A 57,671-nucleotide genomic window follows, 5' to 3' on the forward strand; every position below is an offset into this window, starting at 1 on the left:
ACACAATTCACCTGCGCACACTGTCAAAGATCTTCTCGCTTGTCGCCGATTTCTCGGTGACGCCCCAAGACGTTTCGTCCTAGGTGAGCCGCCCATTCTACATCGCTTTTGGTGACCGTCAACACCCTCGTTGAAGCTTTTTTCGAGGTCCCGGCGGTCCGTCTTGCGACGTCTGGGCGACTGCGGGCCGCGAATAATACGATCTGTGATTTTTTTAGCAAGCGTTTCTTGAGGCCGGTTTTGCAGATGTGCTGCAAACGGCTGCACTGGCAAGCAATTTTCTTTTCCACGCGCCCGGTTTCGACCCCGTCATGCGGGGTCGAACAACACTTCGGATCACGCCGATACGAGCTTCACACGCGCAAAGTTGCGCTTGCCCACCTGCAGCACACCCTCGAAACCGGCACTGAAGACACGCTGTGCGTCTTCCACGACTTCAGCGTCGATGCGCACGGCCCGTTCCTTCAGTTTGCGACTGGCTTCGGAATTGCTCGCAGTCAGCCCGGCCGCCGTCAACAAAGCACCAAGCCGCAGGCCTTCGGGAGGCACAACGATGTCAGCTTGCGGCAAGAGCGAGGTATCGCCCTCGCCACGCACGACCGCATGCCAGCCGGCGATCGCGAGTTCGGCAGCCGCCGCGCCGTGAAAGCGCGTGGTCAGTTCGCGCGCGAGGCGCAGCTTGGCATCGCGCGGATTGAGCGCGCCGCTGGCGATGTCCTTCTTCATCAGCGCCAGCTCATCCATCGATACCTCGAAGCTGAGCAGTTCGAACCAGCGCCACATCAACTCGTCGCCGATCTTCATGGTCTTGGTGACGATGTCGATCGCCGGCTCGTTGATGCCGATGTAGTTGCCAAGCGACTTGGACATCTTGTTGACGCCATCCAGACCCTCGAGCAACGGCATGGTCAGCACGATCTGCGGCGGCTGGCCGTGATGTTCCTGCAAGCCTCGGCCCATCAGCAGGTTGAATTTCTGGTCGGTGCCGCCGAGCTCGACGTCACACTTGAGCGCGACCGAGTCATAGCCCTGCACCAGCGGATACAGGAATTCGTGGATCGCGATCGGCTGCTGCGCGGCATAGCGCTTGGCGAAGTCGTCGCGCTCGAGCATGCGCGCCACGGTGTGCTGGGCGGCCAGCTTGATCATGTCGGCGGCCGTCATGTGGCCGAACCATTCGGAATTGAAGCGCAGCTCGGTCTTCTCCCGATCCAGCACCTTGTAGACCTGCTCGGCATAGGTCTCGGCATTGGCCAGCACATCTTCGCGAGTGAGTGGCTTGCGCGTGATGTTCTTGCCGGTGGGGTCGCCGATCATGCCGGTGAAGTCGCCAATCAGGAAAATCACCTGGTGACCCAGATCCTGGAACTGGCGCATCTTGTTCAACAGCACGGTATGGCCGAGATGCAGATCCGGCGCCGTCGGGTCAAAACCGGCCTTGATCCGCAACGGACGGCCGCTTTTCAGGCGCTCAGCCAGATCCTCCTGCTTGATGATTTCGTCGGCGCCACGCGCAATCGTGGCCAGCGCCTGCTCAAGCTCGCTCATGTATCTCTCTCTGAATAAGGTGACAGTGGCGGAACCGCAACGAGGGAACCCGCCCGTGCGATCAACGTTAATTGTGCGTTAACCAGAAATGTTGCGCAAACCCTTGATGGAAAAGGCGTTGACGCCATTTACACATGGCCGTTATGGTACGCGCAGTTTGTTACTTTGTACCGCGGGACGCATACGGCATGACAGAAGAAAAAAGGGGGACGCTGCATGCACGCAAGCAGGCAATCAGCCGCAAGGCGCAGCGTCGACACTCCCACTTCTACGAGCGCTTTGCGCACTGGTCGTTCAACCGCTCGGCCGAAGTCGAACCGATTCACTGGCATCGTGAGCGCTGGGTCCTTGCCGGGACCGCCCTGCTGATCACCTTGTTGTCCGGTTTCATCATGCCCGCGTGGGCCAGCGCAATGCGCCCGGCACCGGCGCCCGAAGCGCATGCTCTACTGTCGCTGGCGCTTCCCAAGGTCGAGCCGGTCAGCACGGTGGCACCCACCGTGGACGACTGGCAAGTGGTGCGGGTACAACCGGGCCAGACGCTGTCGGACATCTTTACCGGCCGCGGTCTCGGCATGACCGATCTGCAGAAGGTGATCGACGCAGCCGGAAGTGCGAAGGCCGCCCTGCACAACATCCGCCCTGGTGAGGAATTCGATTTTCTGCTCAGCAGCGATGGCAGCCTCAAGGGGCTGCGTTTCGATCAGGACCAGGCCAGTCGGGCCACCGTACGGCTCGATGGCACGCAACCCACGGTTTCCATCCAGCAGCGCGACATGGATTTGCGCGAACAGGTGGCGCATGGCGTGATCCGCAGCAGCCTGTATGCCGCCGGTGACCAGGCTGGCATGGACGCCGCGATGGTCGGCAAGCTGGCCGACCTGTTCAAGTACGACATCGACTTCGTGCAGGATCTGCGCGTCGGCGACAGCTTCACCGTGATCTATGACGATCTCTACCGCGACGGTGTGCGCTACGGCGAAGGCAATATCGTCGCCGCCGAATTCATCAACCAGGGTGAGCGCTACACCGCCTACCGTTTCAAGAAGGCCGATGGCGACTACGGCTGGTTCAGCGAGGACGGACGGCCGATCCAGAAATCCTTCCTGCGCATCCCGGTCGACTTTACCCGCATTTCCTCGACCTTCAGCGCAGCACGCATGCACCCGATCCTCGGCCTCATGCGCGCGCACAAGGGCGTCGACTACGCCGCACCCACCGGCACGCCGATCCATGCCGCCGGCGACGGCGTGATCAAGTTCAAGGGATGGATGAACGGCTACGGCAACTTCGTGATCATCCAGCACAACAGCACGATCAGCACCGCTTACGGCCACATGTCACGTTTCGCCACCGAAAAAGTCGGCCAGCATGTGAGCCAGGGCCAGGTGATCGGTTTCGTGGGCATGACCGGCTTGGCCACCGGCCCGCACCTGCACTACGAATTCCGAGTCAATGGGGTACAGCGCAATCCACAGACGGTGACCTTGCCGAAGCCCGAGCTGCTGCCAGCTGCCCAGTTGGCCAGGTTCAAGGCACAGGTGGTGCAACCCCAGCTGGCCCGGCTGACCGAGCTGGATGCCCAGATCAAGCTGGCACACGCCAACGCGCCCACCAACAACGACAACTGAGCATTCGACGAGCGTGGATGACGCCTCGGCGCTTTATCTCGGCCTGATCTCCGGCACCAGCGCGGACAGCATCGATGCTGCCCTGGTCAGCTTCAGCCGTGGCGTGCCGCAGTTGCAGGCCGCACACACGCACCCATGGCCACCCGCCTTGCGCGAGCGCATGCTGACGCTGGCGCAAGGCGAGGCCGCGCTGGACCTGGACGCGTTTGGACGGCTGGACGTCGAAATCGGCCACCACTTCGCCGATGCGGTGCTGCAGCTGCTCGTACAGAGCGGCACGCCCGCACACGCGATACGTGCAGTCGGCTCGCATGGCCAGACCATCCGCCATCGCCCGACCGGCGAATATCCGTTCACGCTGCAACTGGGCGACCCCAGCATCATCGCCGAACGCTGTGGCATCGACGTCGTGGCGGATTTCCGGCGCGCCGATATGGCTGCCGGAGGGCAGGGTGCACCGCTGTTGCCGGCGCTGCATGCCATGCTGCTGGCCCGGCCAGGGCATGCGCGTGTGGTGCTCAACCTCGGCGGCATTGCCAATATCACCGTACTCGGTGCAGATGGCGGCGTGCATGGTTTCGACACCGGCCCGGCAAACGGCCTGCTGGATGCCTGGTGCCTGCGTCATCGCGGCGAGGCGTTCGATCGCGACGGTACGTTCGCGGCGAGCGGCCGGGTCGATCCCGCCCTGCTCGATGCCTTGTTGGCCGACAATTATTTCGCGCTGCCACCCCCCAAAAGCACCGGGCGTGAACACTTCCATCTGGCGTGGCTGGCCATGCATCCCCAGCTGGCCTCGTTGAGCCCGGCCGACGTGCAGGCGACCTTGCTGGAACTGACCGCACGCAGCGTCGCCATTGCCATTGAACAGCAGGCACCCAGCGCCGAAGAGATCATGGTTTGTGGTGGTGGCGTGCACAACGGCGCGCTGATGCAGCGACTGGGCGAACTGCTGGCCCCGCGTAATCTTTGCAGCACGGCGCGCTACAACATCGATCCGGATTTTCTCGAGGCCACCGCATTTGCATGGCTGGCGCGTCAGCGCCTGCTTGGATTGCCCGGCAATCTACCTGCGGTTACTGGTGCGCGCGGCCCCCGATTACTGGGCGCGATCTACTCCGCCCCGGCCATTGAGCCCTCGACGCGGACACTTTCGGGCGCCAGCTGAGTCGGGCGCGTCTGCGTCAGTGCGCGCAGCGCTTCCTGGAATACGCCCTTTTCCTCGACCTCCCAGTGACCGCCCAGTTCAGTCAATGCCTCCGGTTCACGCAGAGACTCGCTGAACTGCTGCGCTGCCGACATACCCAGCCCATTGCGCAAGGCATACAACAAGACATCGTTGACCGCCCACTGCCGATCCCTGGCCAGCGCGTGGATGCGTTCGGCCAGCAAGGTATCGACGTGCTGCAAGATCATGTCCGGCATAGACATCGTTCCTTAAGTCACGCGGGGACTGGAGGAATCCCTCATGGTGGTTAGGATTCTGACCGATCCGGCGATCACTTCCGTGGCCTGGTTGGCAATCTCAATGCGGCTGGACCAGTTCGACGCGATGAATCGCTTGGCGCAACACGATCACCAGCAACAGCCCCGGAATCGCCGACAGGACGGTGATTACGAAAAACGTCGACCAACCCACTTGCGGCACCAACCATGCCGCCACCGGCCCCAGGAATACCCGCCCCACCGCCGACAGCGACGAAAGCAGCGCGTACTGGGTCGCCGAGAAACGCATATTGCATAGCGCCGTCACCAACACCACGAACGCGGTGCTGCCCAACCCGCTGAAGAAGTTCTCCAACCCCACCACGGTGGCCAACGCATAGATATCCGGACCACTGTGCACCAGCCAGATATACCCCAGGTTCACCAGCGCCTGCGCCACTCCCAGCAGCAGCAACGCGGGAAACAGCCGTATCCGTGTCACCACCCAGCCACCGGCCAATGCGCCGAGCAGCCCGGCGATCAAGCCGAAGGTCTTGTTGATCGCCCCCAGCTGAGTCAGCGTGAATTGCGGCACACGCAGCAGGAAGGTGGTCGACAACGACAAGGCAAAGGCATCGCTCAGCTTGTACAGCACCATCAATGCCAGCCAAGCCAGAGCAAGCACACCGTAGCGCTCAAAGAAATCCACGAACGGCCGCACCACCGCCTCGGCGAAGCTCCGCGCAGGTTGCTCGTCCGGCGCATCCGGCGACAGCACGGTGACCAGCATCGACCCCAGCATCAACGCACCCATCAACCGGTATACCCACGCCCAGCCCAACCGGTCGGCGAGGATCAGTGCCAACGCACCGGAGACCAGCATGCCGAGCCGATAGCCGCCCTGCGAAAACGCGGTGCCCCAGCCGCGCTCGGCCGGCGGCAGCAGGTCGGTGCGATGCGCGTCGTAGGCAATGTCCTGGGTGGCCGAGGCAAACGCCAGCAGTACGCCAAAGAACGCGATCGTTGTGGCCGCGCCTTCCGGCGTATAGAAGCTCATGCTGATCAGTGCGGCGCCACAGAGCAGCTGCATCAGCAGGATCCAGCCCCGACGGCGACCGAGGAACGGCAACGGCAGGCGATCCAGCAACGGCGCCCACAAGAACTTGAACACGTAGGCCTGGCTGATCAGGGTGACCCAGCCGATCGCCTTGAGGCTCATTCCTGCCGTGGTGAACCACGCCTGCAACGTGCTCAGCGACAACGCCAGCGGCAGGCCCGAAGCAAAGCCGAGCAAGCCGATGCTGAGCACGCGCCATGGGCGAGCCGGCATCATCGCCGTGGTCGGCAACGCCGGCTCAGTCGGCATAGTCCACCGTGTACGGCGCATGGTCGGAGAAGCGCTGCTCTCGATAGATTGAGCAAGCGCTCAGACGCTCGCGCAGCGACGGTGTGCAGACCTGGTAATCGATGCGCCATCCGACATTGTTCGCCCGCGCCTGGCCGCGATTCGACCACCAGGTATATTCAACCGCGTCAGGTTTGATCGCGCGGAAGCTGTCGACCCAGCCGCGCTGCTGGAACAGCAGGTCCAGCCACGCGCGCTCCTCGGGCAGGCAGCCGGAATTCTTCTGGTTCGAGCTCCAGTTCTTGATGTCGTTCCTGGTGTGCACGATGTTCCAGTCGCCGCAGATCACATAGTCGCGACCGCTCTTCAGCCACTTGTCGAAGATTGGCGTGATCCACTCCATCGCCTTGAACTTGAACTGCTGGCGCTCGTCTCCCGAGGAACCGGACGGGAAGTACAGCGACACTACCGAGAGGTTGCCGAAGCGCGCCTCGATGTAGCGGCCCTCGTTGTCGAACTCGTCCCAGCCCAGCTCGGTCAGCACCTGGTCCGGCTCACGCTTCGCATAGATAGCCACGCCGCTGTAGCCCTTCTTGCTGGTCGCATCGCGATAGAAACAATGATGGCCGTCGGGACGGAACATCGGGTCACTGAGTTGATCTTCCTGTGCCTTGGTTTCCTGCAGGCAGACCACATCGGCGTCCTGCTTGCGCAACCAGTCGAACACGCCCTTGGTCGCGGCCGAGCGGATGCCGTTGGCGTTGAGGCTGATGATGCGCATGGCGTCTCCCGGATGCTGATGGGTCATCATAACAACGTAGTGCAGGGCCACCGAGATCGCGCATGAATCATCGCTCACCGGTATTGCACTTGCCACGGCCTCGCTACGCTGGCGACGGCGTCAGTGGCAGCAGCGAGCTGTACCATGATGGCTGCCCCGGCACGTCATATCGATGGCGTGCACGGCCCTGAACTCCAGCTCGCGAGACGACCCGGTGCACGACTATCAGCGCGACTTCATCGAACTCACCCTGCAACGCGAAGTACTTCGCTTCGGCGAATTCACCCTGAAATCCGGTCGGCAAAGCCCGTATTTCTTCAATATGGGGCGGATCGATTCCGGTGCCGCGCTGGCCCAGCTCGGGCGGGCCTATGCCGCTGCCGTGGTGAACGCGGGAATCCAGGTCGACATGCTGTTTGGTCCGGCCTACAAGGGCATCGCGCTGGCCGCAGCCACCGCGATTGCACTGGCCGACCAGCATCAGCGCGACCTGCCGTGGGCCTACAATCGCAAGGAAGCAAAGGATCATGGCGAAGGCGGTGTACTGGTCGGCGCGCCACTCACGGGTCGCGTGCTGATCGTCGACGACGTGATGACGGCCGGCACGGCAGTACGCGAATCGCTGGCCCTGATCCGTGCACACGGCGCGGAACCCGCCGGCGTGCTGATCGCCCTGGACCGGCAGGAGCGCGGGCAGGGCGAACGCTCCGCCGCGCAGGAAGTCGCCGCCGATTACGGCATTCCGGTGATCGCGATCACCGGCCTCGACGATGTGCTCGCGTACGCCGGCGAGCACCCCCAGCTGGCCGCCGAGCACGCGCGACTGCTGGCCTACCGCGAGCGCTATGGTGTTCAGCGCTGAGTTCACGCGTTGACGGATACACTTCGGGCGAACCCGATCACAGTGGCAGCCGTTGCCAACGACCCGAAGCCACGCAGCGTGATGGCGATGGCTATACTGGCGGCAAGGGGGAAAGTTGATGCGAAAGTCATTGCCTGTCATTGCCGTTGCCACATTGCTCGCGAGTTTGTCGGTAAACGCCCAGAAGACCAGCCACAGCGTCCACTACAAATGGCACGATGGGCAGGGGTTGCTGCAATTCAGCGACAGCCTCAGTGCCGACGCCATGAAGTACGGTTACGACGTGGTCAACGACCAGGGCGTGGTCATCCAGCACGTGCCACGCCAGATGACGGCGACGGAACGTGCCGCCGCCAACAAATTGGCCGAGCAACAGGCGGCCAAGCAGCGCGCGGCGCAGGAAATCGCCAATGCCGAGGCGCAGATGCTGGCCGCCTACCCGGACGAGGAGTCGTACCGGATCTTTCAACAGCAGGAGCTGGACACCATCGACCAGCAGATCCACACCATCCAGATCAACCTGCGCAGCCAGGAAAAGGCCCTGACCGACCTGCTCGCCCGCGCCGCCGATCTCGAGCGCGCGAAGCAGCCGGTGCCGAAATTCCTGACCGACAGCATCGCCAAGCAGCGTGATGTGGTTACCGGGCAGCGCAACACGCTGGAACACCAGCAGGCCCTGCGCGCGCAAACCGTGCAGCAGCAGGCGGCCAAGCTGGCACGTTACCGCGAACTGAAGGCGGCACAGGAAAAAGCCGAACAGTAACCAATCCGGTCGACAAGGCAGCAGGGCCGGTGCAAGCCGGCCCTGCGTGATTTTGGCGAGGCTGGATGAACCGTCAGAACGGCAGCTTCAGCTGGTTGTCAACCTTCAGCAGCTGGTCGCGGAAGACCTGCTGGATACGCTTCAGCGCGACCGGATTGTCCGCTTCGAAACGCAGCACCAGCACCGGCGTGGTGTTGGAGGCGCGCACCAGACCCCAGCCATCGGACCAGTCCGCGCGCACGCCATCGATGGTGATCAGGGTGGCCTCATCGAAGCTGGCCTGCTGACGCAGCTTGTCCATGAAGCGGTAATGCTCGCCCTCGGCCAACTCGATCTTCAACTCGGGCGTGGAAACACTCTTGGGCAGGGTGGCAAAGATCTCCTCCGGCGTACGCCCGTGCAGATCGCCACCGAGGATCTCCAGCAGTCGCGCGGCTGCGTAGATGCCGTCGTCGAACCCGTACCAGCGCTCCTTGAAGAAGAAATGGCCGCTCATCTCCCCGGCCAGTTCCGCACCAGTCTCGCGCATCTTCGCCTTGATCAGCGAATGTCCCGTGCGCCACATCAGCGGACTGCCGCCGGCGTCGAGTATCTGGCCTTTCAGATGATTGGTGCACTTCACGTCATAGATGATCGTGGCGCCGGGCTGGCGCGACAGCACGTCGCGTGCGAACAGCATCAGCAGGCGATCCGGATAGATGATCTCGCCGGACTGGGTGACCACGCCGAGACGGTCGCCATCGCCATCGAACGCCATGCCCAGATCGGCACCGGTCTGCTTCACCGCAAGGATCAGGTCCTCCAGGTTGTGCGGGTCGGAAGGATCCGGATGATGGTTCGGGAAGTTGCCGTCGACGTCGCAGTACAGCGGAATCACCTCGCAACCGACACCCTCTAGGACCTGCGGCGCGATCGCGCCGGGGATGCCGTTGCCGCAATCGACGACGATCTTCAGGTGACGCTCGGCCAGCACGTCCGAGACGATCTTCTCGATATAGTCGGGCGCCACGTCGACCTGACGCAGACTGCCCTGACCACCGCTTTGCAGCGCACCGCTGGCGATGCGCTGGTACAGATCCTGGATCGCACCCTCGGACAGCGTCTCACCGCCAACCACGATCTTGAAGCCGTTGTAGTCCGGCGGGTTGTGGCTGCCGGTAACCGCCACGCAACAACCGGTGTTGAAGCGGTAAGCCGCGTAGTACACGACCGGCGTCGGTGCTGCACCCACATCGATCACGTCGATGCCGGCGGCGCGCAGGCCGTCGGCCAGCGCGCCCGCCAGTTCCGGCCCGGAGAGGCGACCATCGCGACCCACCACGATTTCACGCAAGCCCTTCTCGCCCATCAGGCTGCCGATCGACTGACCGAGCGCGTAGGCGACCTCCTTGTTCAGGGTCTTGCCAACTATGCCGCGCACGTCATACGCCCGGAAAATGCCCGGATCCACGCTGACCACCGGGACGACCGGTGAAGCCGGGACCGGCTGCGAGACTTTCGGGGCAGCTGCCGGAAGAGGCGCCGGATTGGCGGGTACATCTTTGATACTTGCAGACAATTCCAACTCTCCATCTTCACGGGATGCCAGCGGCATCCGCCACTGCGTACGCAGCCAGAACAGGAAGCCGCCACCGCCCAGTCCCAGCAAAGTCAGCAGTCCGCTGAGCAACCAGGAATGCGGCAGCACGATGAAGGCACCCGGCAATCCGACAGCCACGCTGAACACGCTACCAGCCACTGGTTTGCCAGCCACTTCCGACTCGGCGACTCCGGATCCGTTCGACAACAGGCTGATGTCACCATGGTCATTGCCCTGACGCAGCTCCAGCCGACCGCCGGCCGGCGAGATCGACTCGAAACGTTGCTTCAGGGGTTCGAACGGCAACTCGACCCAGGCCCAGGCCCGCGCCTGTTGCGGCGGCCCCAGTGGAATCACCAGGCTCAGCCGGCGATCGCCATTGCCATAGGACACCGTCTGCGCCAGCGGCACGCCGTCGGCGCTTTGCGCAGCCATCAACTGGGCTGCCTTGGCATAGCCGAAACTGCGGTAATTCGCTTTCAACACCTCGTCCAGATCACCGCTGTACAACTCGAGCTTCTTCACCTGCGGCAGTTGCTGGCGCAGGGCTGCCGCGGATTGCACCGGATCGCTCATCAGGGTGGCCGGGTCCGTCGTCACCAACACCTTCTCGATCCTGCCGCGCTGCATGGCGATCTCGTCGGCCAGGGCATGCACAGCCTGATCCTGGGCGGCATGCACCTGTGCGATCGCACTGCCTTCGCCGGCGATCAGCCAGGTCTGCCACGCGCAGAAAAGCCCGAGCATCAGCAGCACGGTGCCGCCGACCAGCGGCAGCAGGTTGCGCCAGTCGATCTGCAGTTGTCGCAACCGTTCCCTTGCGATGTCTATCGCCATGTCCGCCCCGCAGGTTGTGCCCGCAAAATCAGTCCGGCGCGCCCCTCGCGCCGGTCCAGCCCGTCATTGGATACCGGTCGAGCCAAATCCGCCGCTGCCGCGTTCGCTCGGTGCGAAGTCCGTCACGATGTTCAACCGTGGCTGCCCCACCGGCACCAGGAGTAACTGCGCAATGCGATCGCCCACCGCAATGGTGTACGGCTGCGTACCGCGATTCCAGCATGAAATCATCAGCGGCCCCTGGTAATCGGCATCGATCACTCCGACCAGATTGCCCATCACCAGACCATGTTTGTGACCCAGCCCCGAGCGCGGCACGATCAACGCGCACCAGCCGGGATCGCCGATATGGATCGCGACGCCGCTCGGTACCAGCGCACTCTCGCCTGGCGCCAGCGTCAGTGGCGCCTCCAGCGCGGCGCGCAGATCCATCCCGGCACTGCCAGGGGTGGCGGCCTGCGGCAACGGGATGCTGTCACCCAGACGGGCATCGAGAATCTTCAGCTCGATGTCGAGCATCATCCGCGTACCGCCCGATAACGCTCAGCAATATGGGCAATCAACTGGCGTGCCAGCTCCGGCTTGGCCGAACGCGGCAGCTCGACCGTGCCACCGGCCCAGTAAAGGTTCAAGGCGTTATCCGGCGCCTCGAAACCAAGGCCTTCTCCCACCTGGTTGGCAGCAATCATGTCCAGTCCCTTGCGTTGCAGTTTGTCTTGCGCGTAGCTCGCCACCTCACGTGTCTCGGCAGCGAAACCGACCAGAAACGGATGCACGGTTCGTGCCGACAGGCTGGCCAGAATGTCCGGATTCTCGTCGAGCTGCAGCGTCAGGGCCGCACCCGACTGCTTTTTCAGCTTGTGCGCGGCGACTTCCAGCGGTCGGTAGTCGCCCACTGCCGCCGCACCGATGTAAATGTCCGTTTGGGCCGAAGCTTCCAGCACCGCGGCATGCATCTGTGCCGCGCTGCGCACATCGATGCGTCGCGCGACCCCGGCCGGCGTTGCCAGACTCACCGGGCCGGCCACCAGAGTCACCACGGCACCGGCCTGCGCTGCTGCCGCGGCGACGGCGAAACCCATCCGGCCCGAGCTGCGGTTGCCGATGAAACGCACCGGATCGATGTCCTCGTAGGTCGGGCCGGCACTGACCAGCACATGCAGGCCAGCCAGCACCTGATTGCCGAATGACGCCAGCAGCGCGTCGCGCAAGTCGTGCGGTTCCAGCATGCGACCACTGCCGACATCACCGCAGGCCTGCTCACCGGCGGCCGGCCCCAGCAGGTGCGTGCCGCGCTGACGCAGCAGGTCGACATTCGCCTGTACGGCAGGATGTGCCCACATCTGCTGGTTCATCGCTGGCGCCAGATACAACGGCGCGGCGCTGGCCAGACACAAGGTACTCAACAGATCGTCGGCATGGCCGTGCGCGAGACGGGCGATCATGTCGGCGCTTGCCGGTGCAACCAAGATGCGTTCGGCCCAGCGCGCCAGTTCGATATGCCCCATCGCCGCCTCGGCGCCTTCATCCCACAACGAGACGCGCACCGGCTGGCCGGACAGCGCCTGAAACGTGGTCGGACCGACAAAGTGGGTGGCGCCCTCGGTCATCACTACGCGCACCTCGGCATCCAGCTCGCGCAGGCGGCGAACCAGTTCGCAGGACTTGTAGGCGGCGATGCCGCCGGATACTCCCAGCAGGATGCGGCGTTGGGCAAGACTCATGTAAGGCGGGCCTGACAATCGGGCAGACCCTTAGCTTACCGGATTCATTCACCTCAACCGCTGCCCGGTACCGGCGTCATCCGGCAAGTTGAAAGCATGAGCATCCGCGACTGGCCCGAGGGCGAACGTCCCCGCGAAAAATTGCTGGCCCGCGGCAGTGCCGCGCTGTCCGACGCCGAACTACTGGCCGTGCTGCTGGGCAGCGGTAGCCGGGGCAAGGATGCGATCGCGCTGGGTCGCGAATTGCTCACCCGTGCCGGCAGCCTGAACGCGTTGCTTGGCCAGCCCGGGCAGCCGATGCGCGTCGACGGGCTCGGGCCAGCCAAGCGCACGCGGATCGCCGCTGCGCTGGAACTGGCCCGGCGCAGCCTGGCCGAACAGCTGCAGCAGAAGCCGAGTCTGGGCAATCCGCGCGACAGTGGCGATTACCTGCGGGCACAGCTGCGTCATCTGCCTTACGAAGTGTTCGGCTGCCTGTACCTGGACAATCGCCATCGCGTACTGGCGTTCGAGGAACTGTTCCGCGGCACTGTCGACGGCGCCAGCGTGCATCCGCGCGAGGTGGTGCGGGCCTGCCTCAGTTATAACGCCTGCGCGGTGATCTTCGCGCACAACCATCCATCGGGGGTTGCCGAGCCCAGCGCGGCCGACCGTGCGATCACCCGGGAACTGCGCGAGGCCCTGCAGCTGGTCGGGGTCCGCGTGCTCGACCACTTGGTGATCGGCAGCGGTGAACCGGTGTCGATGGCAGCCCGCGGCCTGCTCTGATTCCTGTACGTACCCATAAAAAACGGCGTGGAATGAACCACGCCGTCGGGGCCGCTTTGGGAGGGGAGATCGCGGCGTCTCCGGCACCTGACAAGGAGGGGAGTCGTGTCAGGCACCCAGCCAGTGTCGCAATGCCGCATGACAGGGTGATGACTCGAGAGTCGTTGTGCAGGGATGCCGCCAAGTCAGCGAAACTTATGCACAAATCGCGCAGATGCCCACTTGCCGGGCAAATCGTGCACTTCACTCCACGTTAATCAAATAATTCATTGAAATAGATCATGTTTTAATTATTTTCGCGTGATTTTAGCCAGCGAATGACTGCGAGCCTGTGCCTTGCCGCCGCTTTCCCCACAGACTTATCCACAGGGCGCAACGCCGCGGTGCATCACGATTCAGGAAGCGCTGCGGCGACGAGTGAACGGGCCGGGCCGGTTCGCTGCAGGCAGCCAACGGCAGCATGGCGGTCTGTTAGGATTGGCGGTTCCATCACGAATCCGACTCCACCGTGAAAGAACAGTTGCGCGAACTGGTGCTGCAGGCCATCCGGACCCTGCAAGGCAATGCCTCTCTGCCCACCGACCTGATCCTGCCCGGGTTCGTGATCGAGCGTGCGCGCAGCCGCGAACATGGCGACTTTGCCAGCAACGTCGCCATGTTGCTGGCCAAGGCAGCCCGCGCCAAACCACGCGAACTGGCCGACCAACTGGTCGCCGCACTGCCCGCGAATGCACTGGTGGAAAAGGTCGAGATCGCCGGCCCCGGCTTCATCAACTTCCATCTGGCTGCCGCTGCGTATCACGCCGAGGTGCGGCGCATCCTGGCTCAGGGTGCCGTGTATGGCCGCAATGAGAACGGTGCAGGCAAGACTGTCGGTGTGGAATTCGTCTCTGCCAACCCGACCGGCCCGCTGCATGTTGGTCATGGTCGTGCTGCCGCCATCGGCGACTGCCTGAGCCGGTTGCTCGACGCCACTGGCTGGAACGTGAAGCGCGAGTTCTATTACAACGATGCCGGCGTGCAGATCGCCAACCTGGCGATCTCGGTGCAGGCGCGCGCGCGCGGCATCACGCCAGCTGACAGCAGCTGGCCAGAGAACGGCTATCGCGGCGACTACATTGCCGACGTGGCGCGCGCCTATCTCGACCGTGAATCGGTGGTCGCCGACGGCGAGACCGTGACTGGCGCAGGAGATGTCGACGATCTCGACGCGATCCGACGCTTCGCCGTAGCCAGTCTTCGCCGCGAGCAGGATCTCGACCTGCAGGCATTCGGCGCCAGCTTCGATGTGTATTTCCTCGAATCCTCGCTGTACAGCGACGGCAAGGTCGAGGAGACCGTGCGCGAGCTGGTCGCCCATGGCCACACCTATGAGGAAGGTGGCGCACTGTGGCTGCGCACGACCGACTATGGTGACGACAAGGACCGCGTGATGCGCAAGTCCGACGGCACTTATACGTATTTCCTGCCTGACGTGGCCTACCACCGCAGCAAGTGGCAGCGCGGTTACGGACGCGCGATCACCGAGCTGGGCTCTGATCATCACGGCTCGCTGGCCCGCGTGAAGGCCGGTCTGCAGGCGCTGGACTGCGGCATCCCGAACGGCTATCCGGAATACGTGCTGCACCAGATGGTGACGGTGATGCGCGGCGGCGAGGAGGTGAAGATCTCCAAGCGCGCCGGCAGCTACGTCACCCTGCGCGACCTGATCGACGAGGTCGGCCGCGACGCCACGCGCTACTTCCTGATCTCGCGCAAGTCCGACTCGCAGCTGGTGTTCGACATCGATCTGGCCCGCTCGCAGAGCAACGACAACCCGGTCTACTACATCCAGTACGCACACGCCCGCGTGTGCAGCGTGCTGCGTCAGGCCGGCGAGAAAGGTTTCACGTTCGACCTGCAGGAAGGCCTGGCCCAGCTGGCCAGGCTGGACAACGAGCACGAGCAGATCCTACTGACCGAGCTGTCGAAATATCCCGAGCTGGTCGACGCCGCCGCCGCGAATCTCGAACCGCATCTGGTCGCGGCGTGGCTGCGCGAGCTGGCCAACGCCTTCCACACCTACTACAACTCGCACCAGTTCCTGGTCGAGGACGCCGCCTTGCGCAACGCGCGGCTGGCGCTGGTGGTAGCGACACGGCAGGTGTTGAAGAATGGTCTGGATTTGTTGGGCCTGGGTGCCCCGGAGAAAATGTAAATGGCAACACGCAAGGGCAAGGGCCGGCAGGCCGTGCGCAACAACACCGGCGGGTTTCCAGGCTGGGGTTACGCCGTCATCGGTATCGTGATCGGCGCCATCCTGATGGCGGTGATGATGCGCGGCAGCCTGCTGACCAGCATGAGCAAGCCCAGCGGCCCGCAGGCGAATCCGCAGGCCACTGCCCAGAACGGCAGTGATGCCGGCCTGGTACCGGCTGCCAGCGAGAGTGCGCCGAAGAAGCCGCAATACGACTTCTACTCGGTGCTGTCGGAGAAGGAAGTGCGCATTCCGGACGCGGAGATCAGTGCGCAGGCACGCGCCGAGCAGCAGCAGAAGCAGCTTGCCGCGCAGCAACAGGCCCAGCAGCAAGCCACCGCCCAGCCGCAGGCCGGCACGTCGCAGGCACCGGCTCAGACGAATGCGCCGGCCGCCGTCAGCGAGAACATCACCGCCGCCCCGGCCAGTGCCGTGCCGACGCCAGCCGCCGGCAGCGGTTACCTGCTGCAGGTCGGCGCGTTCCCGAACGCCGCCGATGCGGAGACACTGAAGGCGAAGATGGCCCTGCAAGGCTTCGTCGCCAATGTGCAGTCGGTCAGCATCAACGGTCAGACCTACCATCGCGTGCGGCTGGGACCATTCCGTTCAGCCACCGAACTGGAATCGACCAAACAGCGACTGGCCAGCGCCGGCATCAATGCGATCGCCTTGAAAGAAGGCAAATAAGGCCGCGCCAAACCAGCAACCTGCGGGACAGGCCGACAACGCGAAAGGTGGCACTGCGCAGTCACGCCACCGGCTACAATTTCCGCATGACACTCAAGACCGCATGGATCACTGGCGCCACCTCCGGGTTTGGCGCCGCCGCCGTGGAGCGTTTCGTGACCGGCGGCTGGCGCGTGATCGCCAGCGGCCGCCGTGCCGAGCGATTGCAGCAGCTGGTGGACCGGCACGGTGCCGAACGCGTACATGCGGCGGCGTTCGACGTGCGTGACGAAGCGGCCATGCGCGCAGCGCATGCAGCGCTGCCGCCCGACTTCGCCTGTATCGACCTGCTGGTCAACAATGCCGGACTGGCGCTGGGCACCGCACCGGCGCAACAGGCCGACCTGGCGCAGTGGACGCAGATGATCGACACCAACGTCACCGCACTGGTGTCGCTGACCCACCTGCTGCTGCCGCAATTGATCGAACGCCGGGGCGCGATCGTCAACATCAGCTCGATCGCCGCCAGCTACGCCTATCGCGGCGGCAACGTGTACGGCGCCACCAAGGCGTTCGTCACCCAGTTCTCGCGGAACCTGCGCAGCGACCTGCACGGCACCGGCGTGCGGGTGAGTTCGGTCGAACCCGGCATGGCCGAGACCGAGTTCACCCTGGTGCGAACCGGCGGCGACCAGGCCGCGTCGGACCAGCTCTATGCCGGAGCCCAACCGATCACCAGCAACGACATCGCCGACACCATCTGGTGGATCGCCAACCTGCCGCCGCACCTCAACATCAACCGCATCGAGGTGATGCCGGTGAGCCAGTCAGCCGCCGGGTTGCAGGTCGCGCGGGACTGAACCACCCGCCGCCCACCCGCGTCGGCGGATCTAGCCGCGATGCACGTCGTGGGTCACGAACGGATGCTCGGGGTCCGGTGCCCCCAGCCACTGCGGATGCGCAAGGGTGTGGCGCATGTCGTCCAGTCCGCTCTGCCAGTGGCTATGCATGCTGGCTGCGCTGAACTCGTAATCCTTGTAGTGGCCTTCGTAGGGCTTGTCGCGATAGATCAGGTGGACCACGTTGGTCAGCGCGGCCGCGGCACGCGCTTCGGCACGACACCACGCCGGATCGTCGCGACGATCCTCGGGCACCAGCGCCATCACGTCGTGCAGCAGGCGCCGATGCTCCTGCGTGCGCTGCATGAATTCGGTGATCAGGCGCGTGCGGCTGGAATACTGGATCTCCTTGCTGCGCTCGGCCACCTGCGCGAGATCCCGCGGCAATGTGCCATGCGCGCTCCACAGGTCGACTTGGAACACCAGCGTGTCGCGGCTGGGCCGTTCGCTCAGCACCTTGTACAGCGGCGTGTTGGAAACCATGCCGCCGTCCCAGTAGAACTCGCCGTCGATCTCCACTGCCGGGAACCCTGGCGGCAACGCGCCGGAGGCCATGAAGTGCTCGGGCCGTAGCGTGTTGCGGGTATTGTCGAAGTAGGTGAAGTCGCCGGTGCGCACGTTCACCGCACCTACCGACACACGCATCGTGCGCGCGTCGTTGATGCGATCGAAGTCGACCAGCCGTTCCAGCGTGGCGCGCAGCGGCGCAGTGTCATACCAGCTCGCGCTGGCCGGACTGATATGCCATGGCAACAGCGGCCCCAGTCGCGGCCGGAAAAAACCGGCCTGTCCCTCGGTCATCGCCCGCCATGCCGCGAGACCGCTGATGCCGTTCTGCCACAGCAGCGGCCAAGCGTTCATGTCGAAGGCAAGCGCTCCCGGCAACAATGGTTGCTGGCAGATCGTTTCCCAGAACTCGCGCAGCCGCTCGGCGCGCCGCTCCGGCGCATTGCCGGCGATGATCGCCGCGTTCAATGCGCCGATCGAGATGCCGGCCAGCCAGGTGGGCTGCAAGTTGGCCTCGGCCAGCGCCTGGTACACCCCGGCCTGATACGCACCGAGTGCGCCGCCACCCTGCAGCACCAGGGCGACCGTGTGGTAATCGCGTGCCACGGTTTCAGTCAACGTGGCCCGCGGGTTCGGACGCTTGGCATCAGCCACGACGTTTACTGCATGTACCAGCCGTGGCTGACCACGATCGACTGACCGGTCAGTGCGGCGGACGGGAAGGTGGCCAGATACAAAGCCGTCTGTGCGATGTCCTCGACCGTGGTGAACACGCCGTCGACGGTGTCCTTCAGCATCACGTTCTTGATCACGTCCGCCTCGCTGATGCCCAGCTCCTTCGCCTGCTCGGGGATCTGCTTCTCGACCAGCGGCGTGCGCACGAAGCCGGGGCAGATCACGTGCGAACGCACATTGTGTGCTGCGCCTTCCTTGGCCAGCGTGCGGGCCAAGCCAAGCAGGCCATGCTTGGCGGCGACGTACGCGGACTTCAACTTGGACGCTTCGTGCGAATGCACCGAGCCCATGTAGATCACGATGCCGCCGCGGTCGCCCTGATACATGTGCTTGAGCGCGGCCTTGGTGGTGAGGAAGCCGCCATCGAGATGGATCGCCAGCATCTTCTTCCAGTCGGCGAACGCGAACTGGTCGATCGGATTGATGATCTGCACGCCGGCGTTGGAGATCAGGATGTCCAGATGGCCAAACGTCGCCACCACCTTGTCGGTGCCGGCATTGACCGCGTCCTCGTTGCTGACGTCCATCGCCACGCCGATCGCCTTGCCGCCGGCCGCGTTGATCTCGGCCGCAGCCGCATCGGCCGCCTGCTGGTTGATGTCGGCGATCGCCACGCTGGCACCGTTCTTCGCATACAGCTCGGCGATCGCCTTGCCAAGGCCGCTGGCCGCGCCGGTGATCAATGCCACTTTGCCGTCAAGACTTGCCATACCGCCTCCTACACAGGGAAAGTGCCGCTGGAAAACGTCGATGATAAGCCGCGCGGATATCCGTCAGGTTTCAACATGTGCAACTGCCGCAACCGCGCTCACTGGGGCAGCGGATGCAGCGCAAACCAGCCCAGGCACAGTGTGCCGGCCACGATGCAGTAGATGCCGAACGACGCCAGCCGCCCGCGACCTTCGAAATAGCGCATCAGGAAACGCACGCTCAGATAAGCGGCGATCCCGGTCAGCAAACCGCCGAGCGCTGCCGTGACCAGCTGGCCGTGGTCGTGCAGCAGCTTGGGCAGTTCCAACACGCCGGCGGCCAGGATGATCGGCGTGCCGAGCAGGAACGAGAATTCCGCGGCGTCCTTGCGGTCCAGTCCGACCCGGTTGCCCGCGATCATGGTCAGGCCGCTGCGCGAGAACCCGGGGATCAGCGCGCCGACCTGGGCCAGTCCGACCAGCGCGGCCTGCACCAGGGTGAGCCGCTGCGCCGGCCGGTGCATCTCATCCTCACGCTGGCGACCGCCCAGCCACAGCACGATGCCGTTGACCAGCAGGGCCAGCGCCACGATGCGCAGGTCATGGAACAGTCGCTCCAGCGGCTTTTCCAGCCACAGGCCGACCAGGCCCGCCGGGATCGTGCCGACCAGCAACCCCCAGGCCAGATGCCCGTTATCGCTGGGGCGGCCGCGCAGGCTGCCGAGGAAGCCTTGCGCAATGGCGATCCAGCGAACCCGGAAATACACCAGCAGGGCGATCGCGGTGCCCAGATGCAGCGCCACCAGGAAGGGCAGCAGCGCGGGCGCATGCCGGTCCAGATGCACGCCGAACAGGGCAGGCACCAGCAATGTATGGCCGAGGCTGCTGACCGGGAACAGCTCGGTCACGCCCTGCAGCACGCTCAGGAAGATCAGCAGGGTCACGCTCACGAGATCACACTCACAGGATCGCACTCACCGGGTTGGTTTTCCTCGAAGCAAACAGGTCATGGGCAACACCACCGCATCGTGGCTGTTCAGGGAGTTTCCGCCAGGTAGGTGTAGGCAGTCAGGCCAACGTTCAGCACGTCATACAACTGCGTGGCTGCCGCCCCGGTCACACCCGCGCCGGCGATGCGCTCGCGATAACTCTGGCGCAGCGCTTCGAGGTCGTAGCCGACGTAGTCGAGCATCAGGTCGGTCGTGTCGCCGCGGCGTACATGCGCAAACGTGTAGCCGTCGCCATCGACGCGCACGTTCACCGCATCGGTGTCGCCGAACAGGTTGTGGATGTCGCCCAGCGTCTCCTGATACGCGCCGACCATGAAGATGCCGAGCCGGTAGCTCTCGCCGTCCTTCAGCGCATGCAGGGGCAGACTGACGTCGATGCCTTCGGCATCGACGTAGTGGTCGATGCGGCCGTCCGAATCGCAGGTAAGGTCGACGATCACGCCGCGCCGGGTCGGTTCCTCGTCCAGTCGCGCGATCGGCGTGATCGGGAAGATCTGCTTGATCGCCCAGATGTCGGGCACCGACTCGAACACCGAGAAGTTGACGAAATACTTGTCGACCAGCTTCTCGTCCAGCTCGTCCAGCGCAGGGCGGTGCGAGCGCTCGGCCGGCAACAAGCGTGCGCGTACCGCACCGGCGATTGCGTAATACATCTCGTCCAGTCGCGCGCGGTCGGCCAGTGCCAACTGGCCCAGCGCGTAAAGCGTCTGGCCTTCGTTGAGATGGTGCTGGGCCTCGTGGAACAGTTCCAGCGCAGGGCGCTGGTCCAGCTCCTCCCACGTTTCGCGCAGCCGGCGCAGCACGGCCGGCTCGTCCGCACGCGCTGGCGGAATCGTGCCGGCGGGTACTTCCTCCACCTCGGTCACGTTGACCACCATCACCGCATGGTGCGCGGTCATCGCACGGCCGGCCTCGGTGAGGATATGCGGCGCGCTCAGGCCTTCGGCTTCGACCGCCTCGGCCAGCGACTGCACTATGGTCGCGGCGTACTGCTCGATCGAGTAGTTGATCGAGTTGTGACTGCGCGAACGGGTGCCTTCGTAGTCCACGCCGAGGCCACCGCCGACATCGACGATCTCCAGCGGCACGCCCATCCGCTTCAGTTCGACGAAATAGCGGGTGGCCTCGCGCATGCCGTTGGCGATGTCGCGCACGTTGGAGATCTGCGAACCCATGTGGAAATGCTGCAGCTTCAGCGTGTGCTTGAGGCCGGCCGCATCGAGCCGCTCGATCAGGGTCAGCACCTGGTGCGGCGACAGGCCGAACTTGCCCTTGTCGCCGCCGGTGTTCTGCCACTTGCCGGCGCCGATCGAGGCCAGCCGCACGCGCACACCGAGTAGCGGCTCGACGCCTAGCGCCTTCGCTTCGCTGAACACATGGTCCAGTTCGGACAGCTTCTCGATCACGATGTGCACGCGCAAACCCAGCTTCAGCCCGATCAGCGCGAGACGGATGTATTCGCGGTCCTTGTAGCCATTGCAGATCACGATGGAGCCGGGTCGCGCCATCGCCAGCACCGCCATCAGTTCGGGCTTGGAGCCCGCCTCCAGGCCGAAGCCGTGCTCGCCGGCGGCGACCAGCTCGCCGGCCACGCCGCGTTGCTGGTTCACCTTGATCGGATAGATCGCGGTATAGCCGCCCGCGTAATTCCATTCGCCGATCGCCTTGGCGAAGGCGCCCTGCAGCCGCGCGAGGCGGTCGGCCAGGATGTCCGGGAAGCGCACCAGCAGCGGCAACCGCAGGCCTTCGCCGCGGGCGCGCTCGACGATCGCCGGCAGCGACAGCGCCGGCCCGGCGGCACCATGCGGGCGCATCACGATTTCGCCGGTGGCGTTGACGTCGACATAGCCGTCGCCCCAGTGCGGCACGGCGTAGGTGTGGCGGGCAAGATCGGTATTCCAGTGCTTCGACATGGATGGGGTTTCCTTGTACAGCGTGTTTGTCACGCGCTGATCATGTCGTCGCAGCGGCGAGCCTTGACGGTCTTGCTCAACTCAGGAGCACGAGCCCGAACGACCGGAAGCCTCGCACGCCGCGGGGTCGATCGGACTTGTCGGCGGTCCCGGCGCGCTGCACCGGCCCTGCCAGAGCACCATTGTAATAGGCGCCTGTGACGATATGCGCATGGCGCAGCAACCCGATCTCGGGACGTTCACCGCCGTTGCCGTTACAATTGGCAGTCTTTGTCCTTCCACCCGGTTCGTCAGGAACATCCACCATGTCGCAGCAGCCCAGCTGGTTCACCGAGGCCCACCAGGCTTCCGGCTCCTCCATCGGTTTCCGCACCGAGCAACTGCTGCATGCGGAGAAGACCCCGTTCCAGACCATCGAGATCTACCAGACCACCGACTGGGGCAACCTGATGGTGATCGATGGCTGCGTGATGCTGACCACGCGCGACAACTTCCTCTATCACGAGATGATGACCCACCCGGCGCTGTTCACCCATGCGCGCGCCAAGCGCGTGGTGATCATCGGCGGCGGCGATTGCGGCACACTGCGCGAGGTGCTGAAGCACGAGGAAGTCGAGTCGGCGGTGCAGGTGGAGATCGACGAGCGGGTCACACGGCTGGCCGAGGAGTATTTCCCGGAACTGTGCGACGCCAACCACGACCCGCGCGCTGAACTGATGTTCATTGACGGCATCAAGTACATGGCCGAAGCGGAACCCGAGTCGCTGGACCTGATCATCGTCGATTCGACCGACCCGGTCGGCCCGGCCGAAGGCCTGTTCAACGCCGCGTTCTACGCCAGCTGCCACAAGGCGCTGCGCCACGGCGGCCTGCTGGTGCAGCAGAGCGAATCGCCGCTGGCACATCTGGACCTGATCAAATCGATGCGCTCGGCGATGCGCACGTCCGGCTTCAGCGCGGTGAAGACGCTGCCGTTCCCGCAGCCGTGCTACCCGACCGGCTGGTGGAGCTGCACGATGGCACGCAAGGGCGGCGACCTGTCCGGTTTCCGCGAGCGCGGCGCTTCAGCCAAGAACTTCCCGACCCGCTACTACAACGCCGACATCCACAAGGGCGCGCTGGCGCAGCCGGAATTCATGCGCGAGGCGCTCGGCGAGTAAGCCGCACGCCTCCAAGCCGGGAGCAGGGCGACCTCAGAACAGCGTGCTGCGCACCTTCGGCAGAAGCACCAGCAACAGCGTGGCAAGCGGACCGAACAGCAATGAGAGCAGGAACCACAGCAACCCGCTGCGGTTCTTGCCCTGCGCCAGCGCCGCATTGACCAGCGCCAGCGTGCCCCAGCCGGCGAACCAGGGTGCTCCATTGGCAAATGTCGACAAATGATCCACTACGCGTCTCCCGAGTCATGAGGGGCGCAGCCTTGCGCCTAAACGCCCATCCTAGCAAGCCTTGCAGCACCTGCCCGGCTCTCCCGTCACGGGAATCAGCCGTGCTTAATCTGCCGCAGGTATGCTGACCACTTTGACTCGTGGACCCAAGCCGATGATGCGTGGATGGCCTTACCTTGCCCTGGCATGTGCATTTTGCCTCGCGACCGCTCCGGCTTTCGCCGACAACGCCGCACCCACCAAGACCAGCAGTAGTGCGGCAAGCAAGGCTGCCAAGGCCCGTGACAAGGCCCAGCTGGCGTTCCAGCGCGACCTGGTCAGCGTGCTGGCGCCGAGCGCCGATGCACAGCCGCTGCTCGGCGCCGCGTTGCTGGCGCGGCCGTTGTCCAATCAGCCGGAGAACAACAGTTTCCATGCCCTGATCGGGCGTGCCGCCATGGCCACGGATGCCGATGCCGCGGTCAGCTGGGTTCGCCTGGCCGATTGCGATGCCAAGGCCGATGCCTGCCCCAACCCGGCGGCGCTGGAACAATTGCAGACGCAGGCTCCGGACAATGCCGCGGTATGGCTGCTCAAGCTGGCCGAAGACACCCGCAACATGAAGGCGGACGCGGCCCGCGAGGATCTGGCCAAGGCCGCCGCCGCCAAGCTGTACGACGACTACACCGGAGCCAGCCTGAAGGCGCTGGCCAGTTCGGTCGGCGTGCTGCCGCCGCCGGCCGACACCTTCGATCCGGCGCATGCGGGCGGGGCAGTCGGCATGCAGAACATGCTGGTCTACGGCATTGCCAGCAGCCAGCCGCAACCGGGGCTGCAGATCACCGCCAAGCTGTGCGAGAACGCGGGCGAGGATGCGTCGATCAAGACCGACTGCCTGAAACTGGGCAAGACACTCGAATGGGGCTCCAGCCCGCTCTCCCGTTCGCTCGGCCTGCACCTGCGCGAGGTGCTCTCGGATGATCCGGCCCAGCAGGAAGACGCGAAACACGCGCGGCTCAGCCTGATCTGGCAGGTTCAGAGTTTCGCCGCGCTGCTGTCCCGTGCGCCTGACGACAAGGCGCTGGCGCAGCATCTGCTGGCACTGGCACGCAACGGCGGCACCGAGATGAGCCTGCTGCTGGCCGCCCTGCGTGACAACAGCATACCGACCGATCCGCCTGTCGACTGGAAACCGCACTGACGCACCACGGTCGAAAAGGACTTCCCTGCCGTCGTCAACGCATCCGACCGCGCACTGCCGCAGCGCCGCTTTGCGCAACATCCACAGCCGTGTAGGCTTGGATCACCTTCCGCGACAAGGGTGAGTCGATGCTTACGACGCTGGTGGCAAGCAGCAAGGGCGGATGCGGCAAGAGCACGCTGGTGACCCAGCTGGCGTCGCACTGGGCACAGGCGGGACAGCACACCGCCATCATCGACGCCGACCGGCAGGGCTCCAGCTATCGCTGGGCCACGCTGAGACCGGACAACGTCCCCGGCGTGCTGGCTTTTGAAGGCGGACGCAAATACCTGCAGAAACTGCCACCGGACACCCAGCAGTTGCTGATCGATACCGCTGCCGGCTCCGGCGAACGCGAGCTGGAGCCGTATCTGGAACAGGCCAACGTGCTGCTGGTGCCGGTACTGCCGTCATCGTTCGATCTGCATGCCACGCTCGGCTTCATCGAGGAGCTGCAGTCGATCAACCGCATCCGTCGCGGCAAGCTGCCGGTGGGACTGGTCGCCAACCGACTCAAGCCGTGGACCCACGCCAGCCAGGACGCGGTGGCCCAGCTCGCCGAACAATCCCCGTTCCCGGTCGTCGCGCAACTGCGCGACAGCCAGGCCTATGTGCTGCTGAGCGCGCTGGGCAAGGGCATTTTCGATTACCAGTCCGAGCAGGTGCGCAACCATCAGCAGGACTGGAAGGCCCTGCTGCGCTGGATCAAGCGCCAGCACTGACAGCCCGCCTCCCGCCTCTCTTGATGCAGCCATGGCGCGCCTTGCGCGGCCACACCCACCGGAGTCTTCCATGCACGAACTGATCCTGTTGCGGCACGCCGAGGCGGTGCCGATAGAAACCACCGGTGACGACCAGCAACGCGCGCTGAGCGAACGCGGCAAGCAGGAGGCGCAGGCCGCTGGCCGCTGGCTGGCCGCGCACGGCGTGCGTCCCGCGCGCGTGCTGTGTTCCCCGGCGCGCCGCGCCGAGGAGACCGCCCGGCTGGCGCTGGCCGTGATGGCCAACGCACCGCAGCCACAGGCTGCCCCGGAAATCTACGACGCCTCGCCCGGCGAACTGCTGGCCCTGCTCGACCAGCACGGCGACAGCGGCACGATGATGCTGGTCGGCCACAATCCCGGTATCGAGCGGCTGGTCGCGCTGCTGGTCGAGGGTCGCTCCGACGAATTCCGCGGCATGCCGCCCGGCGCACTGGCGGTACTGCATCTGGATGGCGCACTGGAACCGGGCAATGCCCGGCTGGATGCGTTCTGGTCGCCGTGAGGCGACGCTTCGCCATCGGCCTGCTGACCACGCTGGTGCTCGTCGCGCCTGCGGCACGATCCACCAACTACCGCATTGCCGACAACCGCTCGTACGCGGATTTCAGCGTGCGCCTGTTGTGGCTGCACACGATCAGCGGGCGCTTCATGCAGATCGCGGGTGAGGTGCGGGTGGATTCGCGCGATCTGGCAACGGTCGACGCGCATATCGACGTGAACAGTATCGTGATGGATTCCGCCCGCTCCCGTCGCTGGGTGCTGGCACCGGAATTCTTCGACGCCGCGCAGTATCCGACCCTCCATTTCGTGTCCGACCCGATCAGTCTGCCCATGCTGACGACGGGCGGTGTACTCGATGGACGACTCACCTTGCGCGGGGTGACCGCGCCGATCCGTTTCGAATTGATGCCCACCACGTGCAACACCTCTGCCATGGCGGCCTGCGTGATCGAGGCCCAAGGCACGCTGTCGCGCGCCGCCTTCGGCATGAGTGCCCATCGCGCCACCCTGTCCGACCAGGTGAAGCTTGGCCTGTGGATCACGCTCGGCCCTGCAACGCATTGAGTGCGTCCCCGTATCATGGGCGCATGCTTTCGTTTCCAATCGCCCGGATCGTGTTGTTCAGCCTGTTTGCCGCAGCACTGCTGCCCGGCTGCACACTGTCGCGGGCGCAGATCCGGCGCGCCGATGCGGTGATCGCGGCCACCACCGACCGGGACCTGAGCTGCACGCGCGCCGATCATTGCGCACAGCCTTCGCCGCTGCTGGATGCCGCGGCACGGGCGCTCGCCGCATCCACGCCGGCGCAGCCGGTGCATGTGGTGACCCTGCTCGACGACAGCGAACCGGCACTGGCGGCACGCATCAACCTGATCCGCGCCGCGCGGCATTCGATCGACGTGCAGACCTACATCTGGGATCAGGACGACACCGGTCAGCTGGTGCTGGACGAACTGGTGCAGGCGGCGCGGCGCGGCGTGCAGGTGCGCATCCTGGCCGACCAGCTGTTCTCGTTCAATGACCCGACCCTGCTCGACCGGCTGGCGCGGGTCAGCCCCAACCTGCAGGTGCGGCTGTACAACCCGACCTTCCACAAGGCACGCACGGAACCGGTGGAGTTTGCCGCCGGCCTGCTGTGCTGCTTCATGCAATTCAACCAGCGCATGCACAACAAGCTGATGCTGATTGACGACAGCATCGGCATCACCGGCGGGCGCAATTACCAGGACCGCTACTTCAACTGGGACGACAGTTTCGACTACGTCGACCGCGACGTGATGGTCGGCGGACCGGCGGCACGGCAGATGGCCGCCAGCTTCGAGCTGTTCTGGCAGCACAAGCGTGCGGTGCCGCTGACCCACCTGCGCGACGTCAACCGGCGCGTGCTGGCCGACAACGCCCCGGGCAGCTGGCCGCCACCACATTACCGCCGGCCGCAACGCGTCGCCCAGCTGCTGCAGGTGGCGGAGGACGCTGCGTGGCTGCAGGCATGGCTGGTCGAGCCGACCCTGCAGGTCGGCAACGTCGAGTACTTCAGCGACCTGCCCGCGAAGACCGACAAGCCGGACAAGAAACGCGTGCAGGCGTTCACACGCCACATCATGGAAATGATTGGCAGCGCCCGACGCGAAGTGTTGCTGCAGACCCCGTATCTGGTAATGAGCCATCGCGCGCAGCGCATCTTCAAGCGGTTGCATCGCGGTGCCGAACCACCACGGATCATCGTCTCCACCAACTCGCTGGCCTCGACCGATGCATTTGCCGTGTATGCGATGTCGTACAAGCACCGCAAGCGCTACCTGAAAACCTTCGGCTTCGAGATCCACGAACTGAAGCCGCACCCGCCGGGCCCGGCGGTGGACTACGACCTGGCCAATCTCGGTACCGACGCGTCGACGCTGCCACCGGAAACCGCCAGCCCGGCCAGTGCCAAACGCACGCGGCTGCACCTGCTCGGCAGCCGCGGCAGCGGCAACCGGCCGGCCCCGCTGCTCAGCGAAGGACGCCGCTTCGGCCTGCATGCGAAATCGATCGTGATCGACGACGATTTCGCGATGGTCGGCTCGCACAACTTCGATCCGCGCTCGGACCACTACAACACCGAAGCGGGCGTGATCGTCTACGATCACACTTTCGCCGACCAGTTGCGCCAGAGCATCCTGCGCGACACCCAGCCGGAAAACGCCTGGGTGATTGCACCGCGACAATCGGCGGTGCCGGTGCTCACCGACATCAACCAGGCCATCGGCAGCGTCTCCGAAAGCCTGCCGCTGTTCGACCTGTGGCCGCTCCGCTATGCCACTAGTTACGAACTCAACCCAGGCTGCCAACCGATGCGGGCCAACGATCCGGGCTTCTACGCCTGCTACCAGCCGGTCGGTGATTTCCCCGACGTGGCGCTGTCGCCCAAGCTGATCATCACGCGATTCATCACGGCGTTCGGCGCGGGCGTGAGGGGAATACTGTGACGCCTGCGCAGAATGGATCAGGGCATCCCTAGGCTCGCGAGGAAAAGCGCATCGGCAGATCGCCGCTGATCCCGGCGGGATGACCGGCCGGCACGGCGAAACGCCAGCCGCGCACGCTGCGCAGTGCATGCGCGTCGAGCACCGGGTCACCGCTGGATTCGACGAGACTGGCCGCATCGACGCGGCCGTTGCCGTCGATATCGACGTGCACGACCACGCGGCCATCGAGATGTCCACGCAACACATCCCATCGCTGGGTGGAATCATCGGGCATCGCCAGCGGCACCAGTTCCGGTGCGGCAGGCGATGCGGCTTGCGCTTCGGCGATGCCGCGGAAACCGTCCGCTTCCGCGCGATACACCTGCACCATGCCGACCACGCGATGCCGCAGTCGTGATGCCGACGGGGCAGGGTGCGCGGCCGAGGCAACGCGATGCGTGACGGCATGGTGCAGTGGCGGTCCGCGCCAGTCACCGGTCAACGTGCTGAGCCAACCGGTACCCACGATTCCAATCGTCAGTGCAAGCACGCTCAGGCCGGTAGTGGTACGCAGGCGCAACATGCCGGGATGATGCGCTACGGCCGTTCGAGGATCGCGGTGACGCCCATGCCACCGGCGGTGCAGATCGAGATCAGGCCGCGACCGGAGCCTTTCTGTTCCAGCATCCGGGCCAAGGTGGCGACGATTCGTGCGCCGGTGGCGGCAAACGGATGCCCCACCGCGAGACTGGAGCCGTGCACGTTGAGCTTGGCCGGGTCGATCGAACCGAGTGGCGCATCGAGGCCGAGCCGGTTCTTGCAATAGTCAGCCGATTCCCAGGCACGCAGCGTGCAGAGCACCTGCGCCGCAAACGCCTCGTGGATCTCGTAGTAATCAAAATCCTGCAGGGTCAGGCCCTGGCGCGCCAGCATGCGCGGCACGGCGACCGTGGGTGCCATCAGCAGGCCTTCGCCGTGCACGAAATCCACCGCCGCGACTTCCGCATCGCGCAGATACGCCTGGATCTTCAGGCCGCGCTGCTCCGCCCACTCGTCGCTGGCCAGCAGCACGGCGGCGGCGCCATCAGACAGGCCGGTGGAATTGCCGGCGGTCAGCGTGCCGTGACCCGAGGTCTTGTCGAACGCGGGTTTCAGCGAGGCCAGCTTCTCCATGGTGGAGTCGGGACGCAGGAAGCCGTCGCGCTTGAGGCCGCGGAAGGACACCAGCAGCTCGTCGAAGAAACCGTCGGCATACGCGGCAGCCAGCTTGTGATGACTGTCCAGCGCGAGCTGATCCTGCGCCTCGCGGGTGATCTGCCACTCCTTAGCCATCTGCTCGCAGTGGTCGCCCATCGACTTGCCGGTGCGCGGCTCGGCCACGCCAGGGAACGAAGGCTTCAGTTCGCGGAAGGAGAACCCGCGCAGCGCCGTCTTCAGCTTGTCCAGCGGCGTCTTGGCACGGTTCATCGCCAGCAGGCGCTTGCGCAGACGCGCGCCGTAAACGATCGGCACGTCGGAGGTGGTATCCGAGCCGCCGGCGATGCCGGCCTCGATCTGCCCGGCGGCGATCTTGTTGGCGATGATGATCGTGTTGTCGAGCGAGGTACCACAGGCACGTGCGGTGGTGATGCCCGGCGTGGTCGGCGCCAGCCCGGAACTCAGCAGCGCCTCGCGCGCCAGGTTCCAGTCTGACGAGTGCTTGATCACCGCACCCATCGCCACTTCGCCCAGCTCCACGCCGTGCAGGCCGAATCGCTCGACCAGCGCACCCAGCACCTTTACCGACATGCCGAAATTTCCGACATCGGCATACGCGGTGTTGTTGCGGCAGAACGGGATGCGTACGCCACCGATCACCCCGACGCGCCTCTGCGTGTTTTCCATGCTCGAAACAGTCCACAACTCAAGTCCCTCAAGGCTAACCCGCCATGCAGCGCGGCGAAAGCCCAAAACACGCGCACGTGAATCAAACCGTTCAGCACGGTCGCGACGGCCCGGTTGGCCAGCGCTGGTAGAATTGATTCTCTTTGCCTGCGGAACTGCTGCCTGTGGAAGTGCAAACGCTGATCGCCCTGCCTGTGCTGCTGGCGCTGGAACCGGTCGCCGGCGAAACACCTTCGCGCATGACCTTGAGCCGCGACGAGGCCGCCGAGCTGGCTGAACTGATTGCCATCGACCTGCATGCACTGGTGCCCGGGATCGATGCCGCGCGGCTGGCGCTGACCGGCGCGCTGTTCGACCCGGTCGAATTGCTGCGGCCGGGTTTTCCGGTGTGGGCGACGCTGGACGAACTGGCACGGCGCGTACCGCGTGGCCAGCTGGACAACGTGGTCGCGTTTGGCAGCCACGACGGCCACATGCCGGCGCAACCACTGGAACCCTCGGCGGTCTTCGCCGATGGCCCGATGCGGCTGCTGCCGATGAGCCTGCTGGTCCCGGCCGAGCTGGCCGACGAGCTGTCGCAACAACTGGAGATCCAGCTGGTCGGCCGCGGCGAGGCCGGTGTGCGTACGGCCGACTGGCTGATGCGCACGCTCGGCATCCGGCTGGAGCACGTGCGCTACCTCAGCCGCAACGATCTGCTGGCGCTGACCTGCGTGCAGTACGAGCACGTCAATCTGGCGTCGCTGTGGACCCTGCTGGAGGCCGCATTGCTGACGCCCTGGCGGAACGAATCCACGCTCAGCGCCCGCGGTCTGGCCATGCACTACGCCGACGGCAAGGTGGAAGTGCAATCGCCGACGCAATGGCTGTCCGTGCAAACGGCTGATGCTTCGCAGCGCGCCCACGATTTTGCCGGCATCGTGTTCGAACTGCGCCAGCACGCCGCGCTGCTCGATGCACACCGGCTGCCGTTGCGACTGCAGGCAACGACCGGACAGCAAGTCGAAGCCGGCAGCGGGTATCTGCTGGAAACCCTGCAGGCAGTCGATCCCGCCCATGCCGCCCCGTCGCTGTTCGCACACGAGGCGCCCGGCCTTGGCGTGGTCGCGATCAGCGTGGCCCAGCCCAACGGGACCAGACACGGTGCGGTGGGTGGCGCCCGCGTGCTGGCGCATGCCTATCCGCTGCAGCCGCAGACGCTGGGGCCGCTGATCGCGCTGCTGAGCGAGCGCTACGGCAGCGCCGCCGAGCTGCATGCCCTGGGCCGGATCATGCTGGACGAACGCGGCCAGCTCGGCGCCCCGGCAACGGTCATCCACTGAAATCACCCGGTCGCGGCATTTGTGCCGCGGTGGAATCTGGGCGCATGATGGTGCGGCGCCACAGGGGGCGCACGCCAGCTGACGGAATGACCATGCGGCCGCCCAAGTCTGCCGAGGTGTTGCCATCGCTGCTCGACGGGTCGGACTGGCCTGCGCGGATCCTGCGCGGGGCACCTGCGTTGCTGGCCTATCTCGACAGCGAACAGCGCTTTGTCTACGCCAACGAGGCGCATCTGGGCTGGCTCGGCATCGATCCGCAGACCCTGCTCGGCCGGCGCCTGATCGACGTGGTCGGCAAGCGCAACCATCAACTGGCCAACGCGGCGCTGGAGCGGGCCTATGCCGGCCATACGGCCAGCTATGAGGGCGAGTTGTACAACGGCAGCGAACGCCGCTACGCACACGGCAACTTCCAGCCGGATTTCGATGCCGCGGGGAGGGTCTGCGGCATCTTCACCGCGCTGGTCGACATCACCGAGCGGCGCACGCTGGAACTGCGGCTGCATGAGAGCGAACAGCGCTTCTTCGGCGCCTTCCAGCACGCCGCGATCGGCATGGCACTGGTTGCACCGGACTCGCGCTGGATGCGGGTCAACGCCGCACTGTGCACGATGCTCGGCTACCGCGAAGACGAGTTCCTGTCACGCACGACGCGCGATATCACCCACCCCGACGATGTCGCGACCAGCGATGTGCTGCACGTGCAGATGCTGGATGGCGAGCTGGAATCGTGCCATCTGGAGAAGCGCTATTTCCACAAGAACGGCACCCTGGTCCATGCGCAGCTCAGCGTGTCGCTGGTGCGCGACGATGACGGCAGCCCGCGCTATTTCGTCGTGCAGATCCAGGACATCACCCAGCGCAAGGCGTTCGAGGACGCGCTGCATCGCGAACGCGAACTTGCCGAGGTGACCCTGCGCTCGATCGGCGACGCGGTGATCACCACCGACCCGCAACTGCGCATCACCTCGCTCAACCCGATCGCCGAGGCGATGACCGGCTGGACCCATGGCGAGGCGAGGGGTCGGCCGGTCGAGGAGATCTTCCAGCTGTTCGATGCGCCGCAGGGCCAGCTCGTCGCCAACCCGCTGCGTGCCGCGATCGGGAACAACTCCATCGTCGATCTCGCCGGCCGCACCCTGCTGCGGCACCGGCATGGCTTCGACACGCCGGTGGAGGACTCCTCCGCGCCGATCCACGACCATGCCGGCAACGTGATCGGCGGCGTGCTGGTGTTCCATGACGTCAGCGAGAACCGCTCGCTGGCGCTCAAGATGATCCACCTGACCCAGCACGACACACTCACCGGCCTGCCCAACCGCAGCCAGCTGCACGAGCACATCGGCCAGGCACTGGTCACCGCGAACAAGCGCCAGCAACGTGCCGCACTGCTGCATATCGACATCGACAACTTCAAGCAGATCAACGAGCAACATGGTCACGCCGCGGGCGACCGGGTGCTGCGCGCGCTCACTGCACAGATCCAGCGCTGCCTGCCCGGCGACGAATTGCTCAGCCGCTACGGCGGCGACGAGTTCGTGCTGGTGCTGCCGCATCTGGACAGCGTCGGCGAGGCAGCCAGCCTCGCCCAGACCCTGATCAACCAGGCCGAACAGACCCGCGTCGACGACCTCGTGGATCTGTCCCTGCGCATCAGCATCGGCATCAGCGTGTACCCGGACGATGCCGACGAACCGGAAAACCTGCTGCAACACGCGGAAACCGCCCTGGTCGCCGCCAAGGCGCAAGGCCAGCACGGCTACCGTTTCTTCACCGCATCGATGAGTGAACGGGCGCAGGCGCGGCGACGGATCCAGACGGCCCTGCGCCAGGCGCTGTCGCGCCACGAGCTGAGCCTGTATTACCAGCCCAAGGTGGATGCCGGCAGCGGCCGGGTGATCGGGGCCGAGGCCCTGCTGCGCTGGCATGTGAACGGGCAGGAGCTGCACACGCCGGACCAGTTCATACCGGTCGCCGAGGACAGCGGACTGATCCTGCCGATCGGTGCCTGGGTGCTGCGCCAGGCCTGCCGGCAGGCGCGGCTGTGGCAGCAGCGTGGATGCGTCCTGCCGGTTTCGGTGAACGTGTCGCCGATGCAGTTCCAGCATGCGGACTTCTACACCTGGCTCGACGACGTGCTGGCCGAGAGCGGGCTCGACGGGCGCCTGCTCGAGCTGGAGCTGACCGAGCGCATGGTGATGTCCGGCGGCGAGGCAACCGCCGGCCTGCTGCGACGGATCCAGCAGCGTGGCGTGCGGCTGTCGCTGGACGATTTCGGTACCGGCTATTGCAGCCTGTCCTATCTGAAACATTTCCCGATCGACGCATTGAAGATCGATCGCGTGTTCGTGCGCGACATCACCACCGACCGCGATACCGCCACGATCACCCGCGCGATCATCGCGATGGCACGCAGCCTCGGCAAGGATGTAATCGCCGAAGGCGTGGAGACACCGGAGCAGGGCGTGTTCCTGCGCGAAGCCGGTTGTTCGCAGCTGCAGGGTTTCCTGTATGGAATGCCGATGCCGGCCGCGGAATTCCAGCAGCTGCTGGCGCGGACTACGCCGACGCCTTGAGCAGGCTTTCGTACATCCAGTAGTGGCAGCGCTGCATGCCGAGCCCTTCATAGGTCGCCTGCGCGTGCCGGTTCCCGGTTTCCACATACAACCGCAGACCCACGGCAGCGGCCTCCACGGCACGCTGCGCGACGTCCGCATACAACGCACGGAACACGCCGCCACGACGTGCCCCCGGTGACACGTAAACGCTCTGGATCCACCAGAAATCACCGCAGCGCCAGTCACTCCACTCGTACGTCACCAGCAGGCTGCCGACCGCCGTGCCCTCGCGTTCGGCGACCAGATAGAAGCCACGCCGCGGCTGTTCGAACACACCGCGGACACCACGCTCCAGCACGGCGGAATCAAGTCGCTTCTGCTCGGTTTCCCACGCCATCGCCGCATTCCAGGCAAGCAACTCGGGCAGGTCGGTGAGGCTGGCGGCACGGATCAGCAGGGACACGGAACGACTCCGGCAAGTGAAGACGAGAGCTCATCGTAGCGTGCGCGATCTTCACACGCCGACGCGTAGGGTGGGGCGGAACCGATGGCGGTCGCTCGCCGTGACCGTCCCCATCGAGGGCCATCGCACAGCCGGGACACCGGCAGATGACCCGGCCACCCAGGAAAACCTGATCTTGAACAACGGCGGCATCCTCGACCTTCTCAAGTTGCGACAGCTGCGTGCGCTACGTCGGCGCCGCGTGGCCGCACGTACAAAACCGGAGCAGGAACCGGCACTGCGCTCGGAGCTGTTCAGCGCCGAGCAGATGGAACAGCATGGCCGGCTGCTGGCCGGCCAGCATCGGCTGAGCGAGCGCGCCAATGCGGATCTGCTGCTGAGCCGCCTGGCCGACAACGAGGCCGTGCTGACCCATACCTGCGAACGGCTCACCAGCGCCACCCGGCGCAAGCGCCGGATCACCCCGGCCGGCGAGTGGTTGCTGGACAACTTCTACCTGGTCGAGGAACAGATCCGGATCGCCCGTCGCCATCTGCCGAAGGGCTACAGCCGAGAGCTGCCACGACTGGGCAGCGGCCCTTCGACCGGGCTTCCGCGCGTGTACGACCTTGCGCTGGAAATCATTTCGCACGGCGATGGCCGGGTCGACACCGCCAACCTCAGCCGCTTCCTCGCCGCCTATCAGGAAGTGACGCCACTCAGGCTGGGCGAGCTGTGGGCGATCCCGATCATGCTGCGGCTGGCGCTGATCGAAAACCTGCGCCGGGTCGCGGCGCGAGTGATGGCGGACTGGCGCTATCGCGGCAAGGCGGTGCGCTGGGCCGACGCGATGACCGCCACCGCCGAGCGCGACCCGAACAGCGTGGTGCTGGTGGTCGCCGACATGGCACGCTCGAATCCGCCGATGAACGGTCCGTTCGTCGCCGAGATGGCACGCCGCCTGCAGGGACAGAGCCCGGCACTGGCACTGCCGTTGAGCTGGATCGAGCAGCGCCTCGCCGAGTCCGGCCAGAGCATCGAGCACCTGCTGCAGCTGGAAGCGCAGCAGCAGGCGGCCAACCAGGTCTCGATCAGCAACAGCATCGGCAGCCTGCGCCTGTTGTCGGCAATCGACTGGCGCGACTTCGTCGAGCACAACAGCGTCGTCGACCAGCAACTGCGCGAAGACCCCGCCGGCGTCTACGCCGCGATGGATTTCGCCACCCGCGACCGCTACCGCCATGTGGTGGAATCGATCGCGCGCAAACACCGGCTGACCGAGCCGCAGGTGGCCGAGGCTACACTCGAGCTGTGTCAGGTTGCCGCGACGAACGCAGTCCTGCCGGCGCTCTCGCAGCACGTGGGTTACTACCTGATCGATCGCGGGCGCCGTGCACTGGAGCAGCATCTCGGCATTCGCCCGACCGTGGCCGAAACGCTGCGTCGCGGTTTCGACAAGGCGCCGCTGCCGATCTACCTGGGCCTGCTGGCGCTGCTCACGTTCGCGTTTGCGCAACCGCTGGTGGTTGCCGCTGCGCATAACCGATTGCCGCTGTGGGCGCTGTTCGCGATCGCGGTGCCGGCCGTGATCCTCGCCAGCCAGCTGGGGCTGAGCCTGCTCAACTGGCTGGCCACGCTGACGATTGCGCCGCAGCAGCTGCCACGCATGGATTATTCGGACGGCATCCCGGCCAGCGCGTGCACCCTGGTGGCAATTCCCAGCCTGCTCACCGACGCGCAGGATGTCGAGGATCTGGTCGAGTCGCTGGAGGTCCGCTTTCTCGGCAACCAGGACGCGCAACTGCATTTCGCCCTGCTCACCGATTTTGCCGATGCAGATCGCGAGACGCTGCCGGAGGATGCCGCCCTGCTGCGGCTGGCACGGCGACGCATCGAGGCACTCAACGAGCGCCATGCCGGCAGCGCCGGCGATCGCTTTTTCCTGTTCCACCGGCCACGCCGATGGAACGCGGCCGAACAATGCTGGATGGGCCACGAGCGCAAGCGCGGCAAACTGGCCGACCTCAACGCGCTACTTCGTGGCAACGCACACGACCGCTTCATGCTGATCGTGGGCGACGTCGCGGCACTGCCAACGGTGCAGTACGTCATCACGCTGGATACCGACACCGAGCTGCCGCGCGACTGCGCCCATGAATTCGTCGGCACCATCGATCATCCGCTCAACCGCGCGGTTTACGACACCGAACAGCAACGCGTGGTCAGCGGCTACGCGATCCTGCAGCCGCGCGTGGGCATCAGCCTGCCCAGCACTGCGCGTTCGCGCTACGCGCAGCTCTACGGCAGCGACGCCGGCATCGATCCGTATACGCAGATGGTGTCGGACGTCTATCAGGACGTGTTCCACGAAGGCTCGTTCATCGGCAAGGGCATCTATGCCATCGATGCGTTCGAGCGCACGCTGGACGGCCGCTTCCCGGAGAACCGCATCCTCAGCCACGACCTGGTCGAGGGTTGTCATGCGCGTTCGGGCCTGCTCAGCGACGTGCAGTTGTACGAGGAATATCCGGCCCGCTACAACGCCGACGTGAAGCGCCGGCATCGCTGGATCCGCGGCGACTGGCAACTGCTGCCGTGGCTGCTGCCATGGGCGCCGACCGCGCACGATGGCTGGCGCCGCAACGCACTCACCGCGCTGTCGCGCTGGAAGATCCTCGACAACCTGCGCCGCAGCCTGGTTCCGGCGTCGCTGCTGGCGCTGCTGGTCACCGGCTGGCTGCTGCTGTCGCCGGTGTTCTCGTGGACGCTGGCGGTACTGGCGATGGTGCTGGTGCCACCGCTGCTGGCGGCCTTGCTCGATCTCGCGCAGAAACCGCAGGACGTCCAGCTCGACCAGCACCTGCGCGCCGCCTCGCGCGCCGGCGGCCAGCATCTGGCCCGCATGGCGCTGGCGCTGGCGTGGCTGCCACACGAAGTGCAATACAGCCTCGATGCGATCATGCGCACGTTGTGGCGCATGGCGGTCAGCCATCGCCGACTGCTGCAGTGGCAAACCTCCAGCGAGGTCGCACGACGCAGCAGCAACGCGCCGGCGGCACTGTGGCGGTTGATGTGGATCGGCCCGCTGCTGGCGGTGGTGCTGGCCGTGGCGCTGGCGTGGCAGCGTCCGCTGGTGCTGGTGCTGGCTGCGCCGCTGCTGCTGCTTTGGCTGCTCTCGCCGTGGATCGCCTGGTGGATCAGCCAGCCGCGCCGGCCTTCCACGTTTGCACCGAGCACGGCCCAGTTGCGCTTCCTGCACATGCTTGCGCGCCGCACCTGGGCGTTCTTCGACAGCCAGGTCGGCCCCGCCGACCACTGGCTGCCGCCGGACAACCTGCAGGAGCAGCCGGGACCGGTGATCGCGCACCGTACCTCGCCGACGAACATCGGCATGGCGCTGCTGGCTAACCTGGCCGGCTACGACTTCGGTTTCCTCAGCGCCGGCCGCCTGCTCGAACGCAGCCGGCAGACGCTGGCGACGATGCAGCAACTGCCGCGTCATCGCGGCCACTTCTACAACTGGTACGACACGCTGAGCCTGCAACCACTCGCGCCGCTGTACATCTCGGCCGTGGACAGCGGCAACCTGGCCGGCCACCTGCTGACCCTGCGACCGGGCCTGCTGGCACTGCTCGACGAACCGGTATTCCCGCCACGCGTGCTGCAAGGCCTGCTCGACACACTGAACGTCCTGCACGATGCACTCGACAGCACCAGCGCGGCGGCGCTGAAGCCGATGCAACAGGAACTCGAAAGCGCACTGGCGACGCCACCGCCCATAACCAGTGCGGCAGTGGACCTGCTGCAGCGGCAACTCGACCACGCCCATGCACTGGCGCAGGCCCTCGTCGTCGAATCGGGCAGCGATGCGGAGTTCTGGCTCGACGCGCTGCTGGAACAATGCAGCGACCTGGTCGACGAGACGACCACCTTCCGCCTCGACCCACCCATCGACGACGACGGTGGTTTCAGCGGCATCCCGACGCTGCACCAGCTCGCCCGGATCGAACCACTGTGCTGGGCCGCCGAGGCCGGTGCCGATGCCCTGCGTGGCCGTGCACTCGAACGCATCGCGCTGATCGAGCGGCTGGCCCAGCAGGCCGGCGAACTGGCGCTGATGGATTACCGCTTCCTGTACGACAGCACGCGCGACCTGCTGGCGATCGGCTACAACGTCGATCAGCGCCGGCTCGATGCGAGCTATTACGACCTGCTGGCATCGGAGGCGCGGCTGGCCAGCTTCGTGGCAATTGCGCAAGGCCAGTTGCCGCAGGACAACTGGTTTTCGCTGGGGCGTCTGTTGACCACCACCGGCGGCGAACCGGTGCTGCTGTCGTGGACCGGCTCGATGTTCGAATACCTGATGCCGATGCTGGTGATGCCGAGCCACGAAGGCACGCTGCTCGACCAGACCTGTCGGGCGGCGGTGGCACGGCAGATCGAATACGGCAACCAGTTGAACCTGCCATGGGGCGTATCCGAGTCCGGCTACAACACGCTGGATGCGCATTTCACCTATCAATACCGTGCATTCGGCGTGCCCGGCCTGGGCCTCAAGCGCGGGCTGGGCGACGATGTGGTGATCGCGCCTTACGCCAGCGTGATGGCGATGATGGTGGATCCCGCAGCGGCGACGCGGAACCTGCAGCGGCTGGTCGAGGTCGGTGCGCTGGGACGTTTCGGTCTGTACGAGGCGATCGACTACACACCGGCGCGACTGCCGCTGGGGCAGGACGCAGCCCTGGTGCGTTCGTTCATGGCGCACCACCAGGGCATGAGCCTGCTCGCGCTCGCCTACGCGCTGCTGGACCGGCCGATGCAGCGGCGCTTCGAGTCCGATCCGCAGTTCCAGGCCACCAGCCTGCTGCTGCAGGAACGCGTGCCGCGGACCGCCGCGGAATATCTGCATGCTTCCGGCTTCCCCGACGTGGACGACCCGTCGCGCACGACCGAGGCACGCCTGCGCGTGTTCGCCGATCCGGACCGGGCGCGGCCAGCCGTGCAGCTGCTGTCGAACGGCCATTACCACGTGATGCTGAGCAGTGCCGGCGGCGGCTACAGCCGCTGCGGCGAACTGGCGCTGACGCGCTGGCGCGAGGACATCACGCGCGACTACTGGGGCATGTTCTGTTACCTGCGCGACGTCGCCAGCGGAGAGTACTGGTCCACCGCCTACCAGCCGACCGTGAAGAAGACCGAGCTGTTCGAGGCGATCTTTTCCGACGCGCGCGCCGAATTCCGCGTGCGCGAACGCGAGTTCGATGCGCACACCGAGATCGTGGTGTCACCGGAAGACGACATCGAGCTGCGCCGCACCCGCATCACCAACCGCAGCCGCACGCGGCGCACGATCGAGCTGACCAGCTACGCCGAGGTGGTGCTGGCGCCGGCGCTGGCCGACACGCTGCACCCGGCCTTCAGCAAGCTGTTCGTGCAGACCGAGCTGGTACCGGCGCTGCAGGCGATCGTGTGCACGCGACGACCGCGTGCCGCCGACGAGCACGTGCCGTGGATGTGCCACTTGCTGGCCGTGCACGATGCCGACATCGATGCGATCTCCTACGAAACCGATCGTGCCCGCTTCATCGGCCGCGGCCGCAGCACGGCGCAACCGCGTATGCTCGATCGCGAGCAGGTTCAACTGTCGAACAGCGCCGGTTCGGTACTCGACCCGGTGCTGGCGATCCGCTGCCGCATCACGCTGGAACCGGAGCAATCGGCCACCATCGATTTCGTCACCGGCATGGCCGACAGCCGCGACGGCTGCATGCAGCTGATCGGCAAGTACCGCGATCGCCATCTGGCCGATCGCGTGTTCGACCTCGCCTGGACCCACAGCCAGGTGCTGCTGCGCCAGCTCAATGCCAGTCTCGCCGATGCGCAGCTGTACGAGCACATGGCTACCGCGATCATCTACCCGAACGCGAACCTGCGCGCCGAACCGGCGATCCTGCGCGGCAACCGGCGCGGCCAGTCGGGTCTGTGGGGGCAGGCGATTTCCGGCGACCTGCCGATCGTGCTGCTGCAGATCGCCGATCCCGCGCGGATCGAACTGGTGCGCCAGCTGGTGCAGGCGCATGCGTACTGGCGGCAGAAAGGGCTGGCGGTCGATCTGCTGATCTGGAACGAGGATCGCGCCGGCTACCGGCAGGAACTGCAGGACGCGATCATGGGCCTGATCGCCTCCGGCAGCGGGGCCAGCCTGCTCGATCATCCCGGTGGCATCTTCGTGCGTCCGGCGCAGCAGCTGTCCAGTGAGGACCGGCTGGTGGTACTGGCGAGCGCACGCATCATCCTGGTCGACAACCGCGGCAGCCTGGCCGAGCAGATCGCCCGGCGCCGGGTGGAAACACGTGCGCCGCGTTTCGAGCCGAGCCGGCCAAAACGCATCGGGGTCGCCGCGGCAGAAATTCCAAGGGCTTCCACGCTGCAACTGGCCAACCCCTACGGGGGGTTCAGCGCCGATGGCCGCGAATACGTCATCACCCTCGTTGACGGCAACGCCACACCGGCGCCGTGGGCCAACGTGCTGGCCAACCCGCACTTCGGCACGGTGATCTCCGAGAGCGGGAGTGCCTATACCTGGGCCGAGAACGCCCACGAGTTCCGGCTGACCCCGTGGCACAACGACCCGGTCGGCGATGCCAGCGGCGAGGCGCTGTACCTGCGTGACGAGGAAACCGGCCAGGTGTGGTCGCCGACGCCGCTGCCCGCGCGCGGCAGCGGCGAATACGTGACCCGTCATGGCTTCGGCTACAGCGTGTTCGAGCACAGCGAGGGCGGCATCCATTCCGAGCTGTGGGTCTATGTGGCGCTGGACGCCTCGGTGAAATTCTCGATGCTGAAGCTGCGCAACGACTCCGGCCAGACGCGTCGGCTCAGCGCCACCGGCTACGTCGAATGGTTGCTGGGCGACTTGCGCGAGCGCACCGCGATGCATGTGGTGACCGAATCGGACCCGGCCAGCGGCGCGTTGTTCGCACGCAACGCCTACAACACCGAGTTTCCGAATCGTGTGGCCTTTTTCGACGTGGACGATCCGGCACGCGGCATCGACGGCGACCGCAGCGAATTCCTCGGCCGCAATGGCGGCATGGACGCACCGGCGGCACTCGGGCGCGCCAATCTGTCCGGCCGTCTCGGCGCCGGACTCGACCCCTGCGCGGCGCTGCAGTCGAACGTGACGCTGGACGACGGCGAGCAGCGGCAGCTGATCTTCCGCCTCGGCCTGGGCCGCGATGCCACCGATGCCGCCGCGCTGGTGCAGCGCTTCCGTGGCAACGGCACCGCGGCCGCCGCGCTGGCCGCGGTGCGCGCGCACTGGGAGCGCACGCTCGGCGCGGTCCAGGTCCATACACCCGATCCCGCGCTCGACGTGCTCGCCAACGGCTGGCTGCTGTACCAGACCATCGGCTGCCGGCTGTGGGCGCGCAGCGGCTATTACCAGTCCGGCGGCGCGTTCGGCTTTCGCGACCAGCTGCAGGACTCGATGGCGGTGCTGCATGCGGCTCCCGAACTGGCACGTCGCCAGTTGCTGCTGTGCGCGGCGCATCAGTTCATCGAAGGCGACGTGCAGCACTGGTGGCATCCGCCGCTGGATCGCGGCGTGCGCACCACCTGCTCCGACGATTACCTGTGGCTGCCACTGGCCGCCAGTCGCTACGTGCTCGCCACCGCCGACCGCAGCGTGCTGGAGGAACGCATCGGCTACCTCGAAGGCCGCACCCTGCATCCGGGCGAGGAGTCCTATTACGACCTGCCGCAACATGCCGGCCTGCGCGAGACGCTGTACCGACACTGCGTGCGTGCGATCGAGCACAGCCTGCCGCGCGGCGCACACGGTCTCCCGCTGATCGGCGGCGGCGACTGGAACGACGGCATGAACCGGGTCGGCGAGCATGGCCGCGGCGAAAGCGTGTGGCTGGGCTTCTTCAGCTGCGAGGTACTGACGCGCTTCGCCGCGGTGGCCCGGCTGCACGACGACGAAGCCTTCGCGCTGCGCTGCGAGGACGAGGTCGCCAAGCTGCGCAGCGCACTGGAACAGCACGGCTGGGACGGTGCCTGGTACCGCCGCGCGTATTTCGACGACGGCACGCCGCTGGGCTCGAATGGCAACGACGAATGCCGCATCGACTCCATCGCGCAGAGCTGGTCGGTGCTGTCCGGCATGGCTGCACCCGAGCGACGCCAGCAGGCGATGGAGTCGCTCGACCAGCATCTGGTGCGCCGCGATGCCGGCCTGGTGCAGTTGCTCGATCCGCCGTTCGACAAGTCCGCGCTCGACCCCGGTTACATCAAGGGCTACGTGCCCGGCGTGCGCGAGAACGGCGGGCAATACACGCATGCCGCGATCTGGGCCACGATGGCGTTTGCCGAACTCGGTGACAGCACGCGCGCGTGGGAGCTGCTGCGCATGATCAATCCGGTCAGCCACGGCAGCGACGACGCCATTACCACCGGCGGTGGCCCCGTCACCGGAGGTGATCCCACCGAGATGGACGTCTACAAGGTCGAACCCTATGTGGTCAGCGCCGACGTCTACGCGGTCGCGCCGCACACCGGCCGCGGCGGCTGGAGCTGGTACACCGGCTCTGCCGGCTGGATGTACCGGCTCATCGTCGAATCACTGCTCGGCCTGCGGCTGGAAGCCGGCAGGCTGCGCTTCGCACCAGTGCTGCCGGAGGAATGGGAGGGCTTCACCATGGACTATCGCCACCGTGACACGCTGTACCGGATCCACGTGCGGCAAAGCGACGCCGGCACGCTGGGCACGGTGTGGCTGGATGGCGTGGCGCAGACGGACGGCCTCATTCCGCTGACCGACGACGGGGCGGAGCACAGCGTGGAACTCAACTGGCCACGGGGAAACTGACACCTGCCGACGAATGGCGTGCTCCGCCAGCCCGCAGCTCAGCGATCCAGCGGACTCAACACACCGTGGCCACCACGATTGAGTACATGCGTGTAGATCTGGGTGGTGGCGACGTCCTTGTGGCCGAGCAGTTCCTGGATGGTGCGGATGTCCTGCCCGGCCTCCAGCAAGTGGGTGGCAAAGGAATGTCGCAAGGTGTGGCAGGTAGCCGGCTTCACGATGCCGGCGCGGCGGCACGCTGCCTTGATCGCGCGCTGCAGCGACGACTCATCCAGATGATGGCGACGCTCGATGCCGCTGTGCGGGTCGCAACTGCGAACGGACGCGGGAAACACGTACTGCCAGCCCCAGTCGCCGGCGGCACCAGGAAACTTGCGCGCCAACGCGTCAGGCATCCAGACCCGCCCGAAACCGGCGGCCACGTCGCGCTGGTGAATTCTTGCCGCCTCGGCCAACTGGGCCTGCAACGGCTCGACCAGCCGGCGCGGAAGCATCGTGCGGCGATCCTTCGCTCCCTTGCCTTGGCGCACCAATATCTCGCCGCGGGCAAAATCCACATCCTTTACCCGCAGCCTCACGCACTCCATCAGGCGCATGCCGGTGCCGTACAACAAACTGCCCATCAACCAGTGCACACCCACCAGCTCATCCAGCAATGCCCTCGTTTCGACAGGCGTCAATACCACCGGCAAACGCTGTGGCCTTTTCGCCCGCTCAACGCCATCGAGCCAGGGCAGCTCCACTTCCAGCACCTGTCGATACAGAAACAACAATGCCGACAGGGCCTGATTCTGGGTCGATGCCGAGACCTTCCCGTGCACGGCCAACGAGGTCAGGAACGCCTCGATCTCCGGCGCACCCATCTCCGACGGATGCCGTTTGTCATTACCGAGAATGAACCGGCGTATCCATCCCACATAGGCTTCTTCGCTGCGCCTGGCCATGCCGAGCCTGCGCATCCTCTCCCGCACGCGATCCAGCAACTTCGGCGAACCCGACCCCGTTTCGCTTGCTCCATGCTCCGCCCCATGAAAGGATGACACCGGCATCTCCACTCGCCTTCGGAAAGTTGAGATTAGGCTGCAGGATTAGGCCGCACCAAGCAGAGCAAGCCATTGATTCATGTAGGCCGTAACGCAACGAAAGCATCGACTGCACGGGGATAGGTCGCAGGATTACACTGCATTTTGAAATCTACTAAGCGTTAGCTGCTTATGAACCTACCCTCGATACCAACAGACAATCTCTACAAATTTTGCGCGGTGTCAGGCGTAGTATTGCTGCTGTTTGGCGCGACGTTTCCAGTTCAAAAGCTCTTCGATACTCAAAATAATTTGGATCAAGTCAGAACCGAAGAACAAATTCTGTCGTTACAAATTGCTGACCTTCAGGAGGACTTTCACCGCGTCAACTCCGATCTCGAGACTTTACAAAAGGACACCACTGCAGCGGAGGCGAACCCTCGTGCAGCAGATTTACCATCGTTGCGAGCTAGAAGTACTACAGCAGGTACCACTATCAACGCAGTTAAAAAGCAGAGCCGTCAGCTTGCGCTTATCAACGTAAGGCAACAGGGAAATTTCGAACACCTTAAACATCTTATTCAACGCTTGTGGCTCTACGTCGCTGCAGCGGCTATCTTCATGCTGGGTGGGTTGCAGCTCGCTTTTTTCGGGTTCAGGTGTTGGTACTATCGTGTGCAGAAGCCTGCAGACGACCTTCTACAGCGCCAAATCCGCGAGAGCAGCAGCTAACAAGTCGTCCAAGCGGACGCGCGAAAAGCCGCGCGCCGCTTAACTCCAGCGTTAGCCCTTGGAAGAAGATGGCCGCACTTACATGGAAGAGCCCGGCGTTAATTGGAGCAGTCTGCTTGATCGCCGTGCTATCTATCATCAATATCAAACGCGACCCGCCGCCCGAGTTGCAAGGCAGCCTTTTTGCACACGGGCACATCGTTCAGTGCAACTTCGAAAACCTGAGCCGGAGCAACAACAGTCAGTTTTTCCTGGGCATCACTTTGGATGCGCCTAGCGCGCCTTATTTGAGGCTCAATCCAAACAACTCGGAGCGGGGAAAATATGAGTCGTTGTGCCAACGCAAGGCAGCTGTGCATGTAACTTACCAAGCAATTCAGCGCCTTGTTGGTCCGATTCGATTCTGGGTCAAGGACATCGTCGAGGGCTAACAATTCGTTCAAGGCGGACGGCTACGCCGCCGCTTAACTCTAGCGTTAGACCGCATGAACTACTCCCTTAGCTATCGCTCATCTCGATCCGAAGTCTGGCGCTTTTACTGGGACGCTTGGAGAGCGCGTCTTTGGCGCGTGCATCTGCTTGTCGCCGCTGTACTCGCGTTTGTGCTGCCCGACATACTTGGTGTTCCTCCTGCAATCCGCTCCTACGTGCTGTACTTCTTTGGTGCTTTGCCAGCTGTAACGCTCTTCTTTGCTCTGTGGCCGCAAGTCATGTTCAAGAGCAAAGAACGCACTCTTCTTGTCGGGCCGGATGGCTGGTCAACCAAAATTGGCAACAAATCTGGCTCACGACGCTGGGCGGAGATTGCATCGGTTCAAGAAGCAAGAGACTCTGTGGTAATCACCAGCACTACGGGCAATGCTCTAATCGTTCCTGCACGCGCGTTCGTGGACGACGCGTTCAAGGGTCAGTTCGTCAAAGACTCGCAAGCATGGCACCGCGCGCATGCGGTCTAACATTTCGTTCAAGGCGGACGGCTACGCCGCCGCTTAACTCCAGCGTTAGAGCCAATGCCGATTCGAGCCGTAAATGATCCACAAGTAATTGCCGCTTGGGCACAAGCGACATCGACGTATCGCAAGCGATACAAACTTGTGCAGCCCTCCATCGGCTTGGCAGCGTTGGCCTGTATAGCTGCCGGCGTCTATCTGCAAAACATCTATATTGTTGCCCTGTTCCTTGTTTTCTTTCTTGCCCTCATGATCGCTCGCGCCGCAGAGAGAGTCAGCTTGGTCTGCCCCCACTGCTCCCAAACTCCAGTCAGTCCATTCGAGCGGGCATCACCCCTAGACATCGACTATTGTCCGCACTGCTTCTATTGGCTTAAATCTCCGTGGTAGGCCCTCGCAAGGGGTCTAACTACTCGTTCAAGGCGGACGGCTACGCCGCCGCTTAACTCAAGCGTTAGAGCTCATCATGGCAAAGGCCGAGATTATTCGAGCACTTCTGAATCAAGGCCACGCGCCAGAACTACGTGACCTCTTGTTCGGCTCGTCTCCGTACACCGACAAAGCCGCAAGAGCGCCAAAAGCAGATCCGCCTCCTCTTACGCACATCAAATTGGTAGCCGCAGCCCGCAATCACCTAGTCTTCGTATGCAAGTTCGGTACGCAAAAAGATCATGTCATCGAAGGCCACATGCACCATTTTTCTCACAAAGAAAAGTTTGAGCACTGGCTGGCTGAGGATGCGCCCGGAGTCACAGAATCAGAGCTAAAGCGGTTGCTCAAAGCAACTTCATGATTACCAATCGATTTGGCAATATGCTCTAACAACTCGTTCAAGGCGGACGGCTTCGCCGCCGCTTAACTCCAGCGTTAGGCCTGCTCATCGGGGTCAGTCAGACGCGCATCAGCAAGAGGGGACAATGTGTGCTGGCAACTAGTACATTAAATCAAGCTTGGGTGAGCTTGCTGTTTGCCGGTGGGTTCGTGTACTTCGTTATAAATGGAGTCATAACTGGCAGCACAATTGTGTGGTACAGAAGAATTGAAAGATCAGAGAACCCAATTTTATTCTGGTTTTCGATTGTTTCGTGCAGCATGGGCGCAGTGTTTTTTTTGATATTGTATTTTTGGCCGAATCTGGCTCAATTGCGGTAACGATTACTGATCTCAGGATCAAGGCTTGCCATGAGCTTATCGCGTCGCAGGCCTAACATCTCGTTCAAGGCGGACGCCTCCGGCGCCGCTTAACTCCAGCGTTAGGCAGAACGGAGCAGCTATGCGCAATTTGAAATTGGCTCTCGCAATTTCGGCGTTTTTCCTCTCGCTGCCGTCATACGGCGACTCTTTGCAAGTGCGCGAGTTCCAGACCTTGCCGCCGAACCAACAGCGCCAAATAGTGGATGCCTCATACAATGCCATCACCGCCGCGTTGGTATTCGTCAACACTGAAAAAACGGGTTCCCGCGCTGCCAAGAAGCTCACGTCCTGCTTGCGCGACCGAGACACTGACTGGATCGTAGGGACAGTAAATGATTACATTGACCACTATGGCGAAATGGCAACGTCTCTTGGCGGTGCCATTACACAAGCCATGATGTGGAAATGCGGCGTTCTTATTTTCAAAAAATAGCAGTATCAATGGGCCCGGTAAGGCCTAACATTTCGTTCAAGGCGGACGGCTTCGCCGCCGCTTAACTCTAGCGTTAGGGGTCATGAAAACCAGGACAGCTCTGTCAACATACTTCCTCGCAGTGGTAGTGCTAATCGGCTTTAGCATTGCTCTCGTCGGGGTTACGGGCGGCGTGGTGTTCATGGGCTCCTTTGCTATGGACAGCCCAACGTCAACTGCGGGGACCAAGGTAGACATTGCGTTGAAAATACTAGGCTCCATACTCACCGTATGGTTCGCACCTGCGCATGAGGTTCTGAAGATCATGGGCGCAGGTTGGTTCCTGCTAAATAACTTCCTTGTTGAAGCCATTGTTGCACCATTCTTTTGGGCGTTACTTGTACCGCTAGGCCTCTACTTCGCTAGGTGGCGCAAAGCCGTCGCTGCTAGTAGTAGTGGCACCTAGCAACTCGTTCAAGGCTGACGGCTTCGCCGCCGCTTTACTCCAGCATTCGGCTTCAAGAACCTTGAGGATGAACGAGTGGCATCATCGGGAGAGTCCATGACCGACACGACCTCGCTATCGGAGTACCTCGTCATCTCCCGCGGGCAGTGGGACAAAGACAGATCGCCCAAGGAAATACAGGCGGCGATTGACGACTTCTACATCTGGCACGATCGACTCGTCAGCGAAGGGACGATGAAAGCGGGACAGCGGCTCGCGCGCGAGGTGAAAATCGTAACAAGACACGGCGTGGTTGATGGCCCCTTTGCCGAAGCCAAGGAGGTCGTGGGCGGCTACTGGTTCTTCCTGGCTGGCAGCCTGGCCGAAGCCGCGGCACTTGCTGCGCAGAATCCTTGTCTGGCCTGCGGTTTGACGTGCGAGGTTCGACCCATTGAAGGGGAACGCGCCAGCGCGTTCAAGTTGAGCAATGAAACGCCCGAGAATTTCGGCGATGGGGAATGATTCGCAGCGGAAGTCATTGCGTGCGGCTGCGGAGGCCTACCCTTCCCTCAAGGCGGCCGCCTTCGGCGCCGCTTAATTCCAGCGTTAGGCCCTTGGGAGATAGCCATGAGCCGATTGATGCGATTTCCAAGTGCGGTCAAACGCGACCCAGCGGTCGATGCCTGGATGCATGAACACCGGGGACCACTTGGCACCATTGCGCAGCAATGGTTTGGCGTGATGCGCAACTGCGGTGACGATGTCCAGGAACTGTTGCACGATGGACATCCAACCGCGTGCATCGGTGATGTGGCGTTCGGCTACGTGAACGCATTTACCAACCACGTCAATGTCGGCTTCTTCCTTGGTCCCGAAATGGAAGATCCACAGTGCTTGCTAGAAGGCACTGGCAAGTTCATGTGTCACGTGAAGCTCAAGCCGGGCAATGAGATTGACTCAACGGCACTCAAGATGCTGGTGGTGACCGCATACACTGGTATTCGACGTCGCCTGGAGCCGGGCCCCGACAATCAGCCGCTTCGCGACTCGGCTTGACTCAGACATCAGGCGTTGCACGAACTGAAAGGCTTCGAGATTCTTTATCGGGACGATGAGCTGGCAGTGGTGGCGCGCGATGGCACGAAGGCCTACCTTGTCCAGAGCCCGGAATTTGCGGCCAAGGATCGCCCGGAGCTTGCGATCGAAACCGACCATATCGACGAGATTTTTCGGGACATCTCGACGCGGGTTCCCCATCTGCTTCATCCCAATGCGCGGACCGTCTCCCTGAAACCATGGGGAGCAAGGGAATTTGCAGTACTGGATGAAACGAGCGTGTGCGTGGTTTTCCGGCAATGGCCCGGCCATGAGCAAGATGGGTGACTATTCGTTCAAGGCGAACGACTGCGTCGCCACCTGGATCCAGCATTTGACCGCAGGCGAGTGAGAGCGCGATGAAACGTACATGGACCATCATCGGTGTTGCTGATGTCGCACGCAGCTTCAAGTGGTATCAGTCGCTGTTCGGACAACCGGCCACCTTGCCCGCTCATGATTATTTCGGTCAGCTTGTCGACCCGGATGGAACCGTCCTGCTTTGTCTCCACCAGTGGGGATCCCACGAGCATCCGACGCTGACCAGTCCGGATCACGCCCAGCCTGGCAATGGGTTGCTGCTGTTTTTCCGCGTGGATGACTTCTCCGAGGCACTCTCCCGGGCTCGCGCACTTGTGAGCCGTCTTGAGGAGGAGCCGCAGATGAATCCGAACACCGGGACGATGGAGTTCGCACTGCGTGACCCTGACGGGTACTACGTCATGGTCAGCGCACTGGCTGCGACCTGACCATTCCGCTGCGCAGACCCGGCCCGCTCCCGCTGACGCAGGTTCCTGCGAGCCTTGCGTCAAGCCTGGCGCGCGTGGCTTATGCATCGAATTAACCTCGCCCGGTGCAGTCTGGAGGACCCATGCAGTCTGGAAGGCAAGGCCGCCGTACGGCATGCTGATGGAACCGTGCCACGCTGGATGGACGGCATGAACCCCGCGCTGTCGCATTGACGGCGTGCCACAGCCCCATGGAGAGTACGACCGCTATGCCGACACCACGCTCGGATGCACTGGTCTTTTTCGGCGCCACCGGCGACCTGGCCTACAAGCAGATCTTTCCCGCATTGCAGGCGATGATGCAGCGCGACGGGCTGGACCTGCCGATCATCTGCGTCGCACATTCCGGCTGGACGGTGGAGCAGCTGCGCCAGCGCGCCCACGACAGCCTGGTGCAGGCGGCTAAAGGCCACGGCGGCAGCGTCGACGAGGCCACGTTCGCGAAGCTGTCGGCGCGGCTGCAGTACGTCGATGGCGACTACAACGATCCGGCCACGTTCCAGCTGCTGAAGAAAGCGCTGGGCAGCGCCACCCGGCCGCTGCATTACCTGGCGATACCGCCGAGCCTGTTCGGCGTGGTGGCAAGGAACCTGAGGCAGTCCGGCTGTGCCGATGACGCGCGCATCGTGGTGGAGAAGCCGTTCGGCCGCGACCTGGCCTCGGCGCAGGAACTCAACCGCACGCTGCATGAGGTGTTCCCGGAGCCGTCGATCTTCCGCATCGACCATTACCTGGGCAAGGAACCGGTGCAGAACCTGCTGTATTTCCGCTTTGCCAACAGCGTGCTCGAGCCGGTGTGGAACAACCGCTATGTCGACAGCGTGCAGATCACCATGGCCGAGCAGTTCGGCATCGATGGCCGCGGCAGTTTCTACGAAAGCGTCGGCGCGATCCGCGACGTGCTGCAGAACCACCTGCTGCAGGTGACCTCGCTGTTGGCGATGGATGCGCCGATCGGCAGCGATCCCGCCTCGCTGAATGCGGAGAAGCTTCGGCTGTTCCGCGCGATGCGCCCGCTCGATCCGAAGGAAGTGGTGCGCGGCCAGTTCAACGGTTATCGCAAGGTCGACGGCGTGGCACCGGATTCCAATGTGGAGACCTTCGTCGCGCTATGCCTGCACATCGACACGTGGCGCTGGGCCGGCGTGCCGTTCTACATCCGTGCCGGCAAGAGCCTGCCGATCACCAGTACCGAGGTGATCGTCGACATGAAGACACCGCCACTGTCGGTGTTCGACGAGATCACGCCACCGCAATCGAACTACTTTCGCTTCAAGCTCAGCCCCGAGGTGATCATTGCCGAAGGCATGCGGGTGAAGAAGCCTGGCGAGGCGATGCAGGGCGAACCGGTGGAACTGGTGGCACGCCATCATGCCGCGGTGGAGAAATCACCGTACGAGCGCCTGCTCGGCGATGCGATCCGCGGCGACAACTCGCTGTTCACCAGCGACGAGTGCGTCGAGGCGGCGTGGGCGGTGGTCGATCAGGTGCTGAACCATGAGCAGGCCGTGAGCGTGTATGAGCCAGGCAGCTGGGGGCCGGCCGAGGCGGCGAAGATCATCAGCGGCACCGAGGGCTGGCACAACCCCGCGCCTGAAGCGAGCGAGCCATGCTGAGCGACAACGCCAGCGGTGTCGCTTCCGTGGTGTTTCTGCTCGACGTCGACAACACCCTGCTCGACAACGACCGCTTTGCCGCTGACCTCGGCGAAAAACTCGAGCAGGCGTTCGGCGCCACCGAGCGTGACCGCTACTGGGCGATCTATGCGCAGCTGCGCGACGAACTCGGTTATGCCGACTACCTCGGCGCGCTGCAGCGCTTCCGCGCCGGGCTGGACAACGATCCGGCGCTGCTGCAGATGTCGGCGTGGCTGCTGGAATATCCGTTTGCCGACCACCTGTATCCGCACGCGCTGGACACCGTGGCACACCTGTGCACGCTGGGTCCGACCGCGATCCTGTCCGATGGCGACGTGGTGTTCCAGCCGCGCAAGATCCAGCATGCCGGTCTGTGGTCTGCGCTGGACGGCAACGTGCTGATCTACCTGCACAAGCAGCAGATGCTGGTGGCGATGCAGCAGCGCTATCCGGCTGCGCATTACGTGATGGTCGACGACAAGCCGCAGATCCTCGCTGACATGAAGCAACGCCTCGGCCATCGGTTGACCACGGTGTTCGTGCGCCAAGGTCACTACGCCGCAGCGGCACCGACCGAACTGCAGTCCGCAGCAGACCTCACGATTGCGTGCATCGGCGATCTGCGCGGGCGTAAGCTTGAGGACTTCCTGCCGAGTACACCGACGATCGACCTGCCGGCCAATTGAAGCAACCCGAATTGAACAACCCATATCGAACTGGAGCCATGGAGCAAGCATGAAAGCGACCCGTCAACTGCATGAACTCGGCCAGAGCCTGTGGCTGGACAACATCACCCGCACCCTGCTCGACGACGGCACGCTGGCGCGCTACATCGCGGATCTCTCGGTCACCGGGCTGACCTCGAACCCGAGCATCTTCGATGCCGCGATCGGCGACGGCGATACCTACGACGCCGGCGTGCATGCCAAGACGCTGGCGGGACTGTCCGGTGAAGAGCTGTTCACCGAGCTGGCACTGGAGGACCTGCGCCGCGCGGCCGATCTGTTCCGGCCGATCTTCGACGCCACCGACGGCGTCGATGGCTGGGTCTCGATGGAAGTCTCGCCGCTGCTGGCGGCCGACACCGCCGGCTCGATCGCCGCGGCCAAGCAGATCCACAGCCAGGCGCAGCGCGACAACCTGTTCGTGAAGATTCCCGGCACGCCGGAAGGCATCCCGGCGATCGAGGAAGCGATCTTCCTCGGTATCCCGATCAACGTGACCCTGCTGTTTTCCTGCGCGCAGTACGTGGCCGTCGCCGAGGCGTATATGCGCGGCATCGAGCGGCGCATTGCCGCCGGGCTCGGTTCGCGCGTGGGTTCGGTCGCCTCGCTGTTCATCAGCCGCTGGGACGTGGCCAGCAACCCGCAGCTGCCGGCCGAGCTGCACAACAAGCTCGGCATCGCGGTGGGCCAGCAGACCTATCGCGCCTATCGCGAACTGCTCGCCTCACCCCGCTGGCAGAAACTCGAAGCTGCCGGGGCACAGCCGCAGCGCCTGCTGCTGGCCAGCACCGGTACCAAGGATCCGTCCCTGCCGGACACGCTGTACATCAGCGCCCTGGCCGCCCCCGACACCATCGACACGATGCCGGAAAAGACCCTGCTCGCGTTCGCCGACCACGGCCAACTGCACGGCGTGATGGCCAGCGACGGTGGTGATGCCGACAGCGTGCTGGCGCAGATCGGCAAGGCTGGCGTGGACATCGATGCCCTGGCACTCAAGCTGCAGGTCGACGGCGCTGCCGCCTTCGTCAAATCCTGGAAGCAGCTGCTGCAGCGGATCGCCGACAAGGCCAGCGCGCTGGCCGACAAATCGAAAGGACCCGCCCTGCGATGAACCATCCCCCTCTCACGACACTCCCGCAATGGCAGGCGCTCAAGCAGCACTTCGCCACGATCGGCCCGAAGCATCTGCGCGAGCTGTTCGCCGCCGATGCTCAACGCGGCAAGCAGCTGACCGTCGAGGATGTCGGCCTGTACCTGGATTATTCCAAACAGCGCGTCGACACCGACACGCTGCGCCTGCTGCGCGAACTGGCCGAGGCCTGCGAACTGCCGCAGCGGATCGAGGCGATGTTCCGCGGCGACAAGATCAACAGCACCGAGGGTCGCGCGGTACTGCACGTGGCGCTGCGCGCACCGGCCACCGAAAAGATCCTGGTCGACGGCCACGACGTGGAGCCGGACGTGCATGAAGTGCTGGACCGCATGGCCGCGTTTTCCGAACGGGTGCGCAGCGGTGCATGGCTGGGCCATACCGGCAAGCGCATCCGCAACGTGATCAGCATCGGCATCGGCGGCTCCGACCTGGGTCCGGTGATGGCGTATGAGGCCTTGCGCGATTACAGCCGGCGCGACATGACGTTCCGTTTCGTCTCGAACGTGGACGGCACCGATTTCGCCGAGGCCGTGCGCGACCTGGAGGCGGCCGAGACGTTGTTCATCGTCTGCTCGAAGACCTTCACCACGCTGGAGACGCTGACCAATGCGCACGCCGCGCGCGCCTGGTGCATCAAGGCGCTCGGTGACGAAAGCGCGATCGCGAAGCACTTCGTCGCCGTCTCCACCAATGCCGAGGGTGTGGCGAAATTCGGCATCGACACCGCCAACATGTTCGGCTTCTGGGACTGGGTCGGTGGGCGTTACTCGATGGATTCGTCGATCGGCCTGTCGACCATGCTGGCGATTGGTGCGGACGGCTTCCGCGAGATGCTGGCCGGCTTCCATGCGATGGATGAGCACTTCCGCCATACGCCGCTGGAATCCAACCTGCCGGTGCTGATGGGCCTGCTGGCGATCTGGAACAACAACTTCCTCGATGCCGCCACCGTGGCGGTGCTGCCGTACGAGCAATACCTGAAGCGCTTCCCCGCCTACCTGCAGCAGCTGACGATGGAGAGCAACGGCAAGCACGTGACGCTCGACGGCAAGGTGGTGGACTACAACACCGGCCCGATCTACTGGGGCGAGCCGGGCACCAACGGTCAGCACTCGTTCTACCAGCTGATCCATCAGGGCACGCGCATCGTGCCGTGCGATTTCATCGGCTTCGGCCAGACCTTGAACCCGCTGCCCGCGCAAGGTGGCGGCGATCAACATGATTTGCTGATGGCGAACCTGATCGCGCAGGGCGAAGCACTGGCGTTCGGCAAGACCGCGGAAGAGGTGCGCGCCGAAGGTACGCCGGAAGCGCTGGTGCCGCATCGCACGTTCGAGGGCAATCGCCCCAGCAACACCATTCTCGCCGCGAAGCTGACACCGCATGTACTGGGTACGCTGATCGCGCTGTACGAGCACAGCGTGTTCGTGCAGGGCGTGATCTGGGACATCGACTCGTTCGACCAGTGGGGTGTGGAACTGGGCAAGCAGCTGGCGAAGACCACCATCGCCGAGCTGACCGCGAAGGACGAACCGAAACTCGCCCACGACAGTTCGACCAACGCCTTGATCCATCGCTATCGCCAGCTGCGCGATGGTGCGACTTCGGGAAAAGCATGAGTCAGAAAATCAGTCCACTCGCCGGCAAGCCGGCACCGGCATCGATCCTGGTCGACATTCCCAAGCTGCTAGCCGCCTACAGCGACCTGAAACCGGATCCGTCGGTTCCCTCACAGCGCGTCGCGTTCGGTACTTCCGGCCATCGCGGCAGTTCGTTCGATCGCAGTTTCAACGAGTGGCACATCCTGGCGATCAGCCAGGCGATCTGCGAATACCGCAAGAGCAAGGGCATCGACGGCCCGCTGTTCATCGGTTTCGACACGCATGCACTATCGCAACCTGCGTTCGAGAACGCGCTGGAAGTGCTGGCCGCGAACGGTGTCGAGACAATGATCGCCACCGGCGGCGAATTCACCCCGACGCCGGCGATCTCGCACGCGATCCTGGTCTACAACAAGGGGCGCAAGACGGGCTTGGCCGACGGCATCGTGATCACGCCGTCGCACAATCCGCCGGACAGCGGCGGCTTCAAGTACAACCCGACCAACGGCGGTCCGGCCGACACCGACATCACCGGCTGGGTGCAGAACCGCGCGAATGCCCTGCTCGAAGGTGGCCTGAAGGACGTGAAGCGCATGCCGTTCGCGCAGGCGCGCAAAGCCGCCAGCACGCACGAACACGACTACCTCAACCACTACGTCGCTGATCTCGCCAACATCATCGACTTCGATGTGATCCGCGGCGCCGGCGTGCATATGGGCGTTGATCCGCTGGGTGGTGCCGGTGTGCACTACTGGGCACCGATTGCCGATCGCTACAAGCTCGACCTCACCGTGGTCAGTGCGGTGGTCGATCCGCAGTTCGCCTTCATGACGGTGGACTGGGACGGCAAGATCCGCATGGATCCGTCGTCGAAATACGCGATGCAGCGATTGATCGCGCTGAAGGACCAATACGACGTCGCGTTCGCCTGCGATACCGACCACGACCGCCACGGCATCGTCACCCGCAGCAGCGGCCTGATGGTGCCGAACCACTACCTGTCCGTGCTGATCGAATACCTGTTCAGGCATCGGCCGCAATGGAACGCGAATGCCGCGATCGGCAAGACGGTGGTCAGCACGGCACTGATTGATCGTGTGGCGAAGCGGCTCGGCCGCAAGCTGTATGAAGTCCCGGTCGGCTTCAAGTGGTTTTCCGATGGCCTGTTCGACGGCTCGCTCGGCTTCGGCTGCGAAGAAAGTGCCGGCGCCTCATTGCTGCGCCACGACGGTTCGGTTTGGACGACCGACAAGGACGGCCTGGTGCCAGCCTTGCTGTCGGCCGAGATCACTGCGCGCGAGGGCAAGGATCCGGGCGAGCTGTACGCGCAGCTGACCCGCGATCTCGGCAACCCGTTCGCTGACCGTGTCGACGCGGCTGCCACGCCGGTGCAACAGGCGAAACTGGCCAAACTTTCACCCGATCAGCTGAAGAGCGACCAGCTCGCCGGCGAAAAGATCGAACAGGTACTCGACAAGGCGCCCGGCAACGGCGCGGCGATCGGCGGCATCAAGGTCGTCGCCGCCAGCGGCTGGTTCGCCGCGCGCCCGTCCGGCACCGAAGCGATCTACAAGATCTACGCGGAAAGCTTCAAGAGCCAGGACCACCTGCAGAGCCTGCTCGCCGAAGCACAGAAGATCGTCGACGCCGCGCTCGCGTAGGAGCGCACCCTGTGCGCGAGCTTTTTGCCAGATCACACCAAAAGCATTCGCGCACAGGGTGCGCTCCTACAACACCACCATTCCCGGAGAACCACCATGTCCAGCGCACTCGACCAGCAATGCATCAACACGCTTCGCTTCCTGTCGGTGGACATGGTGCAGAAGGCCAACAGCGGCCACCCTGGGCTGCCGCTTGGCGCTGCGCCGATGGCGTACACGCTGTGGACGAAGCAGCTGAAGCATCACCCAGCCAATCCACATTGGCCCGACCGCGATCGCTTCGTACTATCGGCCGGCCACGGCTCGGCGCTGCTGTACAGCCTGCTGCACGTGACCGGTTACGCGCTGTCGCTGGATGACCTCAAGCAGTTCCGCCAGTGGGGCAGCAAGACACCGGGGCATCCCGAATACGGCCACACGCCCGGTGTCGAAGTGACCACCGGGCCGCTCGGCCAGGGCCTGGCGAACGCGGTTGGCATGGCGATCGGCGAGGCGCATCTGGCCGCGCGCTATAACCGCGACGGCCATGACGTGATCGACCATCGCACCTGGGCCATCGTCAGCGACGGCGACCTGATGGAAGGCCTCGCCAGCGAAGCGGCCTCGCTCGCCGGGCATCTGAAACTGGGCAAGCTGGTCTGCCTGTATGACGACAACTACGTCACGCTTGCCGCCGGTACCGACATCACGTTTTCCGAGGATCGCGCCAAACGCTTCGAGGCGTATGGCTGGCAGATCATTCACGTGGCCGATGGCAACGACGTGGATGCGATCAGCGCCGCGCTGGATGCCGCCCGTGCCGACACTACGCGGCCGTCGCTGATTTTGGTGCGCACGCATATCGGTTTCGGCTCGCCCGAGCAGGACAGTTTCAAGGCGCACGGTTCGCCGCTCGGTGTCGAGGATACGAAGAAGACCAAGCAGAACCTCGGTTGGCC

Annotated in this window: 48 protein-coding genes (1 of these 48 running past the window's edge); 32 read left to right on the top strand and 16 right to left on the bottom strand. The window is 64.3% G+C overall.

The window, feature by feature from the left end; genetic code table 11:
• Nucleotides 1-336: 336 nt before the first annotated feature.
• Entirely contained in the window at nucleotides 337-1,548 is a 1,212-nt protein-coding gene (tyrS, locus tag B0E50_RS04035; RefSeq protein WP_077439913.1) for a tyrosine--tRNA ligase, read from the bottom strand.
• A 188-nt stretch (nucleotides 1,549-1,736) separates the two neighbouring features.
• On the opposite strand from tyrS, the gene B0E50_RS04040 reads away from it, so the two are divergent.
• Both B0E50_RS04040 and B0E50_RS04045 read left to right on the top strand, forming a co-directional pair.
• Nucleotides 1,737-3,179: a peptidoglycan DD-metalloendopeptidase family protein gene (locus B0E50_RS04040; RefSeq protein WP_077439914.1), complete on the top strand. Its 1,443-nt coding sequence runs from the start codon at nucleotides 1,737-1,739 to the stop codon at nucleotides 3,177-3,179.
• Nucleotides 3,180-3,192: 13 nt separating this feature from the next.
• The gene (locus B0E50_RS04045; protein ID WP_077439915.1) at nucleotides 3,193-4,347 is read left to right on the top strand and encodes an anhydro-N-acetylmuramic acid kinase; all 1,155 of its coding nucleotides are present in this window, start codon (nucleotides 3,193-3,195) and stop codon (nucleotides 4,345-4,347) included.
• Here the strand turns inward: B0E50_RS04045 and B0E50_RS04050 are convergent.
• The 3 genes from B0E50_RS04050 to B0E50_RS04060 all read right to left on the bottom strand — a co-directional run bounded on the left by B0E50_RS04050 (nucleotide 4,293) and on the right by B0E50_RS04060 (nucleotide 6,730).
• On the bottom strand, nucleotides 4,293-4,604 hold the full coding sequence (locus tag B0E50_RS04050) for a hypothetical protein (RefSeq protein ID WP_077439916.1): 312 nt from the start codon (nucleotides 4,602-4,604) through the stop codon (nucleotides 4,293-4,295). The two genes, B0E50_RS04045 and B0E50_RS04050, sit on opposite strands and share 55 nt — an antisense overlap.
• A 100-nt stretch (nucleotides 4,605-4,704) precedes the next feature.
• On the bottom strand, nucleotides 4,705-5,970 hold the full coding sequence (locus B0E50_RS04055) for an MFS transporter (protein ID WP_217343196.1): 1,266 nt from the start codon (nucleotides 5,968-5,970) through the stop codon (nucleotides 4,705-4,707).
• Nucleotides 5,960-6,730 carry an exodeoxyribonuclease III gene (locus tag B0E50_RS04060; RefSeq protein WP_077440005.1) on the bottom strand — a complete coding sequence of 257 codons (771 nt, stop codon included), beginning with the start codon at nucleotides 6,728-6,730 and terminating at the stop codon, nucleotides 5,960-5,962. Before B0E50_RS04060 ends, B0E50_RS04055 begins: the two co-directional genes overlap by 11 nt.
• 214 nt (nucleotides 6,731-6,944) lie before the next feature.
• Between B0E50_RS04060 and pyrE the strand changes: the two genes are divergently transcribed.
• Together pyrE and B0E50_RS04070 are read left to right on the top strand one after the other, a co-directional pair.
• Nucleotides 6,945-7,592: an orotate phosphoribosyltransferase gene (pyrE, locus tag B0E50_RS04065; RefSeq protein ID WP_077440006.1), complete on the top strand. Its 648-nt coding sequence runs from the start codon at nucleotides 6,945-6,947 to the stop codon at nucleotides 7,590-7,592.
• A 118-nt stretch (nucleotides 7,593-7,710) separates the two neighbouring features.
• A complete protein-coding gene (locus B0E50_RS04070; protein WP_077439917.1) occupies nucleotides 7,711-8,355 on the top strand; it encodes a DUF4124 domain-containing protein in 645 nt (214 codons plus the stop codon).
• Nucleotides 8,356-8,428: 73 nt separating this feature from the next.
• On the opposite strand, the gene B0E50_RS18345 is transcribed toward B0E50_RS04070, so the two are convergent.
• The 3 genes from B0E50_RS18345 to coaBC all read right to left on the bottom strand — a co-directional run bounded on the left by B0E50_RS18345 (nucleotide 8,429) and on the right by coaBC (nucleotide 12,495).
• Nucleotides 8,429-10,771: a phosphomannomutase/phosphoglucomutase gene (locus tag B0E50_RS18345; protein WP_077439918.1), complete on the bottom strand. Its 2,343-nt coding sequence runs from the start codon at nucleotides 10,769-10,771 to the stop codon at nucleotides 8,429-8,431.
• Nucleotides 10,772-10,834: 63 nt separating this feature from the next.
• Nucleotides 10,835-11,290 (bottom strand): dUTP diphosphatase, encoded by a 456-nt coding sequence (gene dut / locus B0E50_RS04080; protein ID WP_077440007.1) that lies wholly within the window; start codon nucleotides 11,288-11,290, stop codon nucleotides 10,835-10,837.
• A complete protein-coding gene (gene coaBC / locus B0E50_RS04085) occupies nucleotides 11,290-12,495 on the bottom strand; it encodes a bifunctional phosphopantothenoylcysteine decarboxylase/phosphopantothenate--cysteine ligase CoaBC (RefSeq protein WP_077439919.1) in 1,206 nt (401 codons plus the stop codon). Before coaBC ends, dut begins: the two co-directional genes overlap by 1 nt.
• A 96-nt stretch (nucleotides 12,496-12,591) precedes the next feature.
• Between coaBC and radC the strand changes: the two genes are divergently transcribed.
• The 4 genes from radC (at nucleotide 12,592) to B0E50_RS04105 (ending at nucleotide 17,025) form a co-directional block, all read left to right on the top strand.
• Nucleotides 12,592-13,263 (top strand): DNA repair protein RadC, encoded by a 672-nt coding sequence (gene radC, locus B0E50_RS04090; protein WP_077439920.1) that lies wholly within the window; start codon nucleotides 12,592-12,594, stop codon nucleotides 13,261-13,263.
• A gap of 508 nt (nucleotides 13,264-13,771) precedes the next feature.
• Nucleotides 13,772-15,460 (top strand): arginine--tRNA ligase, encoded by a 1,689-nt coding sequence (argS, locus tag B0E50_RS04095; RefSeq protein WP_077439921.1) that lies wholly within the window; start codon nucleotides 13,772-13,774, stop codon nucleotides 15,458-15,460.
• Complete coding sequence (locus B0E50_RS04100; RefSeq protein WP_077439922.1) at nucleotides 15,461-16,186, top strand: SPOR domain-containing protein; 726 nt, start codon at nucleotides 15,461-15,463, stop codon at nucleotides 16,184-16,186.
• Nucleotides 16,187-16,272: 86 nt separating this feature from the next.
• Nucleotides 16,273-17,025, top strand: a complete 753-nt coding sequence (locus B0E50_RS04105; protein ID WP_077440008.1) for an SDR family NAD(P)-dependent oxidoreductase — start codon at nucleotides 16,273-16,275, stop codon at nucleotides 17,023-17,025.
• A 30-nt stretch (nucleotides 17,026-17,055) separates the two neighbouring features.
• On the opposite strand, the gene B0E50_RS04110 is transcribed toward B0E50_RS04105, so the two are convergent.
• From B0E50_RS04110 to speA, 4 genes are all read right to left on the bottom strand, one after another.
• Nucleotides 17,056-18,225: a patatin-like phospholipase family protein gene (locus B0E50_RS04110; RefSeq protein WP_077439923.1), complete on the bottom strand. Its 1,170-nt coding sequence runs from the start codon at nucleotides 18,223-18,225 to the stop codon at nucleotides 17,056-17,058.
• Nucleotides 18,226-18,230: 5 nt separating this feature from the next.
• Nucleotides 18,231-19,016: a 3-hydroxybutyrate dehydrogenase gene (locus B0E50_RS04115; RefSeq protein WP_077439924.1), complete on the bottom strand. Its 786-nt coding sequence runs from the start codon at nucleotides 19,014-19,016 to the stop codon at nucleotides 18,231-18,233.
• Between the two features lie 98 nt (nucleotides 19,017-19,114).
• Nucleotides 19,115-19,945, bottom strand: coding sequence for an undecaprenyl-diphosphate phosphatase (locus tag B0E50_RS04120; RefSeq protein ID WP_077439925.1), 831 nt, complete (start codon nucleotides 19,943-19,945; stop codon nucleotides 19,115-19,117).
• 86 nt (nucleotides 19,946-20,031) lie between these two features.
• Nucleotides 20,032-21,918 carry an arginine decarboxylase gene (speA, locus tag B0E50_RS04125; protein WP_077439926.1) on the bottom strand — a complete coding sequence of 629 codons (1,887 nt, stop codon included), beginning with the start codon at nucleotides 21,916-21,918 and terminating at the stop codon, nucleotides 20,032-20,034.
• Nucleotides 21,919-22,223: 305 nt separating this feature from the next.
• Between speA and speE the strand changes: the two genes are divergently transcribed.
• The gene (gene speE, locus B0E50_RS04130) at nucleotides 22,224-23,078 is read left to right on the top strand and encodes a polyamine aminopropyltransferase (protein ID WP_077439927.1); all 855 of its coding nucleotides are present in this window, start codon (nucleotides 22,224-22,226) and stop codon (nucleotides 23,076-23,078) included.
• A 33-nt stretch (nucleotides 23,079-23,111) separates the two neighbouring features.
• Here speE and B0E50_RS04135 read toward each other — a convergent pair whose 3' ends face one another.
• A complete protein-coding gene (locus B0E50_RS04135; RefSeq protein WP_077439928.1) occupies nucleotides 23,112-23,306 on the bottom strand; it encodes an antitermination protein NusB in 195 nt (64 codons plus the stop codon).
• 154 nt (nucleotides 23,307-23,460) lie between these two features.
• On the opposite strand from B0E50_RS04135, the gene B0E50_RS04140 reads away from it, so the two are divergent.
• From B0E50_RS04140 to B0E50_RS04160, 5 genes are all read left to right on the top strand, one after another.
• Nucleotides 23,461-24,486: a hypothetical protein gene (locus B0E50_RS04140; protein WP_077439929.1), complete on the top strand. Its 1,026-nt coding sequence runs from the start codon at nucleotides 23,461-23,463 to the stop codon at nucleotides 24,484-24,486.
• Nucleotides 24,487-24,614: 128 nt separating this feature from the next.
• Nucleotides 24,615-25,247 (top strand): ParA family protein, encoded by a 633-nt coding sequence (locus B0E50_RS04145; protein ID WP_077439930.1) that lies wholly within the window; start codon nucleotides 24,615-24,617, stop codon nucleotides 25,245-25,247.
• Between the two features lie 70 nt (nucleotides 25,248-25,317).
• The gene (locus tag B0E50_RS04150) at nucleotides 25,318-25,791 is read left to right on the top strand and encodes a histidine phosphatase family protein (RefSeq protein ID WP_077439931.1); all 474 of its coding nucleotides are present in this window, start codon (nucleotides 25,318-25,320) and stop codon (nucleotides 25,789-25,791) included.
• The gene (locus tag B0E50_RS04155; RefSeq protein ID WP_077439932.1) at nucleotides 25,788-26,354 is read left to right on the top strand and encodes a YceI family protein; all 567 of its coding nucleotides are present in this window, start codon (nucleotides 25,788-25,790) and stop codon (nucleotides 26,352-26,354) included. The genes B0E50_RS04150 and B0E50_RS04155 overlap by 4 nt, the downstream gene beginning before the upstream one ends.
• Nucleotides 26,355-26,377: 23 nt before the next feature.
• A complete protein-coding gene (locus tag B0E50_RS04160) occupies nucleotides 26,378-28,258 on the top strand; it encodes a phospholipase D family protein (protein ID WP_077439933.1) in 1,881 nt (626 codons plus the stop codon).
• Nucleotides 28,259-28,286: 28 nt separating this feature from the next.
• On the opposite strand, the gene B0E50_RS04165 is transcribed toward B0E50_RS04160, so the two are convergent.
• Both B0E50_RS04165 and B0E50_RS04170 read right to left on the bottom strand, forming a co-directional pair.
• Entirely contained in the window at nucleotides 28,287-28,820 is a 534-nt protein-coding gene (locus B0E50_RS04165; RefSeq protein ID WP_077439934.1) for an energy transducer TonB, read from the bottom strand.
• 14 nt (nucleotides 28,821-28,834) lie between these two features.
• Nucleotides 28,835-30,121, bottom strand: a complete 1,287-nt coding sequence (locus B0E50_RS04170) for an acetyl-CoA C-acetyltransferase (protein WP_077439935.1) — start codon at nucleotides 30,119-30,121, stop codon at nucleotides 28,835-28,837.
• A 164-nt stretch (nucleotides 30,122-30,285) separates the two neighbouring features.
• Between B0E50_RS04170 and B0E50_RS04175 the strand changes: the two genes are divergently transcribed.
• Complete coding sequence (locus B0E50_RS04175) at nucleotides 30,286-31,443, top strand: hypothetical protein (protein WP_077440009.1); 1,158 nt, start codon at nucleotides 30,286-30,288, stop codon at nucleotides 31,441-31,443.
• Nucleotides 31,444-31,535: 92 nt separating this feature from the next.
• Entirely contained in the window at nucleotides 31,536-34,019 is a 2,484-nt protein-coding gene (locus B0E50_RS04180; protein WP_077440010.1) for a GGDEF and EAL domain-containing protein, read from the top strand.
• Here the strand turns inward: B0E50_RS04180 and B0E50_RS04185 are convergent.
• On the bottom strand, nucleotides 34,003-34,464 hold the full coding sequence (locus B0E50_RS04185) for a GNAT family N-acetyltransferase (RefSeq protein WP_077439936.1): 462 nt from the start codon (nucleotides 34,462-34,464) through the stop codon (nucleotides 34,003-34,005). The genes B0E50_RS04180 and B0E50_RS04185 overlap by 17 nt on opposite strands.
• Nucleotides 34,465-34,639: 175 nt before the next feature.
• Here B0E50_RS04185 and B0E50_RS04190 point away from each other — a divergent pair, with 175 nt between their 5' ends.
• Nucleotides 34,640-43,315, top strand: a complete 8,676-nt coding sequence (locus tag B0E50_RS04190; protein ID WP_077440011.1) for a glycoside hydrolase family 94 protein — start codon at nucleotides 34,640-34,642, stop codon at nucleotides 43,313-43,315.
• 38 nt (nucleotides 43,316-43,353) lie between these two features.
• Here B0E50_RS04190 and B0E50_RS04195 read toward each other — a convergent pair whose 3' ends face one another.
• Complete coding sequence (locus B0E50_RS04195) at nucleotides 43,354-44,364, bottom strand: integron integrase (RefSeq protein ID WP_077439937.1); 1,011 nt, start codon at nucleotides 44,362-44,364, stop codon at nucleotides 43,354-43,356.
• Between the two features lie 165 nt (nucleotides 44,365-44,529).
• On the opposite strand from B0E50_RS04195, the gene B0E50_RS04200 reads away from it, so the two are divergent.
• From B0E50_RS04200 to tkt, 15 genes are all read left to right on the top strand, one after another.
• Nucleotides 44,530-45,069 carry a hypothetical protein gene (locus B0E50_RS04200; RefSeq protein ID WP_077439938.1) on the top strand — a complete coding sequence of 180 codons (540 nt, stop codon included), beginning with the start codon at nucleotides 44,530-44,532 and terminating at the stop codon, nucleotides 45,067-45,069.
• Nucleotides 45,070-45,137: 68 nt separating this feature from the next.
• Complete coding sequence (locus B0E50_RS04205) at nucleotides 45,138-45,500, top strand: hypothetical protein (protein WP_139350745.1); 363 nt, start codon at nucleotides 45,138-45,140, stop codon at nucleotides 45,498-45,500.
• A 54-nt stretch (nucleotides 45,501-45,554) separates the two neighbouring features.
• A complete protein-coding gene (locus B0E50_RS04210) occupies nucleotides 45,555-46,025 on the top strand; it encodes a YcxB family protein (protein WP_139350746.1) in 471 nt (156 codons plus the stop codon).
• Between the two features lie 460 nt (nucleotides 46,026-46,485).
• Entirely contained in the window at nucleotides 46,486-46,812 is a 327-nt protein-coding gene (locus B0E50_RS17855) for a hypothetical protein (protein WP_139350747.1), read from the top strand.
• A gap of 480 nt (nucleotides 46,813-47,292) precedes the next feature.
• Nucleotides 47,293-47,646 (top strand): hypothetical protein, encoded by a 354-nt coding sequence (locus B0E50_RS04215; RefSeq protein ID WP_077439941.1) that lies wholly within the window; start codon nucleotides 47,293-47,295, stop codon nucleotides 47,644-47,646.
• Between the two features lie 541 nt (nucleotides 47,647-48,187).
• Complete coding sequence (locus tag B0E50_RS04225) at nucleotides 48,188-48,592, top strand: YciI family protein (protein ID WP_077439943.1); 405 nt, start codon at nucleotides 48,188-48,190, stop codon at nucleotides 48,590-48,592.
• Nucleotides 48,593-48,697: 105 nt separating this feature from the next.
• Nucleotides 48,698-49,126, top strand: a complete 429-nt coding sequence (locus tag B0E50_RS04230) for a DUF1801 domain-containing protein (protein ID WP_077439944.1) — start codon at nucleotides 48,698-48,700, stop codon at nucleotides 49,124-49,126.
• Between the two features lie 15 nt (nucleotides 49,127-49,141).
• Nucleotides 49,142-49,453, top strand: coding sequence for a hypothetical protein (locus B0E50_RS04235; RefSeq protein ID WP_077439945.1), 312 nt, complete (start codon nucleotides 49,142-49,144; stop codon nucleotides 49,451-49,453).
• A gap of 71 nt (nucleotides 49,454-49,524) precedes the next feature.
• Nucleotides 49,525-49,914: a VOC family protein gene (locus B0E50_RS04240; protein ID WP_077439946.1), complete on the top strand. Its 390-nt coding sequence runs from the start codon at nucleotides 49,525-49,527 to the stop codon at nucleotides 49,912-49,914.
• A 248-nt stretch (nucleotides 49,915-50,162) separates the two neighbouring features.
• On the top strand, nucleotides 50,163-51,569 hold the full coding sequence (gene zwf / locus B0E50_RS04245) for a glucose-6-phosphate dehydrogenase (protein WP_077439947.1): 1,407 nt from the start codon (nucleotides 50,163-50,165) through the stop codon (nucleotides 51,567-51,569).
• Nucleotides 51,563-52,276 carry an HAD family hydrolase gene (locus B0E50_RS04250; protein WP_077439948.1) on the top strand — a complete coding sequence of 238 codons (714 nt, stop codon included), beginning with the start codon at nucleotides 51,563-51,565 and terminating at the stop codon, nucleotides 52,274-52,276. Before zwf ends, B0E50_RS04250 begins: the two co-directional genes overlap by 7 nt.
• A gap of 49 nt (nucleotides 52,277-52,325) precedes the next feature.
• Complete coding sequence (gene tal / locus B0E50_RS04255; RefSeq protein ID WP_077439949.1) at nucleotides 52,326-53,429, top strand: transaldolase; 1,104 nt, start codon at nucleotides 52,326-52,328, stop codon at nucleotides 53,427-53,429.
• The gene (gene pgi / locus B0E50_RS04260; RefSeq protein ID WP_077439950.1) at nucleotides 53,426-55,090 is read left to right on the top strand and encodes a glucose-6-phosphate isomerase; all 1,665 of its coding nucleotides are present in this window, start codon (nucleotides 53,426-53,428) and stop codon (nucleotides 55,088-55,090) included. Before tal ends, pgi begins: the two co-directional genes overlap by 4 nt.
• Nucleotides 55,087-56,733, top strand: a complete 1,647-nt coding sequence (pgm, locus tag B0E50_RS04265) for a phosphoglucomutase (alpha-D-glucose-1,6-bisphosphate-dependent) (protein ID WP_077439951.1) — start codon at nucleotides 55,087-55,089, stop codon at nucleotides 56,731-56,733. The genes pgi and pgm overlap by 4 nt, the downstream gene beginning before the upstream one ends.
• A 96-nt stretch (nucleotides 56,734-56,829) precedes the next feature.
• Nucleotides 56,830-57,671, top strand: partial view of a transketolase gene (tkt, locus tag B0E50_RS04270; protein WP_077439952.1) — the 5' portion only. 1,207 nt of this gene lie beyond the right edge of the window; only the first 842 of its 2,049 coding nucleotides appear in the window; it begins with the start codon at nucleotides 56,830-56,832; its stop codon lies off the right edge, out of view.

The organism is Rhodanobacter sp. C01, from assembly GCF_002001045.1.
GTDB lineage: Bacteria > Pseudomonadota > Gammaproteobacteria > Xanthomonadales > Rhodanobacteraceae > Rhodanobacter.

Bases quoted from the DNA above. Each gene is read 5' to 3' on its own strand.
- tyrS (WP_077439913.1), bottom strand. From the start codon at position 1,548: ATGAGCGAGCTTGAGCAGGCGCTGGCCACGATTGCGCGTGGCGCCGAC.
- B0E50_RS04040 (WP_077439914.1), top strand. From the start codon at position 1,737: ATGACAGAAGAAAAAAGGGGGACGCTGCATGCACGCAAGCAGGCAATC.
- B0E50_RS04050 (WP_077439916.1), bottom strand. From the start codon at position 4,604: ATGCCGGACATGATCTTGCAGCACGTCGATACCTTGCTGGCCGAACGC.
- B0E50_RS04055 (WP_217343196.1), bottom strand. From the start codon at position 5,970: ATGCCGACTGAGCCGGCGTTGCCGACCACGGCGATGATGCCGGCTCGC.
- B0E50_RS04060 (WP_077440005.1), bottom strand. From the start codon at position 6,730: ATGCGCATCATCAGCCTCAACGCCAACGGCATCCGCTCGGCCGCGACC.
- B0E50_RS04070 (WP_077439917.1), top strand. From the start codon at position 7,711: ATGCGAAAGTCATTGCCTGTCATTGCCGTTGCCACATTGCTCGCGAGT.
- B0E50_RS18345 (WP_077439918.1), bottom strand. From the start codon at position 10,771: ATGGCGATAGACATCGCAAGGGAACGGTTGCGACAACTGCAGATCGAC.
- dut (WP_077440007.1), bottom strand. From the start codon at position 11,290: ATGCTCGACATCGAGCTGAAGATTCTCGATGCCCGTCTGGGTGACAGC.
- coaBC (WP_077439919.1), bottom strand. From the start codon at position 12,495: ATGAGTCTTGCCCAACGCCGCATCCTGCTGGGAGTATCCGGCGGCATC.
- radC (WP_077439920.1), top strand. From the start codon at position 12,592: ATGAGCATCCGCGACTGGCCCGAGGGCGAACGTCCCCGCGAAAAATTG.
- B0E50_RS04100 (WP_077439922.1), top strand. From the start codon at position 15,461: ATGGCAACACGCAAGGGCAAGGGCCGGCAGGCCGTGCGCAACAACACC.
- B0E50_RS04105 (WP_077440008.1), top strand. From the start codon at position 16,273: ATGACACTCAAGACCGCATGGATCACTGGCGCCACCTCCGGGTTTGGC.
- B0E50_RS04115 (WP_077439924.1), bottom strand. From the start codon at position 19,016: ATGGCAAGTCTTGACGGCAAAGTGGCATTGATCACCGGCGCGGCCAGC.
- speA (WP_077439926.1), bottom strand. From the start codon at position 21,918: ATGTCGAAGCACTGGAATACCGATCTTGCCCGCCACACCTACGCCGTG.
- speE (WP_077439927.1), top strand. From the start codon at position 22,224: ATGTCGCAGCAGCCCAGCTGGTTCACCGAGGCCCACCAGGCTTCCGGC.
- B0E50_RS04140 (WP_077439929.1), top strand. From the start codon at position 23,461: ATGATGCGTGGATGGCCTTACCTTGCCCTGGCATGTGCATTTTGCCTC.
- B0E50_RS04145 (WP_077439930.1), top strand. From the start codon at position 24,615: ATGCTTACGACGCTGGTGGCAAGCAGCAAGGGCGGATGCGGCAAGAGC.
- B0E50_RS04150 (WP_077439931.1), top strand. From the start codon at position 25,318: ATGCACGAACTGATCCTGTTGCGGCACGCCGAGGCGGTGCCGATAGAA.
- B0E50_RS04160 (WP_077439933.1), top strand. From the start codon at position 26,378: ATGCTTTCGTTTCCAATCGCCCGGATCGTGTTGTTCAGCCTGTTTGCC.
- B0E50_RS04165 (WP_077439934.1), bottom strand. From the start codon at position 28,820: ATGTTGCGCCTGCGTACCACTACCGGCCTGAGCGTGCTTGCACTGACG.
- B0E50_RS04170 (WP_077439935.1), bottom strand. From the start codon at position 30,121: ATGGAAAACACGCAGAGGCGCGTCGGGGTGATCGGTGGCGTACGCATC.
- B0E50_RS04180 (WP_077440010.1), top strand. From the start codon at position 31,536: ATGCGGCCGCCCAAGTCTGCCGAGGTGTTGCCATCGCTGCTCGACGGG.
- B0E50_RS04195 (WP_077439937.1), bottom strand. From the start codon at position 44,364: ATGCCGGTGTCATCCTTTCATGGGGCGGAGCATGGAGCAAGCGAAACG.
- B0E50_RS04200 (WP_077439938.1), top strand. From the start codon at position 44,530: ATGAACCTACCCTCGATACCAACAGACAATCTCTACAAATTTTGCGCG.
- B0E50_RS04205 (WP_139350745.1), top strand. From the start codon at position 45,138: ATGGCCGCACTTACATGGAAGAGCCCGGCGTTAATTGGAGCAGTCTGC.
- B0E50_RS04210 (WP_139350746.1), top strand. From the start codon at position 45,555: ATGAACTACTCCCTTAGCTATCGCTCATCTCGATCCGAAGTCTGGCGC.
- B0E50_RS17855 (WP_139350747.1), top strand. From the start codon at position 46,486: ATGGCAAAGGCCGAGATTATTCGAGCACTTCTGAATCAAGGCCACGCG.
- B0E50_RS04215 (WP_077439941.1), top strand. From the start codon at position 47,293: ATGCGCAATTTGAAATTGGCTCTCGCAATTTCGGCGTTTTTCCTCTCG.
- B0E50_RS04225 (WP_077439943.1), top strand. From the start codon at position 48,188: ATGACCGACACGACCTCGCTATCGGAGTACCTCGTCATCTCCCGCGGG.
- B0E50_RS04230 (WP_077439944.1), top strand. From the start codon at position 48,698: ATGAGCCGATTGATGCGATTTCCAAGTGCGGTCAAACGCGACCCAGCG.
- B0E50_RS04240 (WP_077439946.1), top strand. From the start codon at position 49,525: ATGAAACGTACATGGACCATCATCGGTGTTGCTGATGTCGCACGCAGC.
- zwf (WP_077439947.1), top strand. From the start codon at position 50,163: ATGCCGACACCACGCTCGGATGCACTGGTCTTTTTCGGCGCCACCGGC.
- B0E50_RS04250 (WP_077439948.1), top strand. From the start codon at position 51,563: ATGCTGAGCGACAACGCCAGCGGTGTCGCTTCCGTGGTGTTTCTGCTC.
- tal (WP_077439949.1), top strand. From the start codon at position 52,326: ATGAAAGCGACCCGTCAACTGCATGAACTCGGCCAGAGCCTGTGGCTG.
- pgi (WP_077439950.1), top strand. From the start codon at position 53,426: ATGAACCATCCCCCTCTCACGACACTCCCGCAATGGCAGGCGCTCAAG.
- pgm (WP_077439951.1), top strand. From the start codon at position 55,087: ATGAGTCAGAAAATCAGTCCACTCGCCGGCAAGCCGGCACCGGCATCG.